We start from the raw sequence: 57,671 nt of genomic DNA on the forward strand, positions 1-57,671 counted from the left end.
TTGGAGGCGACCATCTTTTGCAACCAAGCGATAAAAGATGGACTGAGGTGGGGAACCAGTTTCTTAAAATTAAGGCGATAATTATCATCAATTAAATTACAAAGATCCACCGAACGGGTGCCAGTGAGCAAGCAAATCAATGTTGCCCCTAAACTATAGAGGTCTGACGCTTCTGTGAGGAGACGATTAAATAATTCTTCCGGCGGCATAAAGCCTGGAGTGCCAGCGGCAACACTGCTCATTGCTACTTTCGCGCCCCGAATTCGGGCAAAACCAAAATCAACTAAGTAAGCATTTAGTTGATCGTCAACCAAGATATTTTCTGGCTTAATATCCCGATGAATAATTGGGGGAAGGCGATGCTGCAAGTAAACCAAAATTTCTAATAGTGAAAGGGCGATTTGTTTGATGTCTTCCGGATTAAAGCTGCATCGTTCCGCTAAGGAGGGCGCGTTTTTATATTCCTGCACCAAGCAAAAACCCTGTGAGGTTTCAAAGGAATTTAGGTAGCGGGGAATGCGGGGGTGATCCAGTTCCCGCAGCACTTCAATCTCGCGCTGATAAGCTTTAAAACCCGACCAATCTGCACCGGAATCTGCAAAGCGGAACTCTTTGATAACAACCTGTTTGTCTTGATTTAAGGCAGTAGCTAGATAGGTAATGCGCCCCGCTTCCCGGTTGCGTCCCAGTTCTCCGATGACTTGATAGGCGTGACTAGAAAAGTCTGGAAAGTTGCTCATTGTGTTTGCCCCAGTATGAGTTTGGTGCAGCGTGGTAGAACGAATGCGATCGCCTACTTATTTCTCTCGATTTTGGCACAGCTAGCCTGCCTAGGCGGACTACCCTCCCTTGAAGGCTAAAGCCTAACGGCATGAACGTGCCTACGTTTGTATAGCCGCGACTTCTGTTATTAAGCTTTTTTACTTGCAGTTAATCTGGCTGCTATTGAATTGCTTTTTCATCAGACGCGATCGCGTTTTATATTACTTCAATTTGTAAAGTAAATTTCCCGAATTTTCACAAATTCCTGAATTGTTATTAAGTACCCATAAAGAAACCTTTTAATTGAGTGCTTCACTTTTAAAGAGTGCGATCGCGTCAGTCTAGTATCTGTCACTTGTCGCGATCGCGCTTTTCAATCCACGAACGCACCTCGGCTTCTGAACCAAGATAGGCAGAGCGATCTGTAGCAGGATCGTAAGCAAGCCAGGAAGAATGCCCGTCACCAGAACCTTTTCTAGTTCGCAGTTCTGGGCTTTTAACTAGAAATTTAACAAAACTTTTCCAAATTTTGTTTAGAGTAAATAGCACCGCTGAGGTTTTCATCGCTATCATCTCAAATCAGGGTATTCGTCAACATACGATGAGCGAGAGCGATCGCGCTTCATCCAAATAGCTCACCCGATCGGGCGGGGCGATCCAGCCGAAAATTCAAAAACTAAGTTAAACTTTGTAAACTGCCTAGACCTCCACTGCAAAATTTATCTAAATAGATAAACTTATAAATATAGAAAATATCCAATCTATGAAATCTCTAACGCGGAATTCAGAACTGAATCCGGTTCAATTTTTAATTGTCCTCCTGTTAGCACTGGGTATCTTTTTTCGATTTTTCAACCTTGAAGGCAAAGTTTACTGGCACGACGAGACTTATACCTCGTTGCGAATTTCGGGCTACACCAGTCAAGAAGTGTTTCAACAACTCTTTGATGGTCGCGTCATTGGTATCGAAGATTTTGCCAAGTTCCAGCATCCAAATTCTGAAAAAGGCTTAATTGACACCCTTAAATCTTTGGCAATCGAAGATCCTCAGCATCCACCGTTTTATTACGTAATGGCGCGATTTTGGGTGCAATGGTTTGGGAATTCCGTGACAGCGATGAGAAGTTTTTCGGCGTTCCTGAGTTTGCTGGTATTTCCGTGTATCTATTGGCTGTGTCGAGAATTATTTGAGTCGCCGCTGGTAGCGATGCCTACGGCAAGCTTTGCTACCGCACTCATTGCTATCTCTCCTATTCACGTTCTCTATGCCCAAGAAGCACGGGAATATACTTTATGGACAGTTACCCTCTTACTATTGAGCGCTTCACTGCTGCGAGCAATGCGGCTCAAAACAAAATTTAGCTGGGCAATTTATGCTGTAACTTTAGCTTTGAGTTTGTATACATTTCTGTTTAGTGCCTTAGTGGCAGTTGCCCAGGGAATTTATATAATTGTTACCGAAAGATTTCGCTGGACTCCGATAGTAACTGCCTTCGTGATAGCATCCTTAGCTGGGGTTTTCATCTTTGCTCCTTGGATTATAGTTCTTAATACTAATTTTTCTCAATTTCAAGATACAACAAGCTGGACAATGATGAAAGTGCCTCCGTTAATTTTAATTCAAGCATGGAGCCTTCACATTAACCGTATTTTTATCGATTTTGACTTTGGCTTTGAAAATCCAGTTACTTATTTAATTACACCAGCTTTTTTAATTTTGGTGGGATATGCAATTTATTTCCTCTGTCGGAATACTCCAAAGCAAATTTGGCTGTTTATTTTGACATTAATTGGAGTGCCTGCATTATCCTTAATGCTTCCAGATTTAGTCTTTGGGGGTTTGCGCTCGGCTTCCAGTCGATATCTAATTCCGTCTTTTTTAGGAATTCAATTAGCGGTTGCTTATCTGTTAGCGGCTCAGTTGTCTAGTAAGAGTTTTTCACGCCGGAAAATTTGGCAAGCGATGATGACGCTGCTGATTGTCAGTGGTGTTGTTTCCTGTGCAGTCAGTTCCCAAGCCGAGACTTGGTGGAGTAAGGTGATTAGCTATAGCAATCCAAAAGTTGCTAGGATAATCAACCAAGCAGAGCGCCCACTTTTAGTGAGCAATTCTTTTGGGATTAATCCGGGAAATGTCTTTTCTTTGAGCTATATTCTCGATCCAAAAGTGCGGTTTCAGTTGGTGGTTGACCCGAATATACCCAAGATTCCTGATGATAGTAACGCGATTAATCGTGTCTCTACTGTGTTTTTACTGAGTCCTTCAGACAAGCTGCGAGAGCAAGTGGAGAAACAGAAGAATTCCCAGAGCGAGGGAGTTTATGGGGACAACCATCTCTGGCTTCTGAAATTAGCAAAGCCTTAAATTTTGGAAACAGCGATCGCTCTCACTTCTCGCCCTCTATCAAACAAAATTCGTGGACGAAGTAAAATTTTGAAAATCAGCAACAAAGAGCCAAACTCTCCAGGAGTCTCCCGGCGCTTCCACTGACCTGGGCGACAAAATAGCATTTCTACCAGACGCCGATATTCTTCGAGATTCAATTTTTCAAAAGCCACCTGTACGGTCGGATACTCACATCTGACTCCGGTGTGGATAATTTTGCCTTGCAATTCTAATTGTTCTTCCAGAATTTCTAATGTTACCGGCAACATTTCACTAGCATCATTCGGTAGTCCTGCCTGCGTTAAAGCGATTTCAGCGCCTGCTTCTGAAATCATCGTAGTGATGCCCCAAAAATTCTGCCCAGCAACATTCAGCCGCACCAACCGCCGTAAATCAAACCATTCATAAATATCTGGTTTGGGGACATCTAGTAATATTAACAGCGCGATACCAATCATTAACAGGTTGTAGCCACTCCAAATCCAACCCAAGCCGAGACCTTTATACACTTCAGTTGATTCATAAGCTTCCGTCCCTTGCCAGCCACCCGCCATCATGCACATTCCTAAATTTCGCCATAAACTAACAGCGGTTGCTATAAATAAAATAATCAAAGGCAATGCTAAATTCCAGTTGAAAGCAAAGCGATCGCGCGATATTCCCTTGGGCGTGACCTGAAATCCTTTAGAAAAGGGATTCAACATCACTTGAAGTACAGTCAGCGCTAGGGGAAAACACAACACCAATGTGTAAATATCCGAGAGCAAAGCTGAGCGCGAACGATAATTTAACCATGAAAAAACAGAGAGTTGTACCACATAGTAAGGAAGGAAATAATACAACAATTCACCAGCCGTTGCCCGAAGGGGAATGACGCCGAGGAACGAATAAGTTAACGGCATCAGTAGAAAATAAACTCGCGACCAACTGGTAAACCAATGCAATAATCCTTCTAAATGAGCCAGTCTTTGCAGAGGACTAAGTCCCGGAATTGTTAACGGATTCGCCTTAATAAAGAAAGCTTGTAAAGTGCCTTGTGCCCACCGTAGCCGCTGGGTAGCATGAGCAGCAATATTTTCTGCGGCTAATCCAGCACTTAACTTTTCATCTAGGTAAATTAATCGGTAGCCTTGGGCAGATAAACAAATGCCAGTAAAGTAATCTTCGCTCAAAGAATCGGTGGCAAAGCCACCCGCTGCTTCTAAAGCACTGCGCCTGACAATGAAAGAAGTTCCAGAACAAATAACGCTACCTGCTGCATCCCGAATGGGTTGAATTTGCCGGTAAAACACTTCTTCTTCCGGCGTCAGGACGTGTTCTAATCCTAAATTGTGGGCAATTGGGTCAGAGTTATAAAAGCTTTGGGGCGTCTGTACCAGGGCAACGGTTTCATCTTGAAAAAAGCCTACGGTGCGGGTGAGAAAGTTTTTAGTCGGAATAAAATCTGCATCAAATACAACAATTAACTCCCCAGTTGTTTGAGGAAAGGCATGATTTAAATTTCCGGCTTTGGCATGACTATTATCGAGTCTTGTTTTATACTCGCAACCCAAATCTTCAGCTAATTTTTGCATTTCTGGACGGCTTGTATCATCCAGTAAATAAATTGTCTTATTGGGATAATCTAAAGCTTGACAACCGATAATTGTGCGCTTCAGAATAAATAAAGGTTCATTGTAAGTAGGAATAAAAATCTCGACGGTTGGCATAAAGCTGCCATCAAGCACACTTCTCGCCATCTGGTCAGCTTCACGATGTCGCTCCTTTACATTCAGCATCAAAAAAAGCTGAATTGTACTACTACTCAACATCAACATTTCCATAAAAAATAACCCCAGGCTGAAGACACCATTCAGGGGGTCAGCAACATTCAGAGTTGAGAGCGATCGCCATAGAATATAGCGACCCGTCAACCCCAGCAAAATCCCCACCACAAAAAATCGAGACCAAGCATCGGTCTTTGGGGAAATCTTCATCACCACCAGAACAATCACCAGCAAGGCAACTGTGGGAACCAGCAAATATTCACTCTTCACCATTGGTGCTTGCAGCCACATGGGGGGGTTTTCTTGCAAAGCATTGAGTTCGGCAAACAGCTGACTAATCTTCCCTTCACCAGCAAACCACGCCGCAGCGATCGCCGCTGCGAAGACAACAATCCCCACCATGATCAGCGTTGCCATCTGAAGGCGGAAAATCCGTTTTAGGACTTGACGCTTTGAGATTTGATTTTCAATTTGTGAAGGCGTCATCTCTATTACTTTCCTAAAGCTGAAGTTACTTAGCACTCAATTAATTTAAAATCCGTCACAAATGCTATTACCATTCCTTAATCAATTACCTAGTAACCCTGATCCTAGATTCCTTTAAATCCTACTCTCATATCCATCTCTTTAGAGTTGCTGCTAGTATGTGCCATTTCCTCTTGTCGGTGGCTCTTGCGCCGCACCCCAATCTGGCTTAGAAGTATCCCTCCTAAAATGACACTGCCTCCAATACATTGAGCTAAAGTAGGCACTTCGCCCAAAATTAAATAAGCCGCCACAATCGCAACAACTGGAGTAAAAGAGCTAGCTAACGAAACTTTAGACGCCGTAGTACTTTTTAAGCCAGTAAACCAGGATGATTGACCTACTGCGACGATAACCGCGCCATAAACTAACATCCACTGCCACAAAAAGGGTGAAAATACATCCATAAAATGATTACTTCCATAGAAATACAAAGCAGCAAAGAAAAATATTACCGATCCCAAAGCTGTACGAAATACGGTATAAATTCCCAAAGGTATCTCTTCTATCCGAAATTTACTAATAATCGTGGAAACAGCTAAAGCCACGGCTCCTGCCGCCGCAAAAATCTCACCCGTTCCTACACTGATAAAACCTCCCATGTTCATCATGTTTTCCCCTGATGAACGCTGAAGCAACATAATCAAAATGACTCCAGCCAAGGAAACAATCGCACCCGCAATTTGCAAAAAATTAACTCGTTCCTTGAGAAACCAGACGGATAAAGCCAGAACCAGAGGAGGCTCGATTCGTCCGATTAACACAACATTAGTAACCATCGTCTGCGAAAGGGCTTCAAAAATTAAACCTGGAGCCAGTGCCCCAGACAAAATCGCCACCGCTATCAAGCTAAGCCAATCTTTCCAGGAAAGCTGTCTTAAGGAGCGAATATTCCACTGCTGATGATAGATTAAAATCAGAATCAGTAAAGCGCAAATATTTCCGACAAACAGAACATTGCAAAAGGAAATTGGATTTCTGCCATCAACGAAGTTTTGAGAACCAATTTCCGTCAGCCGCCGAGTAATGGCGTTAGAAGCTCCAAAGATAATAATCGCTAGCCAGAGATAGATGTATCCTGGAATACCCTTGAAAAAACTTAATGTCTTCGCTACTATTCTTTGCATAACTTTATATTTAAAAATTGATGGATGAAACCTTCAAAAAAGCAGAAAATGACAAGACTAAAAGGGCTGCGGCTACAAGGTTGTCCTTAATATCTTATAAACTTACTGTATCCAGATGATCTAAAAATGAGAATTTCCTAAAAAAGACTAAAAACTTACAGCAAGTATAAATGACAGCATTTTAATCTAAAAAGTGGTCTAAAAAGCTATCAGCCATTTCCAATCAACTTCTCAGCTAAAATTCATTTTTTTGCTGACACAGCACTTTAAAGTGCCAGTAGAGATGATTTTGAAGACACTTCTATGAAGTTGAATTATCTAGCAGTAGTTTGTGTAGTAGCATTTTTGACTGTTGGCTGTACCAAAGAAGCAAATTCCAATCAGCCAAATGTTCAGACTGCGCCATCGACAAACCCATCTGCTACATCGGTAGCACAGACGCCTACAACACAGTCTGGAACCTTTCAGGGAGCAGAACATCCCACCCAGGGAACTGTGCGCTTGGTGACAGAAAATGGAAACCGCTATCTGGAGTTGGATCGAGCTTTCAAAACTGACAATGGCCCGGATTTATTCATCATCCTGTATCGTTCTGAGAAGCCACCAACCTATGGCATTAAAGAAAAAGATTATGCAAGCATTGGGCGCTTACAAAAAATAAGTGGTACTCAACGCTATGCTATTCCTGCTAGCGTTAATCCAGCAGAGTTTGGCTCAGTGGCGATTTGGTGTCGCCAATTCAACGCCACCTTTGGCTTTGCCCCTTTCAGTAGCTAGTGAATCAACGCATACTGAGGTTGTTATGGAAATCGCAGATTGGACGGCTTTGATTCATCCCGCGATCGCAATTGCAGTCGTCTTCCCTCTGATTGGCATCGTCGTCAACCGCGCCTGTCTTACTCGCCAACGCCGCTTGCAAAATTTAGAAGGCAAAAGTAAAATTCCGCCAGTGGTTGGGCAAGAACACGTCCAACTGGGCAAATGGCTCTCTGGTGCTGTCGTCGGAGTTGCCCTCATCGGACTTGCTTACCCGATTTTTGAGCAGATTTTGAGCAAGCAAATCTGGAGCCAGAAGCCTTTTCAAGTTGTCTTCATCGTCCTAATGTTTGCGGCGACAATTGCCTCATTAGTATTGCTCTACAGAGCTAGAGAGCGACTCTGGCGCGGCGTTTTTGCCACCTTAACCGGCGCAGGTTTAATTATTTTAGGCTTCCAAGAAGGCGTCTATCGTCGGGACAATGAGTGGTTGGTGTCTCACTACTACATCGGCATCGCAGCGGCAATGCTGATGATTTTTTCGTTAGCAATTATTGAAGATATCTACAAAGATCGGTTAAATCGTTGGCGCAACGTTCACATCATTTTGAACTGCATTGCACTCTTGCTGTTTTTAGGACAAGGTATGACTGGTACGCGGGATTTACTAGAGATTCCCTTAAAGTGGCAGAAACCTTATGTGGATCAGCTTTACATTCAGCAGTGTGGCAGTAAGCCTTGCACAATCCAAGCAACACCCGAAAAAAATTGAGTTAATCAAGTTTTAGTAAAGCTGCAAAATTAACGCGATCGCAGGCGTTGGATTTTGGTCGCCACAGCCCATCCTGCAAACTCTTTTCTTTAGGACTTACGCAACATCACCACATCTGAGGGCAACCACAGGGGGATTGCCCCTACAAAACGCTATATGTATAAGCTTTGCGTAAGTCCTGTTCTTTTTACTTTGGTTTTTTTACTTTTGCCTTGATTTCCGTCCCAGCCATCTACTCGGTGCGCTTTAGCAAAATGCCCTTCAGTCCAGCTGCTTTTGCTCCCTGATAGTCCTCTTTATGACTGTCGCCAATGTGCCATGCTTCCTCAGGCGAACAGTTATGTTTCTCCAACGCAGCAGTAAAAATTTTGGGATCGGGTTTGGCAGCACCAATTTCGGAGGAAATGGTGACAGAGGTAAAAAATTCGATTAAATTCAGAGATTGCAAAACCGAGTAGATACGGGAATCGAAATTTGATAATACACCCAACTCAATTTCCATTTCTCGCCATTTTTCCAAAGCTGTAAGAACATCGGGATAAACAAACCAAGGTTCAGCAGTGGAGAAGTAGGTGTAAAGTTCGTCAAAAAAACTAGGAAAGTTGGAAAATTTGGGCAGCACGCCTACCTGTTCAAATGTGGAAAGGGCGATCGCTTTCCACCACTCAAATTCCCGATCTGGTATTTCTTGGGGTTCTGCACCTGGAAAAACTGGCGGCGGTGCGGCTTTAAAGCTTTGCAAGAAGGCTGGATTCACCACCTCAGCGGAGACTTGGACGCCAAACCGGCTGGCTCTAGCGCTATACGCCTCTCCTACACTGCCCCTCACACCAAACATGGTGCCCACGGCATCAAGAAAAATAACTTTGGGGCGCTTCATGCTACCTTAGCGTTCCATCTCAAGATCGCAAACCCAACAAAACCACCGATTAGATTCATCATCATCTCATAAATCGTATCTCAGTATTGACGCTCCCACTGCTTTAACGAAGTAGAGCAGTGGGAGCGTCAATTCCTTCCTAAGCGTAAGGGCACGAGACAAAGCCTCGCACCCCTACATAGGAATCTAAGAGATCAGGATTTACGCAAAGCTTATACATATAGCGTTTTTTCGGGTTCAATCCCCTTGTGGTTGCCCCCAAATGTGGTGATATTTGCGTAAGTCCTGAGATAAATATAGTGAAACTGTATAAGTGGGCAATGCCCACCTTTAATTACAAACCGATGACCCCCAATTCCGAATTACTTCGAGAACATTTCCAACACGGGTTGAGCAATCCAATTTAACCCAACTTTCAACTGATGGTTGAGCGTTGGCATCCGATACAGATATGCCAGACGCCGGAAGAGGTAGGCGAGGGAACCATCCAGCTTCACTCCCATGCCGGTGAAAGTGGCGTTATCCGTCCCCAAGGTCATGATTTCGCCGAAGCTCTGATAGTGGAAGGGAAGCAAAGGACGCCCGGTCAGCGATGCCCAGATATTCCAGGCAGTATAATCTGATTGCTGGAAGGCAGACTGGGCAGTTGCCGGTATTTGCTGACCTTCAGCGTCGTGAGAGTCCGATATGTCGCCAAGGGCAAAGATTTCTGGATGGTCAACCACTTGTAGAGTCGGCGTGGTGGTAATTTGACCGCGTTGATTGTATTTGAGTTCGAGCGATCGCACCGCCTCTGCCACTTGCGTTCCCACCGTCCACAGCACCAAATCCACTGGGATTGGGTCTACCTGTCCTTTGTACATTAGCGAGATCGTAGTTGGTGACATCGACTCCACCGACGTGTCCAAATCAATCCACACACCCCTTTCTTCCAAAGCTTTTCGCGCCGCTTCCCGGTTAAAATCTGGCGATGTCCGGAGAATCATATCAGCTTGTTCAATTAACCGGATGCGACCTCTTTCGCCAAGGCGGTCAGCCAACTTGCAAGCCAATTCAACGCCACAGTAACCGCCTCCCACAATGGCGATGCGAATCTTATCCGTTTCCGACTCTTCTAAAATTCTCAGCCGTTCTTCCAGGCGGTAGGCGTGAGCAATCGTGCGGAAAGGAAACGCATATTCAGCAGCCCCCGGCACCATATCTAGCGGCGTCTCTCCACCCAGGGCTAACACCAAGCGATCGTAGGAGAAGGCGGGGCCATCATGCAAATGTACCAGCTTTTCGTGGATATCTATTCCAGCCACAACGCCCTGACAGAAGCGCACACCCGTGTTCGCTAGAATCTCTGGAAACGGCGGGGCAATTTCCCAAGTTTGCAGTTCCCCGGTGAGTAGTTCATACAGCAGCGGCGTGAACAAAAAGCGGTCATCTCGATCCACCAGGACAATTTCCGGACGTTCCGACTTTTCCCAAGGCAACTGGCTCAAGCGCAGGGCAGTGTAGAGACCGCCAAAGCCGCCACCGAGGATACAAATGCGTGTAGGTTGCTGGGTCATGGTTCTAGTGAGTGGGCGATTCAAGCGCAGGGCAACTAACTTCAGTCTACTGATTCTGCCGTTCTATAGCCATCAGCCAGCTATCCCAATATTTCCCCTCGTGGAGTTCGTGTTCGGGCAGTAGTTTAATTTTCCGAAAGCCGCACTTTTCGTAGCAGCGGATAGCACGGGTGTTCCATATCTGCGGATCTATGACTGCTTTAGCAGCCTTCAGTTCTTCAAAAAGATAGGTTAATAGGAGCGAAAGCAGTTTAGACCCGATCCCTTGATTCCTATAATCTGTCTCTCCAATGAATAAGTCAATACCATAAATATTGCCCATCTCGCCTACTCCATAATCTCCATAATTCTGCTTGTCAGCCTCTGTGAGTAGGTAATACTGTAAATAACCGATAGGAAGATTTTGGTATAAGCAAAAGCAGGGAACTACCGGCTCTTCACCCCTGACTGCGGGGGCATATTCTTCTATGATTTGTTCTAAAGAGTAGGGGTTGTCTCGTCCTTCATAGAATTCCAAAACTTTCTCGTCACTCAGCCATTTTGCCATTAATTGATAGTCGTCGATATCGTCTCGCATTCGACAAATGGCGATATCGTCTTTTTGAACGAGAGAGAATGGGCGATATTGCATGGCGTGACTTTAATGTAACCGTCGAGATGGTGCTGTTCACTCTCGCGTATGCCCTCAAGGGCGCTCCTCGCTTTAATTCCCAGCATATGACGATTTACTTTAGAATTAGCAGGCGATCGCTCTGTGGGCACTTTATCAGGCAGCAACCCAGGAACGAGAATAAGATGTGAGAATAGCAACTTTAAATACTGAGTGATGATCGTCTTACCTGAGAAAACCGTCCTCACTTCTTTAGGTTACGAACTCGATTGCAGCAGCAATGCTTTTGGTTATTTAACCGATTCTTCAGATTTACTTAATCAGCCCAATGAACTGCGCCTGCGGATGCAACAGGACGGCTATTTATACCTTCCGGCACTTCTAAATCCCCAAGAAGTTTGCCAGAGCCGTCAGGAAATTGCCGAACTCTTAGCCGCAGAAGGTTGTCTGGAACCTGGACACTCGATTCTAGATTGCGTGGCAAAGTCAGGATTGAAAATGCATTTTAGACCTGATTTAGCAGTCCAAAGTCCGGCGCTAAAACAACTGCTTTATTCGGGTCAAATGATGGAATTTTATCAAGCCTTTTTAGGCGGAGATGTCCGACCTTTCGATTATACCTGGTTAAGGGCAGTTGCCCCCGGTCATGGTACTTATGCTCATTGCGATATCGTGTACATGGGACGGGGAACTCACGAGCTTTACACAACTTGGACACCGTTGGGCGATGTATCTCTGGAGATGGGAGGGTTGATAATTTTGGAAAAATCTCATCGCCTGGAAAGTATTAAAAACTATTATGGGTGCAAGGATGTAGATAGTTATTGTGCTAACCGTAAGACTGCCCAATTGTATGCATCTGGTGAAAAATGGTGGAATGGGGCGCTATCGAAAAACCCGGTTTCTCTGCGAAAAAAATACGGAGGACGCTGGCTAACCGCCGATTTTAAAGCTGGAGATGTTTTGATTTTCGGTATGTTTACGATTCATGCCAGCTTAGATAACCACTCCCAGCAAATTCGGCTTTCTTCAGATAGTCGTTATCAGCTAGCTTCGGAACCAGTGGATGAAAGATGGGTGGGGAAAAACCCTATCGGTCACTCAGCCGCAGGGAAGCGAGGTCGTATCTGCTAAGATAAGAAGCATTTTATGGTGCGGTTTCTGGTTTGGGTTGAAATTCAGCGATCGCTCTGGCGTTATGCACTCAAGCTCCTTGCTTCGATTTTACCGACGATGTGGCAAAACTAGCACCCTTCGTTCATATAGTGAGTTACGGCACATCCGGATGAATTTCTTTTCGGGATGGAAATGCCGTTGTATAACGGTACCGAGATTGTAAACGTTGTACCCACCCCGACCTCGCTCTTGACAGCAATCTTGCCACCGTGCAACTCTACACATTTTTTAGCAATCGTCAACCCCAATCCAGTACCGGGAATATTGCCAACATTTTTGGCTCGATGGAATGATTCAAATAATCGTTCTCGATCTTCTACCGGAATGCCAATGCCTGAGTCTTGAATCTGAAATACTGCGTCTCCAGCTTGAAACCAAAGTTCAAAATGGACGGTGCTGCCTGGGGATGAATACTTGATAGCATTGGTAAGCAAATTGGTAAGAATGTGCCGTAGTAGTTTTTCATCCAGGTAAACATCAGTATCTACACCATAGCTCTCAAAGGCGATCGCGTTCCGATTGTCATAAACGAGTTGTATCTCTTCTATGAGTTCAGCACACCATTGAACGAGATTCAGTAGAGCTGGCTTGAAATCCAATTTCCCGGCTTCCGCTTTAGCAATAACCAGCAGCTCATCGATTAACTTGTTCATATCTTTGGCACTTGCCTCAATATGATTGAGATACTTAAGTTTTTTCTCGTCAGTCAATCGGTGGCTGTAATATTTGAGTAAGTCAGCTAAATTGATGATGGTCGTCAAGGGGTTGCGAAACTCGTGGGAAACCATGCCAGCAAACCGGGATTTAAGATCGCTCAGTTCTTTCTCTTTCTCTAGCGCCTTTTGTAGCTCTTCCTCCGCACGTTTTCGCTCCAAAATCTCGCGCTGCAATTGGTGATTGGCATTGCTGAGTTCGGAGGTACGCACTTCTACTAATTGCTGCAACAGTTCCACAGTGCCATACATTTCTACCGGATCGAACGCTTGCAATAGGCTAGTTTGAGTCACGATGCCAAGCAGGTTTCCCGCACTCCCAGTCACCACTATGCGCTGCACATATCGCCGCTGCATCTCCTGATGAACTGTCCATAAAGTATCCTCAGGACTAACGCAGAATAAAGGCGTACTCATCACCGTTTCAGCTTGGTTTTGGGATAAATCTAGCCCTATCGTCTGCATCTGTACGAGATCCCGCTCTGTAAAAATCCCCACCGGGCGAATCAAATTTTCTCTGTCTGCCTCTGTAATCACTACACAACTAACTCGGTGCTTTGCCATGAGTTGAGCTAAACTTAGCACCGATGCTGAGGGTGGAGCCTGAATTATCTGAGCGATCATTACCTCCGCGACACACTGCCACTTGAGAAGATTCGTCGGTTGCATGACTTGACGAATACTATCAGGCGTGACAACCCCTACCAGTTGCACCTGCGACTCTACAATTGGCAAGTGACGAATGTGATGCCGACGCAAAAGTGACAGCGCTGTGAAAATATCCCGAAAAGCCGATAGCTCCAGGGTAATTACCGGAGAAGTCATTACCTCCCTAATTTTGACAGATGCCAAGTTCATCCCGGCAGCTGTCAACCGAACAACATCCCGCTCGGTGAACATCCCAACCAGTTGCCTTCGCTCCACTACCAAAACATAACCAGCTCGTGCTTCACCCATGAGACTATCTTCTGGCGCTGCATTGCCGCTGGTGAGTAAACAACTGCTTCGTACCCTACCCATCAAGGTGATGACATCGGCGAGTGGTGTGTCAGGAGTAACGATTAGGGGAGAGGGGTCAATGACATGGTCTACTGCTGGAGAATAGCTCAGTAAGTTGTGATGATGTTGCATAGTGACTCATGTAGTGGTGATGCTGTGTTAATGAAGTTTCATGATTTTGTTGGTTTCACTATTCTCAGCCAATCTTCATGAGAAAACGGCAGGGATACCACGTAGATTCTGGCAGGGTTGAATAAATTGGCTAATCCAAGGCTTAAATTGGGGGATAAAGTTTTGCAACGACCCATTTGCGACTAAGTGCCATGTTGCCAAAAATAGTTGACATCGGGGTTTGAGGGTTCTCACTTACGAATAGTTTGCGGACTCGCTCCCCATAGGGCAAAGGCAATTGAGGCACTCGCACACATTCGAGAACCTCTTTCCTGGTTGCTTCGGGTGGAGAACTGCGAACAAATTTTCAAATAGTCTGCGAACCGACACTCTCCTGGGAGTGAAAACCCGAACTGTTCTCCTAACTCATCCCTCATAACGCATCGTTTTCGTATGCCGCTACAATTCGCTCAACTAACGGATTGCGGACAACATCAGTTTTGGAGAGATTGCAGAAGGCAATGCCTTCAACCCGTTGGAGGATTTTTTGGGCAACGGCTAACCCTGATTGTTGGTTGAGTGGTAAATCGGTCTGGGTGATGTCGCCCGTGACAACCATGCGAGAACGAAACCCCAGGCGAGTCAGCACCATTTTCATCTGTGCCGGGGTGGTGTTCTGGGCTTCATCCACAATCACAAAGGAGTTGTTGAGGGTTCGACCCCGCATATAAGCGAGGGGAGCGACTTCAATCACCCCGCGTTCCATCAAACTGGGAATTTTATCTGTATCGATAAATTCATAGAGAGCGTCATAAAGGGGGCGCAGAAATGGATCGATTTTCTGCTGTAAGTCCCCAGGCAAAAAGCCCAATTTTTCCCCAGCTTCCACAGCTGGACGGGTTAGAATTAGTCGTTCGTACTGCTCGGAAAGCAGCGCCTGAACTGCCAGAACGGCTGCTAGGTAGGTTTTGCCGGTGCCTGCTGGGCCAATGCAGAAGGTGAGGTCGTGGGTGCGTACTGCTTGGATATACTGCCACTGAGGAAATGTTTTGGCTCGAATTTCTTCGCCGCGACGGTTTCGCGCGAGAATTTCCTCTTGCATTGCTTGCCATTCCACCTGGCGTCCCGTATCCAGGGCTTGGGAAGCCGTGCGGATATCTACTTTGGAGATCCGCTTCCCGTCTTTCCAGAAAGGTTTGAGCGCGTTCACCAGATCGTTGGTGCGGTCTATTTGTTTAGCAGTCCCAGAAACCATCAGTTCTTGCCCCCGCAACACCAGAACCGCGCCAGTAGTTTTTGCCAGGGTTTTGAGGTTTTCTTCTCGGTCGCCTGCTAAGGCGATCGCGCTATTGGTACTTGGTAGATGTATTGTTTTAAATGCCTCTGTCATCGTAATATTATGGGCGAGTTTACAGCAGTCGTCGGTAAGAGGACGGGATAATTGGTAAAATCCGCCCCTATAATGCGAAAAGACGCCCGATATATAGACTTGCCATAACAGCTCAGGCGTCCCAATTTTATTAGCTACAGATCCTCAATGAGAGCGCAGGCACTGACGGGATGCTTCCGCTTTCGACGAATCCTCGGCTTTTCTTACCGTTGGTGAGATTTAACTTCCAATAAAATTCCGCATCGCTGAATTTTATTGTTGGTTGCATCTTCACGCCGAGTTAATCGACTTGTTTTCAACCAAACGGACTTGCAGCCACTCGCTGTCTTTTTTGCTTAGGTTAACCATCAACTCTAGCTTTTGGTTAGTTCCAATGCCAAGTTGATAGCCCCTTTGCTAAAGATAACAGGCGATTTACTTAGGAGATATCCATAATCGGAGGCGATCCATCACCTCCTCAATGCTAACCGTGTAAAGTTTTAACGGTCGCGGAATTTGGGAGCAGATACCGAGGAAGACCGGCGGGGTGGATCTTTTTTCGCAACTTCTTGACTTCCCGACGTACTTTCAAGCGATCGCGCCGAACTACCATAGATGTCCAGGTAGACAGATTGATTGGCAGCTTTCGCAGCAGCTTCTATCACCGTCCGTATTGCCTGAATATTCCGCCCCCCCCGACCAAAAACTCGTCCCTTATCTTCCCCTTCAAAAGCCAGCCGCACCCACACTTTAGTATTGCTCTGCGACATTTCGCAGTCCACGCTCAGCAATTTTGGTGATTCTAAAAACGGCTGCACCAAAAATTGCACCAGAGAGGCATAATCCGGTGGCGAACTCCCGTGGGATGACTTTACAGGCTGGCTGGTTGAAGCTGAGGAATCCAACTCGTACTCATGCGGTAGCTGGGGCACTGACTTGTTCCAAGACATTAGCTTTTTGAAGAATCCGGCGCACCGTTGGCGTAGGCTGCGCTCCCTGTTGGAGGCGCTTGGTGAGTGCTGCCTCATTTAGCCTGACTTCATCGGTTCTGGGGTTGTAAAAGCCCAGTTCTTCCAAAGGACGCCCATCGCGGCGGGAAGTGCTATTCATTGCCACAATCCGGTAGCTAGCTTCCCGCTTTTTGCCGTATCTCTTTAATCGCAGTTTGATCATGTTGATGAAGAATGTTCCTGTTTGGATTTTAAGCCATCAGCTCTTTAGCGATTAGCTTTTAGATTTTAGACGCAGAGTCATTTATTATACCATTTTATGGCATCAAGTTCTACTTCTCCAAGCTAAAAGCTAATTGCGATAACGGTTCCAGCTAGAGAGTGCCGAAGCCTTTCTTCTTTTTTTCCTTTTTCTTTTTCTTGCCGGGACTTCCTTGGGCGTAGCCCCGCCAACCGGGTTGGGAAGGACGATTGCCGCCACCCATGCCGCCACCCATACCGGGCATACCGGGCATACCGGGGAAGCCACCCTGACCCATTTGCTGCATGACGGTTCTCATTTTTGTGAAATCAGCCACCAGCTTGCCGACATCCGGCTCCTGATAGCCAGCACCGCGAGCAATCCGGCGACGACGACTGGGAGACTTCGCCAATAAGTCTGGGTTTTGGCGTTCTTCCTTCGTCATGGAATTAATCATCGCCTCAGCCCGCTTTAGCTGGGTTTCTCCTTGGCGCAACTGTTCGTCGGAAATCTTATTCATCCCTGGAATCATCTTCAGGATGCCTCCCAGCGACCCCATATTCTTCAGCAGCCGCATCTGCTTGAGGAAATCGCTGAAGTCAAACTTAGCCGAGAGCATTTTTTCCTGCATCTTCTCGGCATCTGCCAGGTCTATTTCCTCCTGAGCTTTCTCCACAAAGGAGATTACGTCTCCCATGCCCAGAATTCGGGAAGCCATGCGCTCCGGATAAAACGGTTGCAGCGCCTCGACTTTTTCTCCGACGCCGACAAATTTAATCGGCTGACCGGAAATCCGTCGCACCGATAGCGCTGCACCGCCGCGACTATCGCCATCCAGCTTCGTCAAAATGGCACCCGTGATCCCAATTTGTTCGTGGAAAGTCCGGGTGAGATTCGCCGCTTCTTGCCCGGTCATGGCATCGACCACCAGCAGCGTCTCGTGCGGCTGGATGGTTTGTTTGATGCGGGCTAATTCTGCCATCATCTCCTGGTCAATCTGGAGGCGTCCGGCGGTATCAACAATGACTGTATCTATGCCGTCTGCCTTGGCTCGCTCAACCCCCTGCCGCGCAATCTCCACCGGGTCAGCATTGGTGCCGAGTTCAAACACTGGCACCTCAATTTGCTGCCCCAGTGTCACCAGCTGGTCGATGGCGGCTGGGCGATAGATGTCGGTTGCGACTAGCAAGGTACTGCGATTCTGCTTGCGTAGGTACAAAGCTAGCTTTGCTGTGGCTGTGGTTTTACCCGTTCCCTGCAACCCAGCCATCAGCACAATCGTGGGAGGCTTATCTACTGAAGCGAGGGGAACGTTGGTTTCCCCCATCACCTGCACTAGCTCATCGTAGACAATTTTGATGAACTGCTGGTCGGGGCGCACGCCAGAAACGACCTCGGCTCCCTGTGCCTTGGCTTCGACATCGGCAATAAAATCTTTGACGACCTGGAGATTAACATCCGCCTCCAACAAAGCGCGACGAACCTCCCGCAGGGCATCTTGAATGTTGGATTGGGAAATTTTGTCCTGACCCCGCAGGCTTTTCCAGGCAGATTCTAAGCGTTCAGCAAGTGCGTCGAACATAATATGTGTATCTTTTGGGCGGCTAGATAGTTATCTGCTTATCAAAATCGGCTGAATAAAGCCCACATTTGTGAGTTTGTGGGTTTTAATTCCATCTGTATACAGATTAGTCGTTTTCGCTGTTGTCTGGCGTGCAGCCAGGTCAGGAATGGGGGTGAGGAATGCAAATAATCAAGTGCAAACAAAAAGTGCGATCGCTATCCCTTACATTGAGAAAGCACTCAAAGCTAAGTCCTGGCGACAGCCTTGCAGTCCCAGAGAGGGATGATTGCGATAGGACACCTCTGGAACCCAGACACTCACTTTGTAATCCAAAGAAACCCAGTATATATATTCCACATCTGGGTCGAAATTCACTCCCACTCGCAGGTTAGAAAAATCATCCTCGCACATCTCGTAGCCGAAGCGAACGAGAATCTGAGCCACTAAGCACCCAGGCGTATCGCAGTATTCTCCGCAGGTTTCTCTTTCTTGCCAAAACTTCTCTAGAAAGCGATTAAGGATGGGCAAAACTTTTTTAGGGCTGCCATTCCGGCAGGCATAGATGATGACCGGGTTGCCTTCTACAAGAATGTGACAGGGGGTAGCCATTGTTTTATCTCCTGGTTAGATGCTGAGGGCTGAGGGCTGAGGGCTGAGGGCTGAGGACTGAGGGCTGAGGGCTGAGGACTGAGGACTGAGGACTGAGGGCTGAGGACTGAGGGCTGAGGACTGAGGGCTGAGGACTGAGGGCTGAGGGCTGAGGACTGAGGACTGAGGGCTGAGGACTGAGGACTGAGGACTGAGGGCTGAGGACTGAGGACTGAATAGATAATGACCGGGTTGCCTTCTACAAGAATCAGGACTTACGCAAAGCTTATACATATAGAGTTTTGTAGGGGCAATTCCCCTGTGGTTGCCCCAGATGCGGTGATGTTGCGTAAGTCCTGAAGAATGTGACAGGGGTAGCCATTGTTTTATCTCCTGGTCAGCTGTCTCTTTTGGATTGGGGCACAAACTCCACATCGTCCCATGATGCCTTTAGCCTGCCAAGGGGAACTACTAAATCACACTTTTGGAGGATGTAGCCATTTGAATTTTCAGGGCGCTTGTCAAATTTTACAGTTTCTGCGTTCTGGCTATTATCTCCCATGCAAAATAGGAATCGCTGATTTCTATTGCTTTTCCTCATTTAGAATCGCTCTAACTGATGGGTGCCGCACCTAATCTTAAAGTTTATTGTAAATTTTTGTTTTTTAAAGCATTTTGTAAATTTAGATACAGAATTTTCTGTTATATTGAATAGGTAAGAGCAATCAAGCCAGTCAAACATCACTCAAGCAATACGGAGAAACCTGGTATGTCTACTCAAGAACAAGCTCGCGCCCTGATGATGCGTCATCATCACCTCATCAAAAACCGTCAGCAATCTATGCTGGGTCGCGTCGCTGCTGAAGTAGGTCTAGATGTTGAATCATCTGAATACTGGAATCACATTCAAGGACAGCCACATCCAAGCTTTCGCTCTAGCTATGACCGCAGCAATGCTTCGCTGAGCTAGGTTTGAGCTAAAGTTAACAGGCTAGAGTTAGTTTTTTTTGTATCATCTCGCTTGCATAGTGGTGTAGCAGCTTTATTCGGTATATCAAAGGCTGCTAAATAAATAATTAACCTAATTCAGGGTGTTCTTTTCAAGAAGAACACCCTGAAACTTTTTTTTGAAGAAATAGTATTTCCCTTGGGATGCGCGACGCATAGGTTTTTGGTAATGAGCAATCCTATTCGAGTTGTGAGATACCAGCGGTTCAGATACCCGACTTCTTTAAGAAGTCGGGTATCTCGCCTTCACGACTCATTTAGGATTGCTATATATAAAATTGGTATAGCAAATCAACGCATCGCTACGAACAGGCGCATTCAAAGTAGCGCCATGTTGCAGTACATATTTACACGGCTGACTTTATCTGCAACATCTGATTACCGTCTTTTTGGAATTCGTAGGGTACTGGCTTGATTTCTACACCGTAGCCTTGCGCTTTTAATTGCTTCATCACTGGCTGAAGGATTGGCGACACCTCCCCGGAAATATTCAATAGGGGAAAAATCCGTACCTCAGCAGCAACGCGGCAAAGTTCCACAATGGAGGCGAGGTGAAAATCTTCTGAGAAGAAATCCGAATAGGTGAACAAAAAGTGACTGCATAAGGCTAAATCGAACTGCCGAGTATTGAAGGGTAAAACAGGTAACTCAGCAGTTAAATAGCGTCCTTGTTGAATTCCTTGTGGCAAATCTTCCAAAAATTGCTGCATAGCTGACATCCGGATTTGTCCCAAATCTTCTGGTGAGAGGATCTCCTGCCAAACGTAGCTATCGAGGTTGGCTTGGACTCCATCGATAACTTTTTGGTAAGTTTTCTGAATACGCTCTCGGATTTCGTGGTTGGTAAACTGATACACTGGATCGCCAGAGATGACGTTGTAGCCTAGGCGTGTCATCTCAATATTGAAGCTGGCAGGACCACCGGCACAATCTAGAATTTTTAACTGGAGGTCGTCAGGCGTTAAGTTGAACATCGTGATGTATTCTGCCAGGGAACGCCCCCAAGGAATGACGCTTTCAAGTTTTAATCCCATTTGTTTCGAGCGATCGCATACTTTCCTTGGCTGATTGTAAAATGACCTAATGCACGGTTGTCAACCAACCAAGGTGGTTAGGTAGTTGAGCAAGCTATTTGAATTTGATACACAAGAATTTGATAAATAGAATGGATTTGTATTCGGGGCTTTTTCTGTGCCATGTCCCTACAGAAAATGTTGCAGAAAATGTTGGGTTTCGTACCTCAACCATTCCCTACAATAAGACTATCATTTTTTTTTCTGGCGATGTCACTGACGCCTTTCTAGTTTAAGTTTCACCTGTTTTTTCCTCAGTCTCTGTCCATGAGGTTGTCTGTGCTGTTGTTGGTTGTGGCAGAGGTGGGGCAATTTCTGGCTCTTTTTTAATGACTCTTGTCGGCTGTAAAGAAATGACTGATGCTAGTAGAGCAGGCACTCCAACAAGCGTTGTCATGAGCAAGGAAGTAAAAAGCGATTCTCCTGCATTAGTAGGTTTCTGTTCGGAGTGATTCTGTAATGAGATTTCTGCTTCTGTGAGATTTTGTTGAGGTATCTTGAAAAGTAGCTGTCCGACTGCTTTTACCAGTAAGATAACTGGGAAACTAATGAGTGCTGCGGGCAGAACTACCAGCCACACAAGTAAGCCGGAAATTAACCAAAATACAGTCGCATATACCATTTCTGAAAGTTTATGCATTGCCCTAGCCTTGCCCTACATTGGTTGCCACGCAGCTAACTCATGAGGAATCGTTGTTTGGCTGGAATTGCCTTTTCGCTTAAGCTTAGAATCGGGTTGTATCGTCGCCGCACTTCGCCTCGTTACTTCAATTTTAAGGGTACGGCAATACGGTACCCCTACTTTTTGGTTGAGTTGTAAATTTAGAAGTCAGGCTTTGACGTGCAATGCTTCCCGATTACAAGCTGATTCCGCAAAAGACAAGCGATCGCTTGTCTCGATCGAAGATGATGTAGACAAAGCCGAAGCTTTCACGCCATTTGGCGTCGTACCCATGCTGCGAGAAAATTACTATCTTATTGCATGAGTGATTATTGTCGATCGATTTGTATTAAAACCTGACGCAAGTTGCTGGCAGCGATCGCAACTTTTGAGAGGGTGGGGGATTGGATCTCGATCGGCGTTGAAGTGGTAGGAGCGACACGTCCCCATTCCCTAGAATTTATTTGACTTGCGATCGCCACTCACCACACCCTCCCCAGTAAATCTAACTTGTGCAACGCCAGAATTTTAGGCTTTTATTGCCTGCGGTAACACCTGATTGAGTTTGCCACTGCGGTAGCCTTCTAAATCGAGGGTGACGTAAATAAAGCCGAATTCTTGAAAGGCGGAAACGAGGGTGGGTAAATCGGTGGTGAAAACAAATTCTTTGATTTGTTCTGACGGTAACTCAATTCTGGCGGTGTCGCCTTCTGAGCGAACGCGGAGATTTTTTAATCCTAATTTACGCAGATAGATTTCCGCGCGTCCGACTCGTTGCAGTTTGCTGACGGTGATTTCTTCGCCGTAGGGGAAGCGGGAACTAAGGCAAGGTTGGGCGGGTTTATCCCACCAGGAAAGTCCTAGGTGTTGAGAAAGTTGGCGGACTTCGGCTTTGGTGATGCCTAATTCTGCTAAAGGCGATCGCGCACCCCTCTCTTTTGCCGCTTGAATTCCAGGGCGATAATCCCCCAAATCGTCGGCATTGACGCCATCTACAACATAGGGATAACCCAGTTGAAGTGCCAGGGGTTTGAGGTTGTCGTGGAGTTCGCTTTTACAAAAATAGCAGCGGTTGACAGGATTCGAGGTGTAATTAGGATTGTCCATTTCGTGCGTCTGTATCACTTGATGGGCAATTCCAATCGCTGCTGCTTGGATTCGGGCGTCTTCGAGTTCTTCTGGAAGGAGGGAGGGAGAAACGGCGGTGACGGCTAAAGCGCGATCGCCCAAAACATCGTAAGCAATCTTGGCAACCAAGGTACTATCGACGCCCCCAGAATAGGCAATTAATGCCCGATCCATTTCTGCAAAGAGGGTTTTTAGTTGCTCAAGTTTCTGCTCGATCATGGTTTTTTTTTAATTGAATCACACAGGACGCAAAGGTGCTTCAGGTACAGAGGCAATGGGGAGATGGGGAGATGGGGAGAAGTTTTTCATCCTTCATCCTTCCCTCAGTCCTCAGTCCTCAGTCCTCAGTCCACCCTTCGGCAAGGCGAAGCGCCTACAGTCCTCAGTCCTCAGTCCACCCTTCGGGAAGGCGAAGCGCCTACAGTCCTCAGTCCTCAGTCCACCCTTCGGCAAGGCGAAGCGCCTACAGTCCTCAGTCCTCAGTCCTCAGTCCTCAGTCCTCAGTCCTCAGTCCACCCTTCGGCAAGGCGAAGCGCCTTCAGTCCTCAGTCCTCAGTCCTCAGTCCTCAGTCCTCAGTCCTCAGTCCTCAGTCCTCAGTCCTCAGCCCTCAGTCCTCAGTCCTCAGTCCTCAGTCCTCAGTCCTCAGTCCTCCGCACTCTCAAGATCGTAACGAATTTTAAGCTTTATTCAATTCGTCTGGTGGCTGGATCGGCAAGTGTAAAGTAAAGCAGCTGCCTTGCCCCAGTTCTGAGTGTACGGTAATATCGCCGCCGTGAAGGAATGCCAGTTTGCGGGATAAAGCTAAGCCTAGACCCGTTCCTTCATATTGACGATTCAAACCGCTATCCAGCTGCCGGAACGGTTCAAAGAGGGTGGCTTGGTCGGCTTTGGCGATGCCAATTCCGGTGTCGATGACAGAAAATAAGATGGTGTCTGCGGTTTTTTCGACTTTCAGCGTCACTGAGCCAAGTTGCGTAAATTTCACCGCATTAGAGAGCAGATTGACTAAAATCTGCTTCAAGCGGCGATGGTCGCCTACGCAGGTGGTGATGCCTGGGAAAATATCTACAATTAATTGCAATCCTTTGTTTTGCGCCGGTTCGCGCACGACGGAAACGGATGCCTGACAAACTTCCTCCACTAACAAGGTTTCTAGGCTGAATTCTTCTCGACCGGCTTCAATCTTGGATAAATCTAAAAGGTCGTTAATCAGTTCCAATAACTGTTCGCCGCAGGATGTAATGGAAGTGAGATATTCTTGCTGTTTGTCGTTGAGCGATCCCACAACTCGATCCATTAGCAGGCGAGAAAACCCCAAGATGCCGGTCAGCGGGGTTCGCAGTTCGTGGCTCATGGTGGCGATAAATTCGGTTTTGGCACGATTGGCGACTTCTGAAAGTTGTTTTTCTTGCTCTAATTCTTGGGTACGTTCTTTGACGAGTTGCTCGCTTGCTTCGTAGCTTTGAGCGTTGTAAAGAGCGATCGCAACTTGGTTAGCAATCCTTTCGAGCAGATGAATTTCGTCTTCGGTGAAAGTCCGGTAACGCGATGTAGATTGTAACGAAAAGCCACCAAACAGCTGACCGCGAATAAAAATTGGCACTCTCAGCATAGACAGGATTTGTACCTGTTGAATTTGCTCTTGGCGGCTGGGAGAATAAGGAACGTCTGCGAGTTTGGGAGCATGAAAAACTCGATGAACCGAATACTTGGAGGCAGGATCTAATACATCGCGGTTTTCCGATAGAGGAAATCTGTGCCTCAAGAGAGAAGCGACTTGTTCGCTGACTCGCCATTCTTTGAGAACCTTAAATTCTTCTGCTTCTAAGGCAAAGATAACGACTCGGTCAACGCCAAAGGATTCTCCAGTTAGATTCACGATTTCCTGCAAAATATATTCTGGATCGAGGCTGGAATTTAAGCTCCGACAGATATTATTTAACAATCGCTCCCGCGTCGCTTGTTGTTGAACTCGATCGAATAGCTGCGCTTGGTGGATGGCGATCGCGCCTTGATTCGCAATCGCACTCACCAAAGCGATTTCATCTTCTGTCCATTCCCGTTCGCTAACACATTGATGCAGGGTAATCCCTCCCACCAAGGATTGCTGATACAACATCGGCATCGTCAGCATGGAGCAAACTTCATACTCTCTAGCTAATTCTTGCAGTTTGAGTGGGATGCGGTCGTCAATTTGATTGAATACCAGCGGCTCACCTTGGGCAAGGGAGGAATGGTAATAGTTATAGAAGTCGCAATAGACGCCTATCAGACTCTGCCTTTGAGGGGAAGATTCGCTGACGAGGCAAGCCTGCATTTGATCATTGGGATCGGGCAGAAAAATTAGACACCGACTGACGTTGAGTGCTTCGTGCAGCAAATCGACGGTGGTTTGCAGCACTTCCTCCAGAACCAGCGTTTCTCGCATTGCTTGGACAATGCGGTTGATAATTGCCTCTCGTTGAGCTTGCTGCTGAATTTGGGCAAGGCGATCGCACTCGATTCGGTGTTGTTCAAATTCGTGGAGCGATCGCATCAAAATCTTCGGCAACTGAAACATCTGTTGTGAGCCAACATCTGCGATTCCCGCTTCGATGGGAGCGATCGCAATAAAAGGAATAAACTGCCCGGATTGCTGGACTAATTGCAATGCTTCTAAGGAGCTTGGGGCATCTGTGAAGGGGTGAGAAGGGGATTTTTCTAGTTCTCCCTGCTTCCCGGTGTTCCCATCTGCCATTGAGCTAGCATCCCCAATCCGCTGTACTGACAACACTGCATCGTAGGTGTTTTGCTGCAATCGTTCTCGACAAGCGGCAGATGTAGCGGCAATCTCGTAGGTAAAATCAATGTCTGCTTCCCGCAGTGGGTGTGTAATCAGCCCGACATCCGCGCTTGAGTCTATCACGATCAATAGGCGGAGGGCATCTGGGGACGGAGCTTGTTGCAGTTGTGGCATCACGAGGCGAAGTACGACCTGGAAACTATAGGAGTGAGGAACGAAGGATTAGGGACTGCGCTTCCTTCACTTTCGCGCTCCTCCTACCTAGTTTGTATAGCGAGGCGAGGAACCTGTCTCTGCTTAAAACTCGCGCCGCGAAAAAATTAGGATAGCGATCGCTAAGAGGAGGACGGTATACACCAAACCATACAAAGCATCGGTTAGGAGCGCCGAGGAAGAAGGCAAAAGACCATAAACCGCCTGATTTTTTAGGTCTAGCCGAGATAAATCAGGCAGTACCACATATAAAGCATTTGCGATCCGTTCGATGTCTACATTGCGACTTAATTTTCCCAGCTCTACTAAATCTCGGCTGGAATGCCCCATTAAATACACTGCAAATGTAAACAAGGTTGCTAGCAGCGAACTCGTAAAGACGCCAAACAGCAACGCCACAGCAGTCAGTAAAGATAGCTTAAAAAACAGGTACAGCGCCGAAATCAGAATGCTACCCAGCGGGTAAGAAATCTGGCTTAAACTGAGGATGGCAAGATAAACTGCCGTCATGGCTGCCACCAAGACGCCTAAAACGGCTGATAGCCCCAGATGTTTGCCAATAATGAATTCGGCGCGACTAAGCGGTTTGGGAATTAACACTAAGACAGTGCGCTTTTCGATTTCTTTGTTAATCAACCCAGTCCCCACAAATACAGCAACAATTGTTCCCAGGACATCCATTGCTGCTAATCCAACATCTTTGAGAATTTTATCTTCTGTTGTTGCTGCCACTTCCGGTAACAGCCGCCACGCCGCCACCATTAACAGCGCAAACAAGCCGATGATATAGAGGACGCGATCGCGGATGACTTCCCGAAACCCATTCACTGCGATCGCCCAAACTCTCTTCAAACTCTCGATCGATCTCCGAAACACATTTATTTTCCTCGGCTCTACTGTGCTTAAATTCATCGTCCTTCTAAATCATCAATGATGATTTCTCTCAACGATTTATATTCTATCCTTGGCACGAATAAAAATAACATTTTTGTTACTAATAGTTAATTCTCCCTATCGTTTACTTTTTCTCCATTACCAACCACCTCTTGGCTCTATCTACAACTCTTTGGACGTCTACATCATTCATAGCTTTTTAGTTCGCCGATCGGTTGACAATTGACTTTTGCAACCGCAATACTTTGTACTCCTGTCTGGCTGGGCGTCACCCTTGAGCCAGTTACTATTGGTTGATAGCTTTGCGTAATTTGACAATTTTTTTCTACGTAATATGCTTCGGTTTGCGAACGAGGACCTTGCCAAACCGCCCGCAATTGTAAGTTATATCCTGAGTTAATCGACCCAATATTATAGGTATAACGCCACCAGAAATCTTCTTCCACAATCGGAACTTTTTTAACCGCTTCTTCCCGAATAGCTTCTATGTGTGGTTGTGGTTCTAGCAGCCATCGCTCCACTTCTGACCAAGGTTTATTCTCTAATTCTTGTACGATCAAGGGTTCCATAAATTCTAGAACCACGGTACCTCTAAGCATCTTTGTTTGTTGAGAATCTGATTGGGATACCATTGTAGTTTTTCCAAAGTGATCTGAAAGCAAAGTAGGATATTGTTCTAACCAATCTTGAGTAAGAAAATAAAATTGAATCCAGCAGCTAATTACCATATTGCTGCCAATCAAAATAACGATTCTTTGACGAAATTGGGGTGCTGGTACTTTTAATCTGAACCTTTCATCAAAAAAGGTTGGGAACACAGCAATAAATGCTGAAAGCGTAGGCCAAATTATCAAAGCAATCGGTGGGATACTCCCTGTCCAATCGCCAAATAACAACATACAGATTAAGGCACCCGTAATCCAGGGACCAATCGGAATCCCCCCAATTTTCAGAGGATTTTCTATTGTAGCCCAGCTCACTCCAATAATTAAAAATATCCAAGCGCAATTAGTGATGATATCATGCACTAAGTCAGTTGCCAAAAACGACATTAACCAAGAAAAAAAACTGAGATAAATGAAGGTTTTCCAGGAATAAGCACGGGAAGGAGCTAGGGCTTTTCGTAAGGCGTTAAAAGTATTAATTAAATACTTAAAGACAAAAAAATCAAGAATTGAGAACATATTAGCGGCAAATCCTTATTAAGTTAAAGTAAATTGATAATTAAACCCATTCCAAAAAAAGACAGATGATTGAAAAACTATTAGTTATTTAACTAAATCGAGTCCTAATAAATAATATTATTGAAATTACTCCAAAACTATAAATATTAGCCTGAAAAATGGTGTTAGTTAAAAGACGATCGGACTTAAAAGCCAGAAGTCGAAAATACCGAGGATTAGATTTATCTTGCTTTTTTCTTTCCACATAAGTCGGCAACTCTAGTAATATTTGTAAAAGTTCCAATCCTTTCAGTTTAACGACAAAAGTGGCAAAGAAGGCAACAAAGCCACTTAAGATTAGCTCCGTTACAATATTGGGCGACTGAGCAAATGAAAAGAAACGGTCAAAAAAGATATAACTGATTAGCTGAGATTTCAACGAGCGGGGAAGCCAAGGATGTACATAAAAGAAAACTACCCAACCCAGAATAGTTGAAAATAAATTAATCGAAATAGCATAGTCAATGCTCTTTTTTCGACTAAAGTTTAATTCTCGATATAAAATGAATGATTCAATAGCGATCGCCACCAGCAAAAATAAAAATTGAAATAAAATCCCTTGGAGCGGGAAAACATTGGCAAGCATAAGGTTGTCTCCCTGAAACCTGGTTAATTAAGTTTTGGCGTTAGTTTTGACGTTGGTTAGGACGGGTTGCCCTTTCATTTCTATTGTCCTGCCGACTTGGGGAAATCAAGGTTTTTTTCAGATAAAGAAAGCATATTTGAAATATTTCTAAATAAACAGAACGAGGAGGAACCGATCGCGGGTAATGGCTCAGTAGAAGAGAAAAAACAACTGGCAACTAAACGATGGACAATTGACTCCCTACTCCCTACTCCCTATTCCCAATCTCAACTTTAGCTTTGGTGGAACTGCTACTCTTGATTCTTTTCACTTTACCCTTCTAAGCTGCTATTGTTAACAGTTTGTGGCAGCTAAGATTCATGAAAATTATGAGTAGAATGGGGATCGGCATTCGCACGGCTCAAGCGCGTTCTGAGCGTCTCGTCGGTCAGATTCATGTTTACGATGGGGCGGGGAAGGGAAAGTCCCAAGCGGCGCTGGGCGTGGTGTTACGCTCGATTGGACTGGGAATTAATACTGATTTAGCAACGAGAGTGCTGCTGTTGCGGTTTCTCAAAGGGCCGGGACGCTCCTACGATGAAGATGGGGCGATCGCTGCCTTGCAACAGGGCTTCCCTCACTTGATTGACCAAGTTCGCACAGGTCGGTCAGAATTTTTTGGTGCGGAGGAAATAACGCGCTTTGACCGACAGGAGGCGCAGCGCGGCTGGGATGTGGCAAAAGGCGCGATCGCATCTGACCTCTATTCTGTCCTGGTTCTGGACGAACTGAACCCGTTGCTGGACTTAGGATTGTTGCCAGTTGAGGAAGTGGTTCGGACGCTCAAGCACAAACCGCAGGAGTTAGAAGTAATTGTTACAGGTCGGGCTGCCCCCCAACAACTCCTAGAGATTGCCGATTTGCACTCGGAGATGAAGCCGCACCACCCCATCGTCGAAGGTAGGGACGGGGTTTCCCTGCCTTTACAGGGGATAGAAATCTATACGGGTGCCGGTAAAGGCAAGTCTACCAGTGCATTGGGTAAAGCATTGCAGGCGATTGGGCGCGGGATTAGTCAAGATCAGTCGCACCGAGTGCTAATTATGCAGTGGCTCAAGGGCGGGACTGGATATACTGAGGATGCCGCGATCGCGGCTTTGCAACAAAGTTACCCGAACTTAGTCGATCATCAGCGCTGCGGACAAGATGCGATTGTTTGGCGCGGACAACAGCAAGAGCTAGACTATGTGGAAGCCGAACGCGGTTGGGAAATTGCTAGGGCGGCGATCGCGTCTGGGCTTTATAAAACGATTATCTTGGACGAACTCAATCCCACGGTTGACTTGGAACTCCTGGATCAACAACCAATCGTAGACGTACTGCTACGCAAACCCCGCGACACGGAAGTGATTATCACGGGGCGCTGTCTAAATCGTCCGGCGTATTTTGACCTCGCTAGCGTCCATTCAGAGATGATTTGTCATAAGCATTATGCTGACAGAGGGGTGGACTTGAAGCGCGGCGTAGATTTTTAGGGTTTGTGGGCGATCGCGTATTTTTGGGAGATCGGGAAAGAATGCGAGTAGGGCTTTGGATGGGCAAAGCGCGATCGCATTCTGGCGATTAGCCTCCAAGATGCTAATCAAAAGGCTGAAGCTGTAAAGAACTTTTCACAGCTCCAGCCTCAAAGCGACAGATTGCCAATCTATCAACAATCCTACCAAACGTCTGTTTGAAGGTAAAGCATAGCCGTGAACGGAGAGATTCTTCTGAAAGGTTGAGTAATTAACAGGATTTGAGCGAACTTGTTAGCACTGATAATGGGGCAGGACTTACGCAAAGCTTATACATATACATATAGCGTTTTGTAGGGGCAATCCCCCTGTGGTTGCCCCAGATGTGGTGATGTTGCGTAAGTCCTGAGGGAATGGCTGCTTTTCAATTTCCTTTTTCCTCATATCTTGCACCATTCTCAGTCAGCCCATCCGCCTTGAACTCAAGTTCAAGGCTCATAGCTCAAGTCCATTGAAATGGACTGAAATTATTCCCCAGTCCACGAAACGTGGACTTGAGCTATTAGCTGTGGGGTTCAAACCCTTGGCGGGTATTGCGACTGGTGCAAGATGTGAGTTAGAACGGACTTCAATCCAGAAATATCAAGGCTTTTAGTCCATTTTAAGGGACTTGAGCTATAACCTATGGAATTTGATTTCCGGGCGGGTTATCGGGTTGGTGCCAGATATCAGTCCCCAATACCAACTTTCAAAACATGATGTTTAATTCTACCCACTTGCTTAACAATTTTCTAATTTTCTAATAACAATTAAAGTTCCCAAACTTAGCAAATCTATACTTGGGATAAAATCAGTAATCTCCCCAATGCATCTAGCCAGAGGAGTATTCTAGAAAAGAGAATGTTTTAATTAGCACTCGCATGACTTTCGGCAACGAGAGTTAACACCTCCGGAGTCTTCCCATGCTCGTACCCATTTCCCTCGTCATCACGGCATACAACCGGGAGCTTTATCTCGCTGCCACCATTGAAAGTATTCTGACGCAGACTAGGCAAGACTTTGAGCTACTGGTGTGGGATGACGGTTCCACAGACAGAACCGTAGAAATTGCCCGTCACTACGAAGCACGCGATCGCAGAGTTCGGGTAGTCGCAGCAGAACATCAAGGACGAGTTAGCGCCTTGCAAGCAGCGATCGCACAGACCACCGGCACCTACATCGGTTTGGTAGACAGCGACGATTTGCTTGCCCCCACAGCACTAGAAGAGACAACAGCAGTCCTGGAGGCGAACCCGGACGTAGGTTTTGTCTACACCAACTACATCGACATCGACCAAAGAGGCAAAGTCATCGACTACGGGAAGCGCTGTCGCATCCCCTACTCCAAAGAGCGGCTTTTGGTCGATTTTATGACCTTTCACTTCCGGTTGATGCGTCGCAGTTGCTTCGACCAAGTGGGGGGAATCGAAGAATCCTTCGACTACGTTGAAGACTACGATCTGTGCCTGAAGCTATCAGAAGTTGCTGAAGTGCGGCATATCAACAAGCCACTTTACTACTATCGTTGCCATCAAGCAAGTGACTCACACACCTATACCAAGCAGCAGGCGCAGAACTCCTGCAAAGCGATCGCGCGGGCACTGCAAAGGAGAGGATTAAGCGATCGCTTTTCTGTAAAACTGCACATCCTCAGCCATTTTCCCTTCAACTCCAAAGTCTTATTAGTTCGCAAAAAGCTATCAATTCTCGATTACCAATTCCCAATTACCAATTACTCCCATCTTGCACCATTCCCACTCACCTACCAGCAGTTAAAACCCCTAGCTAATCGCCAAAGTCCACTCAAGCGAGCTAAATGCATTGAAGTCCACTTGAGTGGACTTGAGCTATTAGCCCGCCACTTAAGCGGCGGGCGGGATTTGCAGCTTACTAACAACAGTGCAACATCTCCTAATTACCAATTCCCCATTGCCAAAAACATTGCCTCTTGCCTTCTCGCCCTCACCTGTAGCCTTTTTCCAACTTTCGCCCAAGCACAATCGATTACCACCGCAGCTGACGGCACCAACACCAATGTCACCACCTCTGGCAATCAATTCAATATTACTGGTGGAAAACTTTCCGGAGATGGGGGAAATCTCTTCCACAGCTTCAACAAATTTGGCTTAGAACAAAATCAAATTGCCAACTTTCTTTCTAACCCATCCATTCACAATATTTTGGGTCGCGTCACGGGTGGCAACCCTTCTATTATTAATGGACTTATTCAAGTTTCCGGCAGCAACTCCACCAACTTATACTTGATGAATCCTGCTGGCATTGTGTTTGGTTCCGGTGCCAGCTTGAACGTACCAGGAAGCTTTACCGCCACCACCGCTACAGGGATTGGGATTGGCGACAATTGGTTCAATGCCTTCGATCCTAATAACTACGCCAACTTGGTAGGCACACCCAATCTCTTTGCCTTCACCACCTCCCAGCCGGGTAGCGTTATCAACGCCGGGAATTTAGCGGTGGGAGAGGGAAAAAATCTTACTCTTATCGGCGGTACCGTCGTCAACACCGGACAACTCAAAGCACCAGGCGGTAATATCACCGTAGCTGCCGTACCGGGCAAGAAGACGGTGCAGATATCGCAAGCGGGAAACGTGCTGAGTTTAGAGATTCAGCCATCCGCCTTACCCTCCAGCTTCAACGCTAAGCTACCCAATCCTCCCTCCCTGCCGCAATTACTCACAGGTGGAGGTGTCGCTAATGCCACCAAAATGACCGTCAATAGCGCCGGACAGGTGGTGATAAGCGGATCGGGTATTAGCATTCCCACAGAAGCGGGAACTACAATTGTCTCCGGTAAGCTGGATGCCTCCAACACTCAAGTCGGTATTGGCGGAGCAATAGCTGTACTGGGTAATCAAGTTGGTTTAGTCGAAAACGCCAGCGTCAATGCCTCCGGGGATGCAGGCGGCGGTAAAGTATTGATTGGCGGAGATTATCTGGGCAAAGGCAGCGTACCCAATGCTGCTTTCACCTTTGTGGGCGCAGATGTGACACTTAATGCCGATGCCATTACTAACGGCAATGGCGGTAGAGTTATTGTTTGGTCAGATCAAGCCACCCGTACCTATGGCACCATTAGCGCCCGTGGCGGCGCGCAAGGCGGGAACGGCGGATTTATCGAAACTTCCGGCAAAGTTTACCTGGATGTCACCAAAGCTGCGGATGCCAGCGCCCCCAAAGGTCTTCCCGGCACTTGGCTGCTTGACCCCTCGAATGTGACTATCATCAATGCCGGTTTTAGCTATGGTACCTTGGACGGCATTTCACCAAATTTCACGGCGAATGCCGACGATTCCACTGTTAGTAATACTGCAATCCAAAACGCCCTCAATGGCGGTAGTGACGTAATCATCTCCACAAATAATCCTAATCTTCCTGGCGGCTTTCAGGATGGTAATATTACGCAGAATGCTGATGCAGCGATTGGCGGGGGGTATGCTTCTGGTGGCCCTGTGACTCTCACTTTTGAGGCAGCCAATAACATTATCCTCAATGGCTCTATCGGCGGTAATGGCTACGCGCTAAATGTCGTGCTTCGAGGTCAAGGTGGTGCGGGAACTAGGGCAAACAATGTAACAATTAATGGTCCGATTAACACTGACGGCGGTGACTTCAGTAGCCTGAGCAACACTTTCAACAGTAGCGCTACTACCATTACCACCCAAGGCGGGAATATCAATATTGATGCTACTGGCAACATCAGCACAGGCTTACTCAACGCTAGTTCTACTGGGACTGGTGGGAATATTAACCTGACGACGAGTGCAGGTAGCAACATTACCCTCAGCGGTAATCTTGATGCCTCTGGTAGTGATGGAGACGGGTACAATATTACGCTTACTGGCGATGTCTTGCTCAGTAACAACGCCATATTGACGACGACGACGTTTGGGGAAATCAATATCACCGGAACCGTCAATGGCACGGGTGCAGGCGGTCAAAACCTGACGTTGAATGCAGACACGGGTGACATGACATTCGGTAGCGCTGTCGGCAACATTACACCTATCGGGAATTTGAGTGTCAATAGTGCCTCCAATGTCACTCTAAACGGCAACGTCACCACAAGTAGCGGCAGCACTATCAGCTTCAACACTCCCGTGACGCTGAATAACAATGCAACCCTAACCGCAGACGAGATTAACGTTAATGGGGCACTCAGCGGTACAGGATACCAAATTGGATTAGCACCCGCAACGGCATCGAAAAATATTCAGATTGGGAATGCGACTCCTGTCAACGATAGTTTGAATCTGACTGCCGCAAAGTTAGGGCAATTGCAAGACGGCTTTAGCTCTATTACAATTGGAAGGCTTGACGGCAGTGGTGCCATTACGATTGATAGTACTGGTGTAACCTTCAAAGATCCTGTCACTATTCAGGCTCCTGCTGGCTCAGTGGCGGTCAATGGAGCCATTACAGGCACTGGGGACGCCTCCATCACCCTCAATGCTGGATTAACCACCCTCAACGCAGATATCACCACCGCAGAGCAAAGCATTACTATCAACGGCGATACAGTTCTCGCTAAAGACATCACCCTCAGTACAGGAGATCAAGCGGGTGGTGATATCTATCTAGGTGGCAAGACGAATGGAACGGGCGCAGGCGGGCAAAACCTCACTTTAACTGCTGGTACGGGCAGCATTGAAATCGCTGATGCAGTGGGCAACAGCACCTCTATCGGAGCCTTAACTGCTAACAGCAGTGGCTTCACTAGCTTGGATAGCAGTGTCAATGCAGCTAGCGTAACGACACAAGGGATTAGCGTCATCGGCGGGAATGTCACCACCAGCGGAATTCAAAACTATGGCGGCGATGTTTACCTCGTCGTTCAAAACCCGATAGAACTCAGCAGTAGCGATCGCTCGATTACCTTTGGCGGTATCCTCGCTAATAGCGGCAATCCTATCGACTTAACCATCAGTGCCAGCAGTGATGTCACTTTCCAGAATGCAGTGGGAGGAAGTGGTGATTTCCTAGGTAATCTGACAGTGAATAGCGGCAACAATGTAATCGCAAACGATATTACCGCTGCCGGGATTCAAATAACAGCCAACAATAGTATCAGTACAGGTGCGCTCAATACCAGTAAGACAGCAGGAAATGGAGGCGCGATCGCTCTTACTGCCAAAAATAACCTTACCACTGCTAACATCGACTCTCATTCTGACAATGGGGTTGGCGGAAATATCACTCTTACCAGCCAAACAGCTGTCATAAAAACCGGAAATTTAACGGCTTCCGGCACCACGAAAGGCGGGAATATTTTCCTATCTGCCATTGACAGCATTACAACTCTAGGAATTAATTCCAGCGCTAGTTTCGGAGACGCTGGTAATGTCACCCTCGACCCCGAAAACGACATTCAAGTTAGCTTCATCAATGCCCAAGGTGGAACTAGGGGCAAAGGAGGCATCGTTGACATCACCACCGAAAGTCTGTTTCGGGCTACAGATACCTTCACCGACCAAAATGGGCAAAAAGCAAGTATTTCCGCCGCCGGGGGTGCCGGTGAAGGTACGATTGTTCTGCGCCACGGAGGCGGTTCTAAAGACGTTCCCTTCGTCGTTGGCAAGGCTACCAACAACGGTACAGCCGGAGTATTGACAACTGGTTCTGGCAATACCATTGCCTCAGGATCTTTCCCCGGTAGCTATACTCAGGGCAAGATTCAAATCATCACCTCTGATACACCTGATACACCTGATACACCTGATACACCGAGTCCTTTACCACAAGAGATAACGCCTCCACAGGAAACGGCAACACCCCAATTTTCGGTGTCTGCCAGACTGGATCTCGCGGAAGTTGACACCGTGTTAGCTGACTTGGACGAGTCGTTCACGCGGCAGTTTGAGCAATATTTCAATGGAAGTACCGATACTCCAATTAAAACCCTCGCCGAAGCCCGCGATATTCTGCAAAACATTGAGAAATCGACTGGGGTAAAACCGGCACTCATCTACATCACTTTTATTCCCGCCACTGTTGCACCAAAGGCAGCCACAGACAAAACTCTATTACCTGTAACATCGCCAGAATCAGACATCCGGCAGTTTCCTCCCCAAAGTGCCCTCACTCAAGCGTCCCCGCAACCCGCCGCTACTCCCTCTATCAGTCGCCCCGCACCAGACAACGACCAACTCGAATTAGTCGTTATCACTGCCAAAGGGCAACCGATTCGGAAACGGGTGCAGGGGGCAACCCGCGAGGAAGTTCTCAAAGTTGCTAAACAATTCCACAGCGAAGTTACCAACGTCAGAAAACCCCGTGGCTACCTGGAACCATCCCAGAAACTCTATCAGTGGATGGTGGCACCCTTGGAAGCCGATTTACAAGCCAGAGGTATACAGAATCTGGTATTTCTGATGGATACAGGTTTGCGGAGTCTCCCAATGGCTGCCCTCCACGATGGTCAAAAATTTCTCGTAGAAAAGTACAGCGTCGGCACAATGCCGAGTCTCAGCCTCACCGATACCCGCTACGTGAATATCAAAAACGCTCAAGTTTTGGCAATGGGCGCGTCGAAGTTTACCGAGCTGAATCCCTTACCAGCAGTGCCGATAGAATTATTTATCATCACCCAGAAGCTGTGGTCGGGGAAATCTTTCCTCAACGAGAAATTTACGCTAAAGAATCTGAAGGCGCAGCGTCAGCAAGATCCTTATGGAATTGTCCACCTGGCGACGCATGGCGAATTTAAACCTGGGGGCATCGAAAACTCCTACATCCAGTTATGGGATACCAAGCTGCGACTCAACCAGCTGCGGCAATTGGGCTGGAATGACCCGCCAGTGGAATTGTTGGTGCTGAGTGCCTGTCGCACCGCGCTGGGAGATGAACAAGCAGAGTTAGGCTTTGGTGGCTTAGCAGTGCTGGCGGGAGTGAAGTCAGCTGTAGCCAGTTTATGGTATGTCAGCGATGAGGGAACCCAAGGATTGATGGCGGATTTCTACGCTCAATTGAAAATAGCTCCAATCAAGGCAGAAGCATTACGGCAAGCGCAGGTAGCAATGATCAAGGGGCAGGTACGCTTGGAGGGGGGTGAACTGCGCTTCCCCACAGGAAACATCAAGCTGCCACCCGAACTTGCTAACCGGGGCGACACGCTGCTGACGCATCCTTATTACTGGGCAGCTTTTACGATGATTGGCAATCCTTGGTAAGAGGAGTGAGGAGTGAGGATTTAGGACTGAGGGCTGAGGATTTAGGACTGAGGGCTGAGGGCTGAGGGCTGAGGGCTGAGGGCTGAGGGCTGAGGGCTGAGGGCTGAGGGCTGAGGGCTGAGGGCTGAGGGCTGAGGGCTGAGGGCTGAGGGCTGAGGGCTGAGGGCTGAGGGCTGAGGACTGAGGGCTGAGGGCTGAGGGCTGAGGACTGAGGGCTGAGGGCTGAGGACTGAGGGCTGAGGGCTGAGGACTGAGGGCTGAGGGCTGAGGACTGAGGGCTGAGGACTGAGGGCTGAGGGCTGAGGACTGAGGGCTGAGGACTGAGGGCTGAGGGCTGAGGGAGAGAAGATCGTACTTGCATTCAGCTCATCATATCAACCCAACTACTCCGATCGGGATGGACAGGGAAAAGATGAATCAATTAATTCAATTTGAAAATGTTGGGTTTCCTGTGTCAACCGAATCTAAAAGGGGCGATCGCACGACTGAGCTTTGACAATGATTGGCAACCCTTGTTAACAGGACTGGGAACTGAGGAGTGGGGAGAGAGGATCGTACTCGCATTCTGCCCATCAACCTTAGCGACTTCTCCCGTAAACAGGCAACGGTGAAGTGTTGTTTGTTTTACAAGCCGATCGTTCGCCTTTCGCTTTTTTGAACCTTAGTTATAAAATACTTTGACCCAATGGCACAATTAGCACTTGCTAATTTAAGTATTGCTACCAAGCTCTAACTTAGCGGTTTCGGCTATTTTAGGAACAGTCTCCAACGTATATCAAACTTAGCTGCGCTTCAACCTGAGGCGTGCCGATAGGAACCGGGGTAAACAGTGCCTAGTGGAAAAATCCACTGCCTGGAACGACTCCCCCATAACCGGGTGACTACACAAAATTGTTGTTTTGAGGAATGCTGCCGTGGAGTCGGGAAAGATTTTGGGCTTTTTCATCGAGGAGGCAAAAGAACACCTCGAAACCCTGGAAAAAGGGCTACTGGATCTGCGCGCCGTGATGGCAGACCAAGAAAGGATTAATGAAATGTTTCGCGCCGCCCATTCCGTCAAGGGAGGGGCAGCGATGCTGGGCTTTAACAGTATTCAAAAAGTTTCCCATCGTTTTGAAGATTGTTTCAAGCTCCTCAAAGAACATCCAGTCAACATCGATAGCGAGCTGGAGTCTATGTTTTTAAAAGGGTATGACACCCTTAAGGACTTGGTTGACCGCCTTCAAGGGCCATTTGGTCTTCGGGAAGAGGAAGGCGAGAAAATCGTGCAAGCAGCAGAACCTCATTTTGCTCAGTTACAGGCACACCTTAACCGCCTGCTTGGGGCAGCAGGAAGTGAGCAAGAAGCGGCGATGGCGGGCAAAACGCCAACTCCAGATATTTCTGCTCAGGTGACTGGGGTGCTAAAACAAATGTTGCCGCTGTTCAAACAAGCAGAAACGCCTGCAAATCGTCAACAACTTTGCGGTTTGTGCAATCGCCTCGTGCAGATGAGTGCGGAAGTAAAAACTTGGCAAGTGCTGGTAAAAACTGCAAATCGAGCGATCGCTAATTCTAAAAATACTTATGCTACCCTGGCACCGATTGTCATTAAGGAACTCAAGCAGGCTAGCGATCAGTTGCCACACGGCAAAACTGACGCGATCGCGCCTAGTGCCAGCTTGCGGCTGTTGGCAGCGTCCCCAGAAGCAACTGCCGCCCCAATACCGACGGCAAAGGTGGCTGTTGGGGTAGGGGCACCCAGTCCAGCGGAGCCAAAACCCACTCCGACATCCGTCAAACAAATCGCCGTGCCTGTAGAACCTAGCGCAGCGGCAAAGGTTTTGGTTCAAGTGTTTAATAAAGAGCAACTACTGCTGCTGGCAAAGTTACTCCACCAAGCCTCTCGCTGATTCTCTCAACCACAAGACGCGGCTGCTTTTGTACAAAGCGCGATCGCTCTCCATTTGCAAATGGAGCATCGGGTGCTGCTACCTTCCCTTTTCTAGAGCCAGCTACAGAATAAACCGATGGGGCAGTCCCCGAAGCACTGCCCCTTTTTTTGTTTGTGCAACCGGGCGAACATTCTTAAATTAAACTGTCTTTTGCTAATCAACACATTTGCTAATCGACACATAGGTATAAAAACTGATTTTTCATTTCACTCTAATTTTTTTATTAGGTCAAAATTTTCCGTAGGTTTGCGTGTAAAAAATAACGAATACTGACTGGCAACTGACCGATTAAATCCTTGGGAATAGTCCCTGTGCTAAATCCCGGAGAACAACTGGCGACAGTTTGACTTTTTGGCATGAAGAAAAGACAACTTTTATTTAAATATTTGAAAATATATGCATAAGTATGAATATTTACCCAATTTTTTAACCGGATTTTCATGGAAACAACTCCTTTCAGCCCAGAAATCCTCATCCCTTGTTAAAACTGATACCAATATAAATTCAAAAGCCCTAGCTCCAGTGATTAGGGTGTTATTTTTAGAAAAAATAAGCATCTATCTATTTGTATAAAAACTTGTTAATCTGGTGGCTTCAAAGACTTAATAAAATAGTCTGGAAGTTACCACTCAGGGTGTATGCAGCCCCACAGCTAAAAGCGTTATACCAGAGTAGAGAGAAAAGGGTGTATCCAGTCCAACGGCTGAACAAGTTAAAAAAATTGACATAACAAAAACTCCAGGTACTCAGCCAGTGCCTTGATTAAAAGCTATGCGAACTTTACAAGCGAATCAGCAAGGCGCTGCCCAATCAGCGCCCAGGATGGATACCTTCCCTCAGGTACTTTTGAGCGAACTACCAGTCGGCGTATTGGTGATGGGAGCGCAGGGGGAAATCCGCTTTACGAATCAGGCGGCACTGGACTTGCTGGATTTAACGGCAGACCAGATGCTGGATCAAACGCCGCTCGATCCCGCTTGGCACGTCATCCAAGAGAATGGAACGCCATTTCAGATGAAACTCCACACGGCACCAGTCCGGGCAAAGCAAGCATTGTTGCTGCTTTCGACCCGCCAATCGCTGCGAAACCTGGTGCTAGGGGTTTATAGACCGACAAAGCGCGATCGCGTCTGGATATCTGTCAACACCGAACCGCAGTTAGATCCCGATGGTTGCGTCGAGCAAGTCGTCTGCACGCTGAGTGACATCACCAACCACAAGGCAAGCGAACAACTCTCAAAAATCAATGAATGTTTTTCGGGTCTTGGTGCCGACCCAGATGAGAATATTAACCGCGTCACGGCATACGCTGGGCAATTACTAGGCGGCGCTTGGGCAGTCTACAATCGACTGCATCAAGGCTTACTTTGGTCTTGGGGTCAATGGCAAACGCCGTCGGAGTTTCCAAACGTAGGCGACCCGGACGGACATCTCTGTTATGACGTAATTCAGCAGGGAAGCGACCAGACGTATGTCGTTCAAGATTTGCCAAACACCCCCTACGCACACAGCGATCCTTGGGTAATTCCTTACCAATTGCAAAGCTACCTTGGACAAGCTATTAGATGCGCGGGTGAGTATATCGGCTCACTTTGCGTGGTCTATCAGAACCAGTTTGTACCCACTGAATCTGACAAGAAGCTGATGGGGATTATGGTTGCCGCGATTGGTGTAGAAGAAGAACGCAAGAGGGAAGCAGTGGTGTGGGCGCAAAACGAAGGGAAATGGCGATCGCTACTGCAAAATAGTTCCAATTTGATCACAATTTTAGAAGCCGATGGTACCATCAAATACGCAAGTCCTGCCATTGAGGGCATTTTAGGATACAAGCCAAAAGAATTGATTGGCAAAAATACCTTTGACTTTGTTCACCCAGAAGATATTTCTTTAGTCAAAAACGACTTTCAAGGCGTCCTCGAAAATTCAACAACTGCTTTATCCATTGAGTTCCGATTTCAGCACAAAGATGGCTCGTGGCGTTATATCGAAGCAACCCACAGCAATCTGGTAATGGATGCACCAGGTGTTCGCATTGTTGTGAACTCTCGTGATATTAGCGATCGCAAACTCGCTGAGACAGCTTTAATTCAATCAGAAGCGCAACTGAGAGAAAAAGCGGCTCAATTGGAACAAGCCTTGTACGAACTGCAACAAACTCAAAGTCAACTGGTACAAACCGAAAAAATGTCCAGTTTGGGGCAGTTAGTCGCCGGTGTTGCCCACGAAATTAACAACCCCGTTTCCTTTATCTACGGTAATCTTCCCTACGCAACTGAGTATACTCAAGACCTGCTGCACCTCGTTCAGCTCTACCAGCAGGAATATCCAAAACCAACACCCGCCATTCAAGAAGCAGCAGCAGCACTGGACATAGATTTCCTCAGTGAAGACCTTCCAAAACTGATGAATTCGATGCAAGTGGGAGCTGAACGCATTCGACAAATTGTGCTGAGCTTGAGGAACTTCTCTCGCCTAGATAAAGCGGCAAGAGAGCCTTTCGATCTCCACAATGGCATTGATAACACTTTACTTTTGTTACAACATCGCCTAAAACCGAAAGCAGGACGCACCGATATCCAGATACTTAAAGAGTATGACAACCTGCCCCGTGTCGATTGCTATGCTGGGCAAATTAATCAGGTATTTATGAATATCCTGAGTAATGCGATTGATGCCCTAGAAGAGTCAATAGTCAATGGTCAATGGTCAGTAGTCAGTAGAAAAACAACTGACGTTCCTACCATTCGGATTCGCACGGAACTGGCAAATGACAATAAAGTGGTCATCCGGATTACTGATAATGGCCCTGGGATACCATCGGAAGTGCAGCAACATATATTTGACCCTTTCTTTACCACCAAACCAGTAGGTCAAGGTACCGGCTTGGGGTTGTCAATCAGCTACCAGGTTGTTGTTGAAAAACACGGCGGCGTCCTGAAGTGCCAGTCGGCACCGGGAGAAGGAACGGAATTCTGCATTCAGCTGCCCGTAAATCTTCCCCAACCGGAAGGAGCTTAGAAGTATAGCGAATGGCACTTACTTAAGCATAAAAAGTAATTTGTTGGTTGGGTTGAAAGATAGTGAAACCCAACCACTCACTAAGCTTACTAGATGTTGGGTTTCGTGCCTCAACCCAACCTACTTACTAAGCTTATTAGATGTTAGATGTTGGGTTTCGTGCCTCAACCCAACCTACGGGCTACGGGCTTGATTCTAGGCTAATTAACTAAACCTCTACTTTTCGTATAAAAAGGAAATGTAGAGACACGCAATTGCGCTTATTTTAGAGCATTGAAGTGTCAAGCAAAAGCGGAAAAGCCCAAATCTGGCGGGACATCTTGGATGCGTCCCGACCCTATCGCTTGCAGGGCTGCTTTGAGCGAAACATCACCTGTGTAGAGGGCGCGACCCACAATAACACCGCTGACTCCTAAAGGTTCGAGTGCTAATAAACTCAACAAGTCAGTAATCGAACTAACACCGCCAGAGGCAATAATGGGGATGGAAATAGCATTGGCGAGTTCTCTTAATGCCTCTAAATTAGGGCCAGAAAGCGTGCCATCTCGATGAATATCGGTGTAGATAATGGCAGCAGCCCCTAATTGTTGCATTTGCTGAGCCAAGTCGATTGCCGCAACTTCAGACGTTTCTAACCAGCCTCTCGTGGCAACTCGTCCATTCCGAGCGTCAATTCCTACGATAATTTGCCCTGGAAATTCTTGGCAAAGTTCTTCTACCAGTTGGGGTTGTTCTACGGCTACGGTTCCCAAGATTACCTGCTTCACACCCATGTTTAGCAGCTGAGAGACTGAGCTTTTGTCGCGCAAGCCACCCCCTACTTGTATTTCTCCGGGTACTGCCTGTAAAATCGCCTCAATTGCCTGTCGGTTGACCAGTTGACCCGTCTTAGCACCATCGAGGTCTACGATATGCAGTCGGGTTGCTCCTTGCTCTACCCACTGTTTAGCAATATTAGCGGGGTTGTCATCAAAAACTTGCGATCGCGCATAGTCTCCCTGATACAACCGCACGCACCGACCTTCTAGCAAATCAATCGCTGGAATTACATTCATTTTCAGCTATTCAAATAATCAAATGAGTAGGGTGGACAGCGCCCACCCTACTCAGTCCAGACTAACAGCTAACAGCTATCAGCTAGCAGCTAATTGTTGTGGCGGCAGCCCAAACAACTCTTCGAGATCATCGGACGTAAGAGTTTGGTTCCAGTGACGCAGCTGCACCATGAGTCGGGCAAATGTGAAAACTAATTCCACCGCGTACAAGGCATAGCCGATTTGCAAGACCTCGTTGCCTTTTGGGCGTTCGCCCTGGTGATGTTTGAGAAGACCCATTAAATTTTTAGTGGTACCCTGCAAGCGGGTTAGATAAGAATCTCCAAAAGCCCAACGACTAATCCCCCAGAATTTTGCTAAGTGGTTGATTTCGTCTTGCATGGGTTGCGCGATCGCTTGTTGCAATGCCCCTGTCGAATGTGCCATTAACCAGAGGTATACAGACGTTGCTCCCCACTCGGTTGTGATGCGGGCGATCGCGTGTTTATAAACATCTTCTCGCAGATTTCCACTCGATTCATACCCTTTTACTGAGTTCGGATAGGGTTGTAGTTTTTCCCCCGTTAATTGCTGATAGATTTTGCTAAAAGTGGGACGGTGTTGCCGTTCTTCTTTCTCCCATATTCCTACTTCTAGCACCGAGCCATCTACTGCAAATGTACCGCCCACAAATCGCGCCATTGGAAAGTGGGCTGCCTGCAAATAATCCCAGCTTTCCTTAGCATAAGCGCGAATCGGCGTTTCAATCTCTACCGCATTCGCAACTGTCGCGATAAATAATTCGGGAGCGACACCGATAATTTGACTACAAGTAATTGCTTGCCAATCAATCGTTTCCCAGAGGCGCTGATGAGGATTTTCAAATTGCCTTGGTAAGTCTGCCAGATTTTGTTGCAGAATCTCTAGCGATAGATAGCGCTCAATGAGATGATTAAGGCGCGATCGCGTTTGTAAATAATGCGGTTGGGGATATTGATAGCCAGCTAGATCGACCGACCGCTTTTTAATGCTAGAATTATTCATGGATTCAGTTCTTCCTTCTTGCTTTAATCTTGATTAATAAGTAGCTAGTCAACCCTCTATCAAATATCTCGCTAACAGCATTTTGATATTCAAAATTTTAGATTTTTGATAAAGATTGATGCTTTCGGTATAAATTTAGTATTGAGGAGCAATCCGGAATTTTTCTAAAATTTGTGACAGTTAGAAGATTGACCTATTCCTAAAGCCTTAAATTAGCGATCGCGCCAACGATTTTCAATTAATTCAATAGGCTATAGATGCCATTTTCCCTAAACTGCTGCTTTTTGGTGAAAACGGAGAACAGTTTGTGACAGTTTAAGCAGTGACCTTCTAGGGAAGATAAGACAATTAGCAATTAGTAGTGAGCGAAAAAGGGTGGGCACTGCCCACCCTGGGGACTTTATTCATCCTTATGAGGACGGTGCTAGTTCCTCCAAAATCGTAAATCTCACATGATTTAGAGATAAATCGCCAATGGAAACTTCCTGCTTATTGACTCTTTCACCGTGACTCATCAGGCTTTCAAATGTGATACCTTTGCCCATCTCAGCGTGATACCAAGCTAAACCCATGAAAAACCGCGATGGATAGGGACCTCTTTCGACCACATCATCCGGATTGGATTCCATCGGCAACCAGCCAAATCCAGGCAGGTAGAACTCCATCCAGACGTGATTAAAGTCGGGTTCTAGGGGCAAATTCATCAATTCAGGATGGGCAGGGCACTTGTAGCGACCTACCGTGCGACAGGCAATGCCATTCAGCCGCGCCAGGGCAAGTAAAACCCCCAGGTACTCACCGCAGGAACCAACACCCCTTTCTAAAGCGACATCTGGTGGGTCAATATAGGGCTTGATCCCGTAGGAAAGACGGTCATAGACATAGTTACGAATTTTGAAGATTTTCCGCAGCATATTGGTTTCGCTGCCAATCGCTTCTTTGGCGGCATTGAGGATGATATCGCTGTCCATTGCCAAATCATCATCATCCGTCAGATACTTGCTGCATAACTCAGGCGAGAGGTCGGGAAGTTTTTCGGCATCTCTGGGTGTCAGGCGATATTTGATACTCCAGACTTCCATCAGTGCCTTCCAGCCAAATATATAGCGATCGCCGGTTTTGAGGCTGTTAAATTTAAATACAGCCACCCGCTGTCCGTCTTGAATTTCTTCGGTGAAAGGCAATCCGACCGCTTCAATTTTTCTGATCTTCTGCCGATGAGTCTCCGATGGCAGGGCAATTCGCCACTCCACATTTTCTAAATCCACCTCGTCAAGAGGGGAAAGTTCCTCGACGTAGGAAATTTCCATTAGATAGCCATTCGAGAGAGCGTAGCGTTCAGCCTCGTTGTAGTAAAAATACAACGGGTGAATAAACGTGCGATCGCGATACTGTAATTCGTAGTTCGGGTCAGCATTCGGGTTATCCCGCAGGTAAGGCTCCTCACCCGCATAAGCCACGTAGAGAATCTCCTGCCCAGTTTGGGGATCTGTGTAAAAAGCCAACCCTGTCGGGCACTCAAAGGGCGTCAGCACGCTGAATTTAATCTCACCCGTAGCTCGGTCAAGGCAGTAAACTGTTTGCTCAATGCTATCGGAAACCCAGAGTTCCTCACCCTTAACTGTAATATTTTCTACCCCTACCCCAGGCGCATAAAACCGGGTAATTTCTCGACCCGTCTCACGACTAAAAACAAGAATATATCCCGCCTTTTGAGAAGTCACGTAAACGGTTGATTCCCAAACAGCAACCCCATTGGGTGGGTAGGGCAACTTTATAAAGGACTGGGGGGTCAAATCAGTGGTAGAGATGCCATTAATGGCGTTTGGACAAAAGAAAACACCATTTTCCTGGGTACACCAGAGAGTATCTTCCCAAAGAGCCAAGCCAGTCACGCCGAGAAAATCGGGCAGATGATTGGCATTGAGTATAGTAGTGTTGTCGCTTTTCGGATCGATTTGCAGCAGATACCCGTTAGTGGCGTCAATGGCGATGAGTGTATCTTTCACAGAAGCAATGCCGTGTAAGGCAGCAGCTGCAATCGGTCTAATTGTCCGATGCCAAGGATTTTCTTTGAGTGGTAGAGCCGCTGAATCAGGAATCATCTCAAATCTCAGTGAAGGTTATGTAGAAGTGGATACCTAGGGAGGCAGAGTGGTTTTAAAATTAGGATTTGGGATTATAGGATTTAGTCAATCTAGAATAGCGATCGCCACCCTAAAATTAATTTGACCCTAGTCTTAGCCCAAGTTACCAAAAATGCAACCAAGACAACTGCTTTATACGAACCTGAGTACGATCTTATTTGTCTGTGTCAGTCGGGAACTCTGACAACCGTCAGGGCATCTTTAAAGAATGACCCAACGAAGGACTGAGCCGACCCATTGCCTTTAGATGCCCCCCACAGGGGATTCTTGCAGAAGGGCAGACTTCATGACTCAATGTCCGAAAAGAAAAACAAATTTTCCGTACATGAGTTTGATATATAATTATGGACACGCGATCGGACGAGCTTGCTGCTCCAAAGCAATATCAATCTAGCGATTGGTTGTTAAAGAGAACCTTCAAAAGTGAGAGAGTGCAGAGCCATCCACCACTGTCTGGATGGGCAAAATCTTCAGGCACACCGCTTGAAAAGGTCTGGAAATTGAAAGAGACCGGATTAATGAGGTCTACACAAGAAACTACAGTGCTACAAAAATTAGGGGCAGATCGCAATATTCTCCTCAAGGGAGAAACCCCTGGGAAAAAAGTTCAAACCAATTTCAGTTTTTTAAGTAGACTCGTTGAAGTAAAAATCCCACAGCTTAAGCTCTGGGGAGTGTCAACAGAAAACAGTTCTAGCATGACTTGGATGAAACGCTACTCACAGATAACAACACTGGCTGTTTCCTTAACGCTCGGACTGGTTCTGAACGTACCTTCCCAGGCACAGGCACAGCCTTCCTCACTCAGCCGCAGCCTACTACCAAATAATTTAAACTTCAAGCCGCCAGAGCGAGGCAACCCCGATAACAGAGAACAAGGTGCAACCCGCAAACCCATCAGTTGCACTCAGACTCTTACTGCCTTAACACCCACTAAGAGTGTTGGGTTAACGGTTGCAGAGTATCCCACCTTCTCATGGTATATGCCTGCAACGTCAGCTCGATCGGCGCAATTTGTGCTGGAGGATGCCAGCGAGCGAGAAGTCTACAAAGCGAATTTTGCGATCGCGGGAAAACCTGGCATTTACAGCCTCGACCTTCCTGCCTCCGCCAATTTACCACCCCTGGCGCCAGACAAAGAATATCATTGGGAAGTCTCGGTGATTTGTGATGCTAAAGACCGGGAGAAAGATAGTGTCGTATGGGGTGCGATCAAGCGCATCGCACCAGCTCCAGCCTTTGCCAATAAAATCCAGCGAGCCAGTTTACGAGAGCGCGTTGGTCTCTATGCACAAGCTCGCCTTTGGCATGAGACACTAGCTACCCTGCTGGAGCTACGCCGCTTGAGTCCTAACGATTCTACTTTGGCATCTGACTGGAAAAAGCTGCTACTGTCAGTTGAACTGGACAAAGTTGCAAGCGAACCTCTAGTTCAGAGTGCAGCTAGTCGTACTTCCACTAGCTCGAACTAAGACAACCAGTCTTTGGGTTGTTATATCTGCTAAAAAATAGGAATATTTGACCCACTCGTTTAGAGTTTTCGACTCCAAGATGCGACTCGATGAAGCCAGAAAGCCGAGTTCGGATAGTGAAGAAAACGATGTACGGGTGGGTAGTCAGGCAATCTGGGGCGGGACAATCGAATCTTGTTGGTTGAACCGCCCCTATCCATTCAAAACTCACGCACTCTCTGGAGCAGTTCTGCTATGGACTGGATGAAGTCCCCTAGGTTAAAACGAGCCTTAGCCATCTCTATGGAAGTGGCACTGCTCACGAGTTTCTCAACTCTGATAGGGACACCGCCAACATTACTCGCCCAAGGAATGTCCGATGGGTGGTTAGCTGAATACAAACCACCCAGAACCCTTGGGGCACCAGGGCGCAGGGAAGGGGGCGGAACTCGCAGTCCTGCAAGCTGCCCAGTGGCAGACAAGCCGCTAACCGCGCTGATCCCCGCCAATAACATTGGGTTTACCGTCGCCGCATATCCGAGCTTCTCATTCTACGTACCTCCAGTGCCTGCCCAAGCGTCGCCACTGCCAATAGAGTTTGTACTGAAGGATGAAAACGATCAAGAGGTTTATATAACAACCTTTATGACCACAGGGAAGGGGGGTATTGTCAGCATCAGCCTTCCGACTTATGCTGGATTACCACCCTTGGAAGTGGGTAAGAATTATCAGTGGTTCTTGTCGATGGTTTGCGATTCCGAACAGCGATCGCTCGATGTTTTTGTACAAGGTTCGATTCAGCGTGTTGCACCAACCGCACAGCTGAATAATCAGTTGAAGGTGGCTACACCGAATAACCGCCCAGACGTTTATGCAGAGGCGGGGATGTGGTTTGATGCCTTAACTACTCTGGCAGAGTTGCGCCGCTCCAATCCGAACAATTCCGCCTATTCTGCTGAGTGGGAACAACTCTTGAAGGCAGTTGGACTGGACAGCATTGCCAAAGAGCCTTTGCTTCCAAGTACGACGACATCTGCTAGCCAAATGACACCCTTTCAGTCTTTGGGGGATAAATGAAGAAAATAAGTTGTAAATATGAAATGAACAGCCAGAGGACAGGATAAAGCTGAAGGCTGGATATCCAAACTCAACAAGTGTCCCGGCTTATACCAATTCACTTTATTGGCGCTACACTTCAATTCTCGAAGCCTCCCTTTTTTCTAGCGTTAGCGTTCGCTCTCTTCGCTATAGCGGCGCTCCCATCGCGGGGGTTGGGGGAGCTGATGTGTAGCTACACAAAAGTGACATTCAATTATACCATTTCACCTTAAAGTTGCCAAAAAAATTGCTGAAAGTGGCTACTGACAGGACTTGTGCCATCCAAAATCTGCAATCCAAAATCTAAAATGGTATAGAGGTACGCATCACTCTTTCACCCTCGCGCCATCATCACCCCGTACTCTCAGCAGGATATTCTGGATAACAGGGTGGGAGAGAAAATTACCAATTTCGTCCTGGTTTAGCCCAAACTGGGTGAAGTTGTGGAAAAATACGTCCCCTCGCTGGATAATGGTGCCGTCGATGATATTCGATACGGTTGTCTTTGGGGGTCAGGAGTCCAGCTTGAAATGAGAGTGGCGCGCCATCAGGTATAGAAGTCATTGATTGGGGGGAGCATCCCGATGACAGCAAATATACCCCCACAGGCTTTGTTTGTTTAGCCGCGAATGCGAGTCGTCGGGCATTTTTACTCGCCTCTCATAGGCACAATGTAGCTAGCCAAGAGCGAACGCTATTGACAGCTGATGGCATAATAAAGACATAATTTTCTGTCTTGAGATGGATACAATTTTGGAAAAAAACCTAAAATTATGCCGGTAATTTGTTTACAAAAGTAACATTCTCTCTCCAAGGAGCGATCGCTACATTTGCACAGAGAAAAAGAAAAAAGTTGAATTAAGTAAAGAAAATACGGATTGGATGCAAAAAAATTGTATTAATTGAAGTTTTTAGACAATTCAACCCGTGGAGAACACAGCTGCCATGCGTTCAAGGTTTCAATGGTTTTGGTGTGGAGTGTTAATTGAGGGTGCGATCGCTTGTGTCTCTGCCAGCGGTGCTAATGCCAAAACACTACCGGCAACGCCCGATCTGAATGGATTGAATTTTCATAGTGAAATGGAAACGTTGAAAGCGTTTTCCAGCGACGCCAGGGAAAAAAAAGAACCCGTTCAGCGTTCAATCGCCCCGTCAAGCGGCATACACCAAAAGCGCGTGGCAATGGTTCATCCTGTGCCAGAGGGGTCTGACAATCGGCTGCTGCAAGCGCAGAACTTACCGTCTCCACCGCAGAACCAACCACAGCTAAACCAACCGCTGCAACCCCAATCCGATCCTAACCGCGATCGCTTTCCGCAGCCTGCACCCATCCCACAACCCCTCCCGGAAGAGTCACCGTCGCCCGTCCTGACACCCCCAACTCCCACCCCCTCTCCTGCGCCGTCCTCAGACACTCTTGAGGTGAAAAAGATTCAAGTCACCGGCAGCACCATCTTTGGGGCTAAACAGTTGAACTCGATTACTCAAACTGTAGAGGGGCGTACTGTCACCCTAGAAGAACTTAGAAACGTTGCCGATGCGATTACCCAGTTGTACCTCAACCAAGGCTACATCACCTCAAGAGCCATCCTTGTAGACCAAGCCATTACGGATGGTGTCGTCCAGATTCGCGTCATCGAAGGCAGTTTAGAAGAAATTAGGGTAGAAGGAACGCGCCGGTTGAATCCAAATTACGTGCGATCGCGGGTGCGTTTGGGGGCTGGCAAACCGCTCAATACTGGCAAGCTAGAAGATCAATTAAGGCTATTGCGTGTCGATCCCCTATTTAAAAACATAGAAGCCAGCCTCCGTTCTGGGAGTGGGGTCGGTCAAAGTATTCTCGTCGTTCGCGTCACCGAAGCCAACCCTTTTTATGGCAGCTTCGGCATCGATAACTACTCGCCTCCCAGTGTTGGTTCAGAACGATTGGGCGTCAATCTGGGTTATCGCAACATCATCGGCATTGGAGATGAAATTGCTGGCTCCTATTACCATACGACCACAGGGGGCGCTGATGTTCTTGACTTAAGCTATCGGGTGCCACTCAACCCCATGAACGGCACCTTGCAACTGAGATATGCTCCCAATCGAAATCAAGTCACCCAAGCCCCTTTTGACATGTTCGACATTCGGGGAGAGTCGCAGCTTTATGAAATTAGTTATCGACAGCCTTTAATCCGCTCACCGCGTGAAGAATTTGCCCTTTCTTTAGGCTTTGCTCACCAGAATGGTCAGACTTTTACCTTTGCCGGACCAACCCCCTTTGGTTTTGGTCCTGACGAACAAGGTCGGAGCCGCACCAGCGTGATTAAATTTGGACAAGACTATTTGCGTCGTGATGTCAAGGGTGCTTGGGCATTGCGATCGCTCTTTAGTCTTGGCACTGGCTTGTTGGATGCCACCATCAATCCCGACCCTATACCCGATGGTCGTTTCTTGAGCTGGCTGGGTCAAGTGCAGCGAGTCCAAGTCTTGAATAACAATAATTTCTTAATTGTGCAGGGAGATATTCAGCTATCAACCAGTGGTCTGTTGCCCTCTCAACAGTTTGTAATTGGCGGCGGTCAATCGTTACGCGGCTACCGACAAAATGTGCGTGCCGGTGACAATGGAGTGCGACTTTCGATTGAAGATCGCATTACCGTTCAGCGAGATGAAGCCGGTGCCGCCACCTTGCAGTTTGCTCCTTTTTTGGATCTAGGTTGGGTGTGGAATGTGTCTGATAATCCCAACAACGCTACGTTACAGGATGAGAAATTTTTAGCAGGTGCTGGCTTAGGGCTAATCTGGCAACCACTGCCCAAGCTAAATATACGATTAGACTATGGCATTCCACTGGTTGATATTAAAGACCGTGGCGAAAATGCCCAGGATCGGGGCTTCTATTTCAGTGTTAACTATCAATTCTAGGAAAAATGAAAAATGAAAAATTGAAGCATTCCTAATTTTTCATTTTTCATTGATTACCACGGGTTTCCAATCATCGTAAAAGCTGCCCAATAATAAGGATGAGATAAATTTTGATTCTCTAGCTTTGCGAGTTCGGGCGTCAGGGTCACATCCCCATTGGGAGTAAGCAGTTTTCCTCCCTGTATTCGCACTTGCCCCTTCAGCATCGCTACCTGCGCTTGCCGCAGTGCCTCCACTCTCACGGGGGCTTTTTTCAATTCTTGGTAAAATTCCGTCATCAGTCCCAAGGTGCCTTGGTCGCTGACGTACCAAAGACTTGCCAGCGCTGACTTGACCCCTGCCTGCACCGCCAACCCAGCAAAACCCAACTCCGCCTGCTCATCACCCAGCGCAGTGCGACAGGCACTCAGCACCAACAAATCCACCGGCGGGTCATTCCAGTCAAGCTGTGGTAGTTGGTTCAAGGACAGCTTAGTGTCCCATAGCTGAATGTAGGAGTTACTCGGATTTCCTGGTTCAAATTCTGCATGGGTTGCCAGGTGAACAATTCTAAACGGTTGTAGGCGGCGCTGAGTCTTGAGATTTTTGAGAGTGAAGGCGTTGTTGAGGAAGGATTTACCAGGCCACAATTCAGGCGTGATGATCGATAATTCGGTTGGTACAGCGGGAAGCGGGTCTTGATCGGGAAATTCCGATGCTCCCATTGCCAAAACTTGAGAGTTTTTTAGGTTGCGCTGGAGGGTGTCCGTTAGGCTAAGGCTGGGGATCAAGCTGACGCTGTATTTCTCCACTAGAAATTGTTGACCATCATATAGGGCCGCAAATGGCACAGAACGCAGCCCACTGTCGGGCACGAATACGATATTTTGGATGCCTCTAGCTTGTAAATCGCCTTCTAGCGGAGCGATTAGCCACTGATACAGTTGCTGGGCTGAGGTCAAGTAGGTGGGAGTGCGTCTGATCCGAATGACTTCCTTACGAAATTGATCGGCGACTTTGAGAACTTGCGTTCGCGAAGCGTATGCGCCTTGCGCTCCTCGCGAAGCGTATGCGCCTTGCGTTCCTCGCATGGCTCCAGATAACCGCTTGCGGATGGGTGAACCCTCTGCCGTTACCAGCACCACTTCCAGCTCGTCGCTCTGAGTGCTGACGGCTGTAGAAGCTGGGGTTCCCTGCCCCTGCTGAGTGTTGAGTGAAAAGAGGGATTTTTCATTCCCCTGTACTCTCCTACTTTCCTGTCCCTCTGGTGCAATGGTTTTGGGAACAAAAGCAACATACATCAGCGCCGGTCTGACTCCCGTTTCTTTTTCAATTCTTGCGAGAGTCTGACGAGCATCGAGCAGGGAATTAACACGAGCGGGAAGATTATTGAGACCGAAATATTCGGCAAATTGACGGGTAAAAATTTCTTCGCGTTCAGTCACGACTGCGTCAATTTCAATTGCCGGGATATCCGGCGGGAGTTCTGTTGGCGGCTCCTCTTCCGGGTCATCGATTAAGATTGTTGGATCGATTGTTTGATTGGGATCGGCAGTAATTAATCGAATATTTCCCAGGGTGTCTGGCCCAGGAAAAGATTGGAAGGTCGAAATCGTGAATTGCCCATTGTTCAGCGCCCCGGCTGTCCCGTTCCTTGTCGCATTTCCTACTAAAAAAGGAACTAAACTGTCGCCGCCACCGTGCTGGATAACGATCGAACCCCCCCCAATTCCTCCGGATGTAGAGATGCTGGAGAATACACCATCTTGGTCTAGAAAAGTGCCCGAAGCTTGGAAAAATTGACCGGCGGCGATGTTAACGTTTCCCCCCACGCCATTTGTTCCCCCTTGGGCATTGATGGAGGTAATTTGAATATCCCCAAGCGGATCGAGGGTGACAGATCCCCCATTCCCGATTGCTGAACTAGAGTTTATCACTCCAGCGTTTATTTGGTTGAGAGCCAAAAGCGCGATCGCGCCCCCATTACCAGAGTTAGACGAGGAATTGATAGAACCCGCAATATTAATTGTCCCCGTCGTACTATTGGGTGACACAACATGGTTAATTTTGTCAAGTGCCGAAAGAGTAATTGCACCTCCATTTCCAAGATTTGATGAAGAATTTAAAAAACTTTTAATGTTAATTGAACCGGCTGTACTCCTCAGGAAAATATTGCCGCCATTGCCAGAATCGGAAGTTGTAAAAATCCCGTTTAAGGGCGAACTCAGGATATTAATATCCTTAAAAGCGGACATCGTTACAGAACCTCCATGCGCCGCCAAAAAAGTGGCGGAGGTATCGATTTTTCCGAGGACTGTAATGTTGTTAGCAGAAGCCAAATTTACAGAACTCCCCACTGAGGGCAAGGAAGTTTTAGAGGTGGCTTCCTGCACCACGACATCACCAGCGTCTACCCGGATGTCAGAACCAGCCAGTTTCACCTCCCCAGTGCCGCTAACCGTCACTTTTGTAGCATTGTTAGCACCTCCACCTGTTAGTAACTGGGGCAAAGAGAGAGGAGAAGAAACGGAGAGGGGGAGAGAAGGCGAGAGAGGTTGAATCTCTAAACTCAGCAGGTTTCCCGCCTGAGAAATGCGAACCATCTTCTCACCCGGTACAGATGCAACAGTGATACTCCCCCCTGGTGCCGAGAGATTACCGAGGGAGATAACTGTGCCACCGAGTAGACTGAGATCCTGCCCATCTTTAACCGCTAGCTGCGCCTCGTTGACAATCGCTCCGGGCGTTTGGGGGGTGGCGAAGGCAAAGGTATTAGGCGTCCCTAGGAGAGCCGCATAGCTATTAGAGCCGATGGCATTAAACCATCCAGAGTCAAATTTAATTCCAGTAGCCGTGGTAGCGGTGAAGCTTCCAGGTACGTTCAAACTGGCTCCTGCGCCAAAAATGATCCCAGCGGGGTTCATCAGGAAGAGGTTGGAATTACCTCCAGAGACTTGGAGAAGCCCGTTAATTACTGAAGGATCGCCCCCCGTAACGCGCCCCAGGATATTCTGAATGGATGGGCTAGAAATGAAGTTGGCAATCTCACCTTGGCTAAGACCAAATTGGGTAAAGCTGTGAAACAAATTGGTATTATCAGCGGATTTAGTGCCGCCTTGGATGTCGTATAGGGTTCCATTGGGCTTCACAATGGTGCCGGTGCCGTCAGTCGCCGGGACGATCGATTGTGCCTGCACGCTCAGAAAGCAAACGGACATTCCCAATGCTAGATGTGGAAGGGCAAAAAGCAAAAAGGCGATAGATTTTGACCTTTTCCTTTTGACTTTTTCCTTTTGTCGTGCTAACAACAAGTTAATTCTTTTGACAATTGATTTCATATGACCGATCCTGAAAGGAAATACGCTCTTCCTCAAGTCTTGAGATTTTTCAACGCTAGCTTCTAGGGCAACTTTTCCGCTATAGGTAGTGTTGAAATAGCGACAGGCTTTTGTTTATAGTGTTTGGGCGGTGTAAAGGGAGAAGTCCTAATCTGCGATGAATCGCTGTATCGTCCTGTCCGTCAAAATAAAGTAGGAAGGATATAAAAAGAATGGATGTCACCATCGCTCAATCAATGAACAGGAGTTCGATCGCCAATTCATCGCCTTTAGGAGATAAGCTAGTGAATTAGCCAGATCCAGCCTTGCCGCCCATCTGGAAAAAGCTCAAGTCGGGCGGTAACACTGACTAGAGCAATAGCTGATAAGGTTTTCCGGTTTCTTCCCAAGTGCCGGACTATGCACAAACTGCGTGAAGCTCTCGCGATCGCTTCCGGGTGCCAAAGAAAGTAAAAAAAGTAGAAACATTCTTTGTTTGGGAAGCGGTACACCCCGCCCCGCTTTCCCCCAACCCTCAACAGGGACGGGTGTCCAGCGGGAATTTTTATGACTGACGCTTTTGCCATTAGATGGCACCGCACCCTGATTGTTCCTGCCACGCTGCTGGCTCTTTGTCTGACCACTATATCAGCCAGAGCGCAAAATAAGGTGTACAGCCCAATTCCTGTACCGGCAAACAACGAAGTTTCCGACACGCTGACTGAAAAAGATATTCCGACTGGTGAGGGAGGTTTTGCTCGTGACTACGTGGTGAATTTGGATGCTGGAGATCAGGTAGCGGTTGACTTGATCTCTGATAGTTTTGACACGATTGTGACGCTGATGTCGTCGGATGGTTCTACTGTAGCGGAAAATGATGACGGTCCCGACGGCAGCACTAACTCGCTTTTGTTTTCCCGAATTACCGACTCAGGTGATTACATTATTCGGGTTCGGGCTTTTGGGGAAACGAGCGGCGGTTCTTTTAAGCTTAAGGTAACGCGCCTGAAACCGATTTGAGGGGAAAGGAAACCGAGTTGAGTTTTGAGTGTTGAGTTTAAACAATAACTCAACACTTATAATTGATCATTCTCAAATCCGCTCAACATTTAGGTCCGACTTTTCCCAGCAAGTCTTAAAATGCTTATCTAGCGGAAGTTTAGTCAAACTGTTAGAACTTCTTATAAGTTGGTAGCGGTAATTAGTCATCAGGGAGTAGGGGGCAGGATTATGGAGGGATGGGTACATCTGAATTTTAGATGCGTTTGCCCTGTTTTCCAGCCTAAGAGCGATCGCTAGTTATCTTGCCCCCAATCTCCTAAGTTTAGGAGATTGGCAGAAATCTAAGGTTTAGGGGAGAGAGCAAATTAACTTTGGTTCTATGAAATTAGATTTTAACAGGGTAGTCATCAATTCCGATATCGTTAATATTTCTATCTATGAATTGAGGAACTCCATGAAATCACCTCTTAGAATCGTCTCTTGTTTTTTTGCAGGAATAGGAACTTTTGCTTTAGTCTGGTTTGTTTGTCATACCGAAAGTTATTTTCTGCCTTATCCTTTAATTGATACAAAATTACCTTCGGGCTTTTCAGAAGAAAAATTTTCCAGTATCCAATTAGGAATGGACAAAGATGAAATTTTGAAAATCTTGCCTGCTCCCGAACATAGCATTGATCGTGATAATTGGAGTTATGGTGTAGATGGTGCAGCTTTTTGGGGTGATTTTGCTTGGATTTCGTTTCAAATGTGTTTTGATAAAGAAGGAAAAGTGATAGAGAAAAAACGCTACGTCTATCATGATTAACTGAATATATACCCCTTTTAAATAAAGACACAAACAGCTTTTCCCAACCATCCGATGGCTGGGGGTTAAGTGTGTTACGGCAATATTTCAGCGAGGCGTTGCTGAAGGAGTTGGGGAAATTGGGCGTAGTATTTTTGATTGAGTGGGGAAGGATGAGGGAGTGGCAGTAGCGTCACTGGACATTGATGTAGGTTGCTTTCTGCGTCCTTCGCCTGAAGCGTAACTTGAATGCTGGCAGAATAGCGATCGCTTCTTGTAAAAAACTGCTTCAACTCACCCTTAGCAGCATAAGGCGCAAACCAATTAAACGCTTCATTCCCCAGCGTAATAATGTTATCTCCTTGCCAATGCAACACCAATAATCGCTCTAAAAAGGGGCGAAATCGTTTTTTCACGCCTCAGCGTATGCTTTGTTACCCGGTGGTTTGTAAGGCATGGTATTAGTAAAACGCGATCGAGGACAACTTGTAAATCGGTATCCTTATTCGGTTCGGTGGCTGCGATCGCACGGTACAAACCCCGACGCACAAAGCCACCAGCAGCACCATAAAGTGGTTGACGTGCCTGCACTTCATCTTTTCCCAAATCCCGCGCAAAAAAGCACAGCTTACTCTCCAGATTGCCTGCATAGAGAATTGGCTGCGTAGGCTCCTAACTCGCTGCTAGATAAACTGGTTCATCGACGGGAAATGTCTCCCGTTCCGCTTCTTGCTGGATATCGGCAATTAACTGTTTAATGTCTGACATAAAAAGTCTTTTATTCCTGAAGACAGATGCAATAAATTTTGTCTCT

The 57,671-nt window shown here is 47.0% G+C and carries 43 protein-coding genes and 1 pseudogene (1 of these 44 only partly in view); 16 read left to right on the top strand and 28 right to left on the bottom strand.

The features are described from left to right. On the bottom strand, window positions 1–740 hold the 5' portion of the coding sequence (locus ACFW2W_RS13690) for a pentapeptide repeat-containing protein (protein ID WP_378178757.1). It extends 688 nt beyond the left edge of the window; only the first 740 of its 1,428 coding nucleotides appear in the window; the start codon lies at window positions 738–740; its stop codon lies off the left edge, out of view. Window positions 741–1,113: 373 nt separating this feature from the next. Next, the gene (locus tag ACFW2W_RS13695) at window positions 1,114–1,326 is read right to left on the bottom strand and encodes a hypothetical protein (RefSeq protein ID WP_378178760.1); all 213 of its coding nucleotides are present in this window, start codon (window positions 1,324–1,326) and stop codon (window positions 1,114–1,116) included. A gap of 199 nt (window positions 1,327–1,525) precedes the next feature. Here ACFW2W_RS13695 and ACFW2W_RS13700 point away from each other — a divergent pair, with 199 nt between their 5' ends. Next, window positions 1,526–3,127, top strand: a complete 1,602-nt coding sequence (locus ACFW2W_RS13700; RefSeq protein ID WP_378178763.1) for a glycosyltransferase family 39 protein — start codon at window positions 1,526–1,528, stop codon at window positions 3,125–3,127. On the opposite strand, the gene ACFW2W_RS13705 is transcribed toward ACFW2W_RS13700, so the two are convergent. Continuing rightward, a complete protein-coding gene (locus ACFW2W_RS13705) occupies window positions 3,124–5,400 on the bottom strand; it encodes a glycosyltransferase (protein ID WP_378178766.1) in 2,277 nt (758 codons plus the stop codon). The genes ACFW2W_RS13700 and ACFW2W_RS13705 overlap by 4 nt on opposite strands. Window positions 5,401–5,504: 104 nt before the next feature. After that, window positions 5,505–6,566: a DMT family transporter gene (locus tag ACFW2W_RS13710; RefSeq protein ID WP_378178769.1), complete on the bottom strand. Its 1,062-nt coding sequence runs from the start codon at window positions 6,564–6,566 to the stop codon at window positions 5,505–5,507. Window positions 6,567–6,869: 303 nt separating this feature from the next. On the opposite strand from ACFW2W_RS13710, the gene ACFW2W_RS13715 reads away from it, so the two are divergent. Both ACFW2W_RS13715 and ACFW2W_RS13720 read left to right on the top strand, forming a co-directional pair. Further along, the gene (locus ACFW2W_RS13715; RefSeq protein WP_378178772.1) at window positions 6,870–7,343 is read left to right on the top strand and encodes a DM13 domain-containing protein; all 474 of its coding nucleotides are present in this window, start codon (window positions 6,870–6,872) and stop codon (window positions 7,341–7,343) included. Window positions 7,344–7,368: 25 nt separating this feature from the next. Then, window positions 7,369–8,094 carry a DUF4079 domain-containing protein gene (locus ACFW2W_RS13720; protein WP_378178775.1) on the top strand — a complete coding sequence of 242 codons (726 nt, stop codon included), beginning with the start codon at window positions 7,369–7,371 and terminating at the stop codon, window positions 8,092–8,094. 232 nt (window positions 8,095–8,326) lie between these two features. Here the strand turns inward: ACFW2W_RS13720 and ACFW2W_RS13725 are convergent, their stop codons facing one another. The 3 genes from ACFW2W_RS13725 to ACFW2W_RS13735 all read right to left on the bottom strand — a co-directional run bounded on the left by ACFW2W_RS13725 (window position 8,327) and on the right by ACFW2W_RS13735 (window position 11,161). Continuing rightward, the gene (locus ACFW2W_RS13725) at window positions 8,327–8,974 is read right to left on the bottom strand and encodes an HAD-IA family hydrolase (RefSeq protein WP_378178778.1); all 648 of its coding nucleotides are present in this window, start codon (window positions 8,972–8,974) and stop codon (window positions 8,327–8,329) included. 362 nt (window positions 8,975–9,336) lie between these two features. Further along, window positions 9,337–10,530 (bottom strand): NAD(P)/FAD-dependent oxidoreductase, encoded by a 1,194-nt coding sequence (locus ACFW2W_RS13730; RefSeq protein ID WP_378178781.1) that lies wholly within the window; start codon window positions 10,528–10,530, stop codon window positions 9,337–9,339. Between the two features lie 46 nt (window positions 10,531–10,576). Further along, on the bottom strand, window positions 10,577–11,161 hold the full coding sequence (locus ACFW2W_RS13735) for a GNAT family N-acetyltransferase (RefSeq protein WP_378178783.1): 585 nt from the start codon (window positions 11,159–11,161) through the stop codon (window positions 10,577–10,579). Window positions 11,162–11,356: 195 nt separating this feature from the next. Here ACFW2W_RS13735 and ACFW2W_RS13740 point away from each other — a divergent pair, with 195 nt between their 5' ends. Beyond that, window positions 11,357–12,274, top strand: a complete 918-nt coding sequence (locus ACFW2W_RS13740; protein WP_378178786.1) for a phytanoyl-CoA dioxygenase family protein — start codon at window positions 11,357–11,359, stop codon at window positions 12,272–12,274. 110 nt (window positions 12,275–12,384) lie between these two features. Here the strand turns inward: ACFW2W_RS13740 and ACFW2W_RS13745 are convergent, their stop codons facing one another. The 7 genes from ACFW2W_RS13745 to ACFW2W_RS13775 form a co-directional block, all read right to left on the bottom strand. Next, complete coding sequence (locus ACFW2W_RS13745; RefSeq protein WP_378178789.1) at window positions 12,385–14,160, bottom strand: CBS domain-containing protein; 1,776 nt, start codon at window positions 14,158–14,160, stop codon at window positions 12,385–12,387. 412 nt (window positions 14,161–14,572) lie between these two features. Then, window positions 14,573–15,529 (bottom strand): PhoH family protein, encoded by a 957-nt coding sequence (locus ACFW2W_RS13750; RefSeq protein ID WP_378178792.1) that lies wholly within the window; start codon window positions 15,527–15,529, stop codon window positions 14,573–14,575. A 479-nt stretch (window positions 15,530–16,008) separates the two neighbouring features. Continuing rightward, window positions 16,009–16,458 (bottom strand): KH domain-containing protein, encoded by a 450-nt coding sequence (locus tag ACFW2W_RS13755; protein ID WP_378178795.1) that lies wholly within the window; start codon window positions 16,456–16,458, stop codon window positions 16,009–16,011. Then, complete coding sequence (gene rpsP, locus ACFW2W_RS13760) at window positions 16,421–16,681, bottom strand: 30S ribosomal protein S16 (protein WP_378178798.1); 261 nt, start codon at window positions 16,679–16,681, stop codon at window positions 16,421–16,423. Before rpsP ends, ACFW2W_RS13755 begins: the two co-directional genes overlap by 38 nt. Window positions 16,682–16,832: 151 nt before the next feature. Further along, a complete protein-coding gene (gene ffh, locus ACFW2W_RS13765; protein ID WP_378178801.1) occupies window positions 16,833–18,281 on the bottom strand; it encodes a signal recognition particle protein in 1,449 nt (482 codons plus the stop codon). A gap of 204 nt (window positions 18,282–18,485) precedes the next feature. Beyond that, window positions 18,486–18,872: a histidine kinase gene (locus ACFW2W_RS13770; protein ID WP_378178804.1), complete on the bottom strand. Its 387-nt coding sequence runs from the start codon at window positions 18,870–18,872 to the stop codon at window positions 18,486–18,488. Window positions 18,873–18,887: 15 nt separating this feature from the next. Beyond that, window positions 18,888–19,145 carry a hypothetical protein gene (locus ACFW2W_RS13775; RefSeq protein WP_378178807.1) on the bottom strand — a complete coding sequence of 86 codons (258 nt, stop codon included), beginning with the start codon at window positions 19,143–19,145 and terminating at the stop codon, window positions 18,888–18,890. Window positions 19,146–19,620: 475 nt separating this feature from the next. On the opposite strand from ACFW2W_RS13775, the gene ACFW2W_RS13780 reads away from it, so the two are divergent. Continuing rightward, complete coding sequence (locus ACFW2W_RS13780; protein ID WP_378178810.1) at window positions 19,621–19,821, top strand: hypothetical protein; 201 nt, start codon at window positions 19,621–19,623, stop codon at window positions 19,819–19,821. Between the two features lie 385 nt (window positions 19,822–20,206). Here the strand turns inward: ACFW2W_RS13780 and ACFW2W_RS13785 are convergent, their stop codons facing one another. Beyond that, window positions 20,207–20,893: an SAM-dependent methyltransferase gene (locus ACFW2W_RS13785; protein ID WP_378178813.1), complete on the bottom strand. Its 687-nt coding sequence runs from the start codon at window positions 20,891–20,893 to the stop codon at window positions 20,207–20,209. A gap of 271 nt (window positions 20,894–21,164) precedes the next feature. Further along, complete coding sequence (locus ACFW2W_RS13790; RefSeq protein ID WP_378178816.1) at window positions 21,165–21,572, bottom strand: hypothetical protein; 408 nt, start codon at window positions 21,570–21,572, stop codon at window positions 21,165–21,167. Between the two features lie 67 nt (window positions 21,573–21,639). Here ACFW2W_RS13790 and ACFW2W_RS13795 point away from each other — a divergent pair, with 67 nt between their 5' ends. Continuing rightward, window positions 21,640–21,918 carry a hypothetical protein gene (locus tag ACFW2W_RS13795; protein WP_378178819.1) on the top strand — a complete coding sequence of 93 codons (279 nt, stop codon included), beginning with the start codon at window positions 21,640–21,642 and terminating at the stop codon, window positions 21,916–21,918. A gap of 4 nt (window positions 21,919–21,922) precedes the next feature. Here ACFW2W_RS13795 and ACFW2W_RS13800 read toward each other — a convergent pair whose 3' ends face one another. Then, window positions 21,923–22,075, bottom strand: coding sequence for a hypothetical protein (locus ACFW2W_RS13800; protein ID WP_378178822.1), 153 nt, complete (start codon window positions 22,073–22,075; stop codon window positions 21,923–21,925). Between the two features lie 46 nt (window positions 22,076–22,121). Further along, a complete protein-coding gene (gene larE / locus ACFW2W_RS13805) occupies window positions 22,122–22,940 on the bottom strand; it encodes an ATP-dependent sacrificial sulfur transferase LarE (RefSeq protein ID WP_378178825.1) in 819 nt (272 codons plus the stop codon). Between the two features lie 13 nt (window positions 22,941–22,953). Between larE and ACFW2W_RS13810 the strand changes: the two genes are divergently transcribed. Next, entirely contained in the window at window positions 22,954–23,448 is a 495-nt protein-coding gene (locus ACFW2W_RS13810; protein ID WP_378178828.1) for a hypothetical protein, read from the top strand. Here ACFW2W_RS13810 and ACFW2W_RS13815 read toward each other — a convergent pair. The 4 genes from ACFW2W_RS13815 to fraC all read right to left on the bottom strand — a co-directional run bounded on the left by ACFW2W_RS13815 (window position 23,399) and on the right by fraC (window position 28,420). Then, window positions 23,399–25,678, bottom strand: coding sequence for a GAF domain-containing sensor histidine kinase (locus ACFW2W_RS13815; RefSeq protein WP_378178911.1), 2,280 nt, complete (start codon window positions 25,676–25,678; stop codon window positions 23,399–23,401). The two genes, ACFW2W_RS13810 and ACFW2W_RS13815, sit on opposite strands and share 50 nt — an antisense overlap. A 123-nt stretch (window positions 25,679–25,801) precedes the next feature. Continuing rightward, window positions 25,802–26,593 (bottom strand): ABC transporter permease, encoded by a 792-nt coding sequence (locus ACFW2W_RS13820; protein WP_378178831.1) that lies wholly within the window; start codon window positions 26,591–26,593, stop codon window positions 25,802–25,804. A 203-nt stretch (window positions 26,594–26,796) separates the two neighbouring features. Next, a complete protein-coding gene (locus tag ACFW2W_RS13825) occupies window positions 26,797–27,795 on the bottom strand; it encodes a DUF5357 family protein (RefSeq protein WP_378178834.1) in 999 nt (332 codons plus the stop codon). Window positions 27,796–27,883: 88 nt separating this feature from the next. After that, a complete protein-coding gene (fraC, locus tag ACFW2W_RS13830; protein WP_378178837.1) occupies window positions 27,884–28,420 on the bottom strand; it encodes a filament integrity protein FraC in 537 nt (178 codons plus the stop codon). A gap of 368 nt (window positions 28,421–28,788) precedes the next feature. Between fraC and ACFW2W_RS13835 the strand changes: the two genes are divergently transcribed. Next, window positions 28,789–29,934 (top strand): cob(I)yrinic acid a,c-diamide adenosyltransferase, encoded by a 1,146-nt coding sequence (locus ACFW2W_RS13835; RefSeq protein WP_378178840.1) that lies wholly within the window; start codon window positions 28,789–28,791, stop codon window positions 29,932–29,934. 941 nt (window positions 29,935–30,875) lie between these two features. Continuing rightward, complete coding sequence (locus ACFW2W_RS13840; protein ID WP_378178843.1) at window positions 30,876–37,139, top strand: CHAT domain-containing protein; 6,264 nt, start codon at window positions 30,876–30,878, stop codon at window positions 37,137–37,139. 41 nt (window positions 37,140–37,180) lie between these two features. On the opposite strand, the gene ACFW2W_RS13845 is transcribed toward ACFW2W_RS13840, so the two are convergent. Further along, window positions 37,181–37,504: a hypothetical protein gene (locus tag ACFW2W_RS13845; RefSeq protein WP_378178913.1), complete on the bottom strand. Its 324-nt coding sequence runs from the start codon at window positions 37,502–37,504 to the stop codon at window positions 37,181–37,183. A gap of 534 nt (window positions 37,505–38,038) precedes the next feature. On the opposite strand from ACFW2W_RS13845, the gene ACFW2W_RS13850 reads away from it, so the two are divergent. Both ACFW2W_RS13850 and ACFW2W_RS13855 read left to right on the top strand, forming a co-directional pair. Continuing rightward, complete coding sequence (locus ACFW2W_RS13850; RefSeq protein WP_378178846.1) at window positions 38,039–39,031, top strand: Hpt domain-containing protein; 993 nt, start codon at window positions 38,039–38,041, stop codon at window positions 39,029–39,031. A gap of 813 nt (window positions 39,032–39,844) precedes the next feature. Continuing rightward, window positions 39,845–42,091 (top strand): PAS domain S-box protein, encoded by a 2,247-nt coding sequence (locus ACFW2W_RS13855; RefSeq protein WP_378178849.1) that lies wholly within the window; start codon window positions 39,845–39,847, stop codon window positions 42,089–42,091. Window positions 42,092–42,372: 281 nt separating this feature from the next. On the opposite strand, the gene hisA is transcribed toward ACFW2W_RS13855, so the two are convergent. The 3 genes from hisA to ACFW2W_RS13870 form a co-directional block, all read right to left on the bottom strand. Next, window positions 42,373–43,146 carry a 1-(5-phosphoribosyl)-5-[(5-phosphoribosylamino)methylideneamino]imidazole-4-carboxamide isomerase gene (gene hisA, locus ACFW2W_RS13860; protein WP_378178852.1) on the bottom strand — a complete coding sequence of 258 codons (774 nt, stop codon included), beginning with the start codon at window positions 43,144–43,146 and terminating at the stop codon, window positions 42,373–42,375. Between the two features lie 78 nt (window positions 43,147–43,224). Beyond that, window positions 43,225–44,169 carry a hypothetical protein gene (locus ACFW2W_RS13865; protein ID WP_378178855.1) on the bottom strand — a complete coding sequence of 315 codons (945 nt, stop codon included), beginning with the start codon at window positions 44,167–44,169 and terminating at the stop codon, window positions 43,225–43,227. A gap of 410 nt (window positions 44,170–44,579) precedes the next feature. Further along, on the bottom strand, window positions 44,580–46,274 hold the full coding sequence (locus ACFW2W_RS13870) for a transglutaminase domain-containing protein (RefSeq protein WP_378178858.1): 1,695 nt from the start codon (window positions 46,272–46,274) through the stop codon (window positions 44,580–44,582). A 560-nt stretch (window positions 46,275–46,834) separates the two neighbouring features. Here ACFW2W_RS13870 and ACFW2W_RS13875 point away from each other — a divergent pair. The 3 genes from ACFW2W_RS13875 (at window position 46,835) to ACFW2W_RS13885 (ending at window position 51,775) form a co-directional block, all read left to right on the top strand. Continuing rightward, window positions 46,835–47,788 (top strand): DUF928 domain-containing protein, encoded by a 954-nt coding sequence (locus tag ACFW2W_RS13875; RefSeq protein WP_378178861.1) that lies wholly within the window; start codon window positions 46,835–46,837, stop codon window positions 47,786–47,788. A 234-nt stretch (window positions 47,789–48,022) separates the two neighbouring features. After that, window positions 48,023–48,844 (top strand): DUF928 domain-containing protein, encoded by an 822-nt coding sequence (locus ACFW2W_RS13880; RefSeq protein ID WP_378178864.1) that lies wholly within the window; start codon window positions 48,023–48,025, stop codon window positions 48,842–48,844. Between the two features lie 966 nt (window positions 48,845–49,810). After that, a complete protein-coding gene (locus tag ACFW2W_RS13885; RefSeq protein WP_378178867.1) occupies window positions 49,811–51,775 on the top strand; it encodes a ShlB/FhaC/HecB family hemolysin secretion/activation protein in 1,965 nt (654 codons plus the stop codon). A 53-nt stretch (window positions 51,776–51,828) separates the two neighbouring features. Here ACFW2W_RS13885 and ACFW2W_RS13890 read toward each other — a convergent pair whose 3' ends face one another. Further along, window positions 51,829–54,972: a CHAT domain-containing protein gene (locus tag ACFW2W_RS13890; protein ID WP_378178870.1), complete on the bottom strand. Its 3,144-nt coding sequence runs from the start codon at window positions 54,970–54,972 to the stop codon at window positions 51,829–51,831. A gap of 666 nt (window positions 54,973–55,638) precedes the next feature. Between ACFW2W_RS13890 and ACFW2W_RS13895 the strand changes: the two genes are divergently transcribed. Both ACFW2W_RS13895 and ACFW2W_RS13900 read left to right on the top strand, forming a co-directional pair. Further along, window positions 55,639–56,091: a PPC domain-containing protein gene (locus ACFW2W_RS13895; RefSeq protein WP_378178873.1), complete on the top strand. Its 453-nt coding sequence runs from the start codon at window positions 55,639–55,641 to the stop codon at window positions 56,089–56,091. Window positions 56,092–56,527: 436 nt separating this feature from the next. Beyond that, window positions 56,528–56,878, top strand: coding sequence for a hypothetical protein (locus ACFW2W_RS13900; protein ID WP_378178876.1), 351 nt, complete (start codon window positions 56,528–56,530; stop codon window positions 56,876–56,878). 74 nt (window positions 56,879–56,952) lie between these two features. Here ACFW2W_RS13900 and ACFW2W_RS13905 read toward each other — a convergent pair. Further along, a pseudogene (locus ACFW2W_RS13905) lies at window positions 56,953–57,625 on the bottom strand (uracil-DNA glycosylase family protein). Between the last annotated feature and the right edge of the window lie 46 nt (window positions 57,626–57,671).

This window comes from Coleofasciculus sp. H7-2 (genome assembly GCF_042747725.1).
GTDB lineage: Bacteria > Cyanobacteriota > Cyanobacteriia > Cyanobacteriales > FACHB-T130 > FACHB-T130.

Bases quoted from the DNA above. Each gene is read 5' to 3' on its own strand.
- ACFW2W_RS13785 (WP_378178813.1), bottom strand. From the start codon at position 20,893: ATGGGATTAAAACTTGAAAGCGTCATTCCTTGGGGGCGTTCCCTGGCA.
- ACFW2W_RS13775 (WP_378178807.1), bottom strand. From the start codon at position 19,145: ATGTATAAGCTTTGCGTAAGTCCTGATTCTTGTAGAAGGCAACCCGGT.
- ACFW2W_RS13720 (WP_378178775.1), top strand. From the start codon at position 7,369: ATGGAAATCGCAGATTGGACGGCTTTGATTCATCCCGCGATCGCAATT.
- ACFW2W_RS13840 (WP_378178843.1), top strand. From the start codon at position 30,876: ATGCTCGTACCCATTTCCCTCGTCATCACGGCATACAACCGGGAGCTT.
- hisA (WP_378178852.1), bottom strand. From the start codon at position 43,146: ATGAATGTAATTCCAGCGATTGATTTGCTAGAAGGTCGGTGCGTGCGG.
- larE (WP_378178825.1), bottom strand. From the start codon at position 22,940: ATGATCGAGCAGAAACTTGAGCAACTAAAAACCCTCTTTGCAGAAATG.
- ACFW2W_RS13735 (WP_378178783.1), bottom strand. From the start codon at position 11,161: ATGCAATATCGCCCATTCTCTCTCGTTCAAAAAGACGATATCGCCATT.
- ACFW2W_RS13750 (WP_378178792.1), bottom strand. From the start codon at position 15,529: ATGACAGAGGCATTTAAAACAATACATCTACCAAGTACCAATAGCGCG.
- ACFW2W_RS13885 (WP_378178867.1), top strand. From the start codon at position 49,811: ATGCGTTCAAGGTTTCAATGGTTTTGGTGTGGAGTGTTAATTGAGGGT.
- ACFW2W_RS13790 (WP_378178816.1), bottom strand. From the start codon at position 21,572: ATGCATAAACTTTCAGAAATGGTATATGCGACTGTATTTTGGTTAATT.
- ACFW2W_RS13715 (WP_378178772.1), top strand. From the start codon at position 6,870: ATGAAGTTGAATTATCTAGCAGTAGTTTGTGTAGTAGCATTTTTGACT.
- ffh (WP_378178801.1), bottom strand. From the start codon at position 18,281: ATGTTCGACGCACTTGCTGAACGCTTAGAATCTGCCTGGAAAAGCCTG.
- ACFW2W_RS13855 (WP_378178849.1), top strand. From the start codon at position 39,845: ATGCGAACTTTACAAGCGAATCAGCAAGGCGCTGCCCAATCAGCGCCC.
- ACFW2W_RS13770 (WP_378178804.1), bottom strand. From the start codon at position 18,872: ATGGCTACCCCCTGTCACATTCTTGTAGAAGGCAACCCGGTCATCATC.
- ACFW2W_RS13740 (WP_378178786.1), top strand. From the start codon at position 11,357: ATGATCGTCTTACCTGAGAAAACCGTCCTCACTTCTTTAGGTTACGAA.
- ACFW2W_RS13875 (WP_378178861.1), top strand. From the start codon at position 46,835: ATGAGGTCTACACAAGAAACTACAGTGCTACAAAAATTAGGGGCAGAT.
- ACFW2W_RS13725 (WP_378178778.1), bottom strand. From the start codon at position 8,974: ATGAAGCGCCCCAAAGTTATTTTTCTTGATGCCGTGGGCACCATGTTT.
- ACFW2W_RS13870 (WP_378178858.1), bottom strand. From the start codon at position 46,274: ATGATTCCTGATTCAGCGGCTCTACCACTCAAAGAAAATCCTTGGCAT.
- ACFW2W_RS13815 (WP_378178911.1), bottom strand. From the start codon at position 25,678: ATGCCACAACTGCAACAAGCTCCGTCCCCAGATGCCCTCCGCCTATTG.
- ACFW2W_RS13730 (WP_378178781.1), bottom strand. From the start codon at position 10,530: ATGACCCAGCAACCTACACGCATTTGTATCCTCGGTGGCGGCTTTGGC.
- ACFW2W_RS13755 (WP_378178795.1), bottom strand. From the start codon at position 16,458: ATGTCTTGGAACAAGTCAGTGCCCCAGCTACCGCATGAGTACGAGTTG.
- fraC (WP_378178837.1), bottom strand. From the start codon at position 28,420: ATGCTTGCCAATGTTTTCCCGCTCCAAGGGATTTTATTTCAATTTTTA.
- ACFW2W_RS13705 (WP_378178766.1), bottom strand. From the start codon at position 5,400: ATGACGCCTTCACAAATTGAAAATCAAATCTCAAAGCGTCAAGTCCTA.
- ACFW2W_RS13780 (WP_378178810.1), top strand. From the start codon at position 19,621: ATGTCTACTCAAGAACAAGCTCGCGCCCTGATGATGCGTCATCATCAC.
- ACFW2W_RS13900 (WP_378178876.1), top strand. From the start codon at position 56,528: ATGAAATCACCTCTTAGAATCGTCTCTTGTTTTTTTGCAGGAATAGGA.
- ACFW2W_RS13880 (WP_378178864.1), top strand. From the start codon at position 48,023: ATGGACTGGATGAAGTCCCCTAGGTTAAAACGAGCCTTAGCCATCTCT.
- ACFW2W_RS13865 (WP_378178855.1), bottom strand. From the start codon at position 44,169: ATGAATAATTCTAGCATTAAAAAGCGGTCGGTCGATCTAGCTGGCTAT.
- ACFW2W_RS13700 (WP_378178763.1), top strand. From the start codon at position 1,526: ATGAAATCTCTAACGCGGAATTCAGAACTGAATCCGGTTCAATTTTTA.
- ACFW2W_RS13710 (WP_378178769.1), bottom strand. From the start codon at position 6,566: ATGCAAAGAATAGTAGCGAAGACATTAAGTTTTTTCAAGGGTATTCCA.
- ACFW2W_RS13745 (WP_378178789.1), bottom strand. From the start codon at position 14,160: ATGCAACATCATCACAACTTACTGAGCTATTCTCCAGCAGTAGACCAT.
- ACFW2W_RS13695 (WP_378178760.1), bottom strand. From the start codon at position 1,326: ATGAAAACCTCAGCGGTGCTATTTACTCTAAACAAAATTTGGAAAAGT.
- ACFW2W_RS13835 (WP_378178840.1), top strand. From the start codon at position 28,789: ATGAGTAGAATGGGGATCGGCATTCGCACGGCTCAAGCGCGTTCTGAG.
- ACFW2W_RS13895 (WP_378178873.1), top strand. From the start codon at position 55,639: ATGACTGACGCTTTTGCCATTAGATGGCACCGCACCCTGATTGTTCCT.
- ACFW2W_RS13825 (WP_378178834.1), bottom strand. From the start codon at position 27,795: ATGTTCTCAATTCTTGATTTTTTTGTCTTTAAGTATTTAATTAATACT.
- rpsP (WP_378178798.1), bottom strand. From the start codon at position 16,681: ATGATCAAACTGCGATTAAAGAGATACGGCAAAAAGCGGGAAGCTAGC.
- ACFW2W_RS13890 (WP_378178870.1), bottom strand. From the start codon at position 54,972: ATGTCCGTTTGCTTTCTGAGCGTGCAGGCACAATCGATCGTCCCGGCG.